General features: G+C 38.4%; 55 protein-coding genes, 3 pseudogenes and 1 other annotated feature. Of the genes and pseudogenes, 16 read left to right on the top strand and 42 right to left on the bottom strand.

Annotated elements, in window-relative coordinates:
- Positions 1-299 precede the first annotated feature (299 nt).
- From fic to HMPREF2961_RS02770, 7 genes are all read right to left on the bottom strand, one after another.
- Positions 300-905 carry a protein adenylyltransferase Fic gene (gene fic / locus HMPREF2961_RS02800; protein ID WP_070703923.1) on the bottom strand — a complete coding sequence of 202 codons (606 nt, stop codon included), beginning with the start codon at positions 903-905 and terminating at the stop codon, positions 300-302.
- Between the two features lie 598 nt (positions 906-1,503).
- Positions 1,504-2,418: a DUF4767 domain-containing protein gene (locus HMPREF2961_RS02795; protein ID WP_083314200.1), complete on the bottom strand. Its 915-nt coding sequence runs from the start codon at positions 2,416-2,418 to the stop codon at positions 1,504-1,506.
- 70 nt (positions 2,419-2,488) lie between these two features.
- Positions 2,489-2,785 carry a hypothetical protein gene (locus HMPREF2961_RS02790; protein WP_002312617.1) on the bottom strand — a complete coding sequence of 99 codons (297 nt, stop codon included), beginning with the start codon at positions 2,783-2,785 and terminating at the stop codon, positions 2,489-2,491.
- Entirely contained in the window at positions 2,778-3,071 is a 294-nt protein-coding gene (locus HMPREF2961_RS02785) for a Mor transcription activator family protein (RefSeq protein ID WP_002296258.1), read from the bottom strand. The genes HMPREF2961_RS02790 and HMPREF2961_RS02785 overlap by 8 nt, the downstream gene beginning before the upstream one ends.
- 145 nt (positions 3,072-3,216) lie before the next feature.
- Positions 3,217-3,768, bottom strand: coding sequence for a DUF1643 domain-containing protein (locus HMPREF2961_RS02780; RefSeq protein ID WP_070703921.1), 552 nt, complete (start codon positions 3,766-3,768; stop codon positions 3,217-3,219).
- Between the two features lie 173 nt (positions 3,769-3,941).
- Positions 3,942-4,241 (bottom strand): 4'-phosphopantetheinyl transferase, encoded by a 300-nt coding sequence (locus HMPREF2961_RS02775; protein WP_070703919.1) that lies wholly within the window; start codon positions 4,239-4,241, stop codon positions 3,942-3,944.
- Positions 4,242-4,267: 26 nt separating this feature from the next.
- The gene (locus HMPREF2961_RS02770; RefSeq protein ID WP_083314201.1) at positions 4,268-4,576 is read right to left on the bottom strand and encodes a DUF960 domain-containing protein; all 309 of its coding nucleotides are present in this window, start codon (positions 4,574-4,576) and stop codon (positions 4,268-4,270) included.
- A gap of 153 nt (positions 4,577-4,729) precedes the next feature.
- Between HMPREF2961_RS02770 and HMPREF2961_RS15625 the strand changes: the two genes are divergently transcribed.
- Entirely contained in the window at positions 4,730-6,064 is a 1,335-nt protein-coding gene (locus HMPREF2961_RS15625) for a hypothetical protein (protein WP_237539400.1), read from the top strand.
- Between the two features lie 270 nt (positions 6,065-6,334).
- On the opposite strand, the gene HMPREF2961_RS02760 is transcribed toward HMPREF2961_RS15625, so the two are convergent.
- Both HMPREF2961_RS02760 and rlmH read right to left on the bottom strand, forming a co-directional pair.
- Positions 6,335-7,183: an LEM-3-like GIY-YIG domain-containing protein gene (locus HMPREF2961_RS02760; protein ID WP_002331982.1), complete on the bottom strand. Its 849-nt coding sequence runs from the start codon at positions 7,181-7,183 to the stop codon at positions 6,335-6,337.
- Positions 7,184-7,232: 49 nt separating this feature from the next.
- Complete coding sequence (gene rlmH, locus HMPREF2961_RS02755; protein WP_002315620.1) at positions 7,233-7,712, bottom strand: 23S rRNA (pseudouridine(1915)-N(3))-methyltransferase RlmH; 480 nt, start codon at positions 7,710-7,712, stop codon at positions 7,233-7,235.
- A 427-nt stretch (positions 7,713-8,139) separates the two neighbouring features.
- Between rlmH and HMPREF2961_RS02750 the strand changes: the two genes are divergently transcribed.
- Positions 8,140-9,429, top strand: coding sequence for a S1C family serine protease (locus HMPREF2961_RS02750; protein ID WP_070703917.1), 1,290 nt, complete (start codon positions 8,140-8,142; stop codon positions 9,427-9,429).
- A gap of 105 nt (positions 9,430-9,534) precedes the next feature.
- On the opposite strand, the gene ytpR is transcribed toward HMPREF2961_RS02750, so the two are convergent.
- The 4 genes from ytpR to pepA all read right to left on the bottom strand — a co-directional run bounded on the left by ytpR (position 9,535) and on the right by pepA (position 12,373).
- Positions 9,535-10,140 (bottom strand): YtpR family tRNA-binding protein, encoded by a 606-nt coding sequence (ytpR, locus tag HMPREF2961_RS02745; RefSeq protein WP_002294153.1) that lies wholly within the window; start codon positions 10,138-10,140, stop codon positions 9,535-9,537.
- Positions 10,141-10,344: 204 nt separating this feature from the next.
- Positions 10,345-10,809, bottom strand: a complete 465-nt coding sequence (locus tag HMPREF2961_RS02740) for a universal stress protein (RefSeq protein ID WP_002292633.1) — start codon at positions 10,807-10,809, stop codon at positions 10,345-10,347.
- Between the two features lie 21 nt (positions 10,810-10,830).
- A complete protein-coding gene (locus tag HMPREF2961_RS02735) occupies positions 10,831-11,151 on the bottom strand; it encodes a thioredoxin family protein (protein ID WP_002292632.1) in 321 nt (106 codons plus the stop codon).
- A gap of 142 nt (positions 11,152-11,293) precedes the next feature.
- Positions 11,294-12,373 (bottom strand): glutamyl aminopeptidase, encoded by a 1,080-nt coding sequence (gene pepA, locus HMPREF2961_RS02730; RefSeq protein WP_002294156.1) that lies wholly within the window; start codon positions 12,371-12,373, stop codon positions 11,294-11,296.
- Between the two features lie 199 nt (positions 12,374-12,572).
- On the opposite strand from pepA, the gene HMPREF2961_RS02725 reads away from it, so the two are divergent.
- Positions 12,573-12,923: a PepSY domain-containing protein gene (locus HMPREF2961_RS02725; protein ID WP_002292629.1), complete on the top strand. Its 351-nt coding sequence runs from the start codon at positions 12,573-12,575 to the stop codon at positions 12,921-12,923.
- A gap of 222 nt (positions 12,924-13,145) precedes the next feature.
- Entirely contained in the window at positions 13,146-14,093 is a 948-nt protein-coding gene (locus HMPREF2961_RS02720) for a glycosyltransferase family 2 protein (protein ID WP_002315618.1), read from the top strand.
- 55 nt (positions 14,094-14,148) lie between these two features.
- Here HMPREF2961_RS02720 and pepV read toward each other — a convergent pair whose 3' ends face one another.
- Entirely contained in the window at positions 14,149-15,567 is a 1,419-nt protein-coding gene (gene pepV, locus HMPREF2961_RS02715; RefSeq protein ID WP_002294157.1) for a dipeptidase PepV, read from the bottom strand.
- Positions 15,568-15,715: 148 nt separating this feature from the next.
- Between pepV and HMPREF2961_RS02710 the strand changes: the two genes are divergently transcribed.
- The 4 genes from HMPREF2961_RS02710 to HMPREF2961_RS02695 all read left to right on the top strand — a co-directional run bounded on the left by HMPREF2961_RS02710 (position 15,716) and on the right by HMPREF2961_RS02695 (position 18,070).
- Positions 15,716-16,561: an NAD(P)H-hydrate dehydratase gene (locus HMPREF2961_RS02710; RefSeq protein WP_002315616.1), complete on the top strand. Its 846-nt coding sequence runs from the start codon at positions 15,716-15,718 to the stop codon at positions 16,559-16,561.
- 3 nt (positions 16,562-16,564) lie between these two features.
- Positions 16,565-17,005: an acyl-CoA thioesterase gene (locus HMPREF2961_RS02705; protein ID WP_002309714.1), complete on the top strand. Its 441-nt coding sequence runs from the start codon at positions 16,565-16,567 to the stop codon at positions 17,003-17,005.
- Positions 17,006-17,081: 76 nt separating this feature from the next.
- Positions 17,082-17,249, top strand: coding sequence for a hypothetical protein (locus HMPREF2961_RS15315; protein ID WP_002292624.1), 168 nt, complete (start codon positions 17,082-17,084; stop codon positions 17,247-17,249).
- 134 nt (positions 17,250-17,383) lie between these two features.
- The gene (locus tag HMPREF2961_RS02695) at positions 17,384-18,070 is read left to right on the top strand and encodes a GntR family transcriptional regulator (RefSeq protein ID WP_002312480.1); all 687 of its coding nucleotides are present in this window, start codon (positions 17,384-17,386) and stop codon (positions 18,068-18,070) included.
- Between the two features lie 269 nt (positions 18,071-18,339).
- On the opposite strand, the gene HMPREF2961_RS02690 is transcribed toward HMPREF2961_RS02695, so the two are convergent.
- The 3 genes and pseudogenes from HMPREF2961_RS02690 to HMPREF2961_RS02680 all read right to left on the bottom strand — a co-directional run bounded on the left by HMPREF2961_RS02690 (position 18,340) and on the right by HMPREF2961_RS02680 (position 22,518).
- A complete protein-coding gene (locus tag HMPREF2961_RS02690) occupies positions 18,340-19,029 on the bottom strand; it encodes a hypothetical protein (RefSeq protein ID WP_002336133.1) in 690 nt (229 codons plus the stop codon).
- Positions 19,004-21,133 (bottom strand): hydantoinase/oxoprolinase family protein, encoded by a 2,130-nt coding sequence (locus HMPREF2961_RS02685; RefSeq protein ID WP_002315613.1) that lies wholly within the window; start codon positions 21,131-21,133, stop codon positions 19,004-19,006. Before HMPREF2961_RS02685 ends, HMPREF2961_RS02690 begins: the two co-directional genes overlap by 26 nt.
- Positions 21,134-21,180: 47 nt before the next feature.
- Positions 21,181-22,518 (bottom strand): annotated as a pseudogene (locus tag HMPREF2961_RS02680) (citrate transporter).
- A 268-nt stretch (positions 22,519-22,786) separates the two neighbouring features.
- Between HMPREF2961_RS02680 and HMPREF2961_RS14410 the strand changes: the two are divergent.
- Positions 22,787-24,199 (top strand): annotated as a pseudogene (locus HMPREF2961_RS14410) (IS3 family transposase).
- 149 nt (positions 24,200-24,348) lie between these two features.
- On the opposite strand, the gene HMPREF2961_RS02665 reads toward HMPREF2961_RS14410, so the two are convergent.
- From HMPREF2961_RS02665 to infC, 4 genes are all read right to left on the bottom strand, one after another.
- Positions 24,349-26,169, bottom strand: a complete 1,821-nt coding sequence (locus HMPREF2961_RS02665; RefSeq protein ID WP_002315607.1) for a DUF3329 domain-containing protein — start codon at positions 26,167-26,169, stop codon at positions 24,349-24,351.
- A 238-nt stretch (positions 26,170-26,407) separates the two neighbouring features.
- Positions 26,408-26,767 carry a 50S ribosomal protein L20 gene (gene rplT / locus HMPREF2961_RS02660; protein WP_002293355.1) on the bottom strand — a complete coding sequence of 120 codons (360 nt, stop codon included), beginning with the start codon at positions 26,765-26,767 and terminating at the stop codon, positions 26,408-26,410.
- A gap of 52 nt (positions 26,768-26,819) precedes the next feature.
- A complete protein-coding gene (gene rpmI / locus HMPREF2961_RS02655) occupies positions 26,820-27,020 on the bottom strand; it encodes a 50S ribosomal protein L35 (protein ID WP_070703913.1) in 201 nt (66 codons plus the stop codon).
- A 71-nt stretch (positions 27,021-27,091) separates the two neighbouring features.
- Complete coding sequence (infC, locus tag HMPREF2961_RS02650) at positions 27,092-27,616, bottom strand: translation initiation factor IF-3 (protein WP_002293357.1); 525 nt, start codon at positions 27,614-27,616, stop codon at positions 27,092-27,094.
- A gap of 43 nt (positions 27,617-27,659) precedes the next feature.
- Positions 27,660-27,785: a sequence feature (ribosomal protein L20 leader region), on the bottom strand.
- Between the two features lie 150 nt (positions 27,786-27,935).
- On the opposite strand from infC, the gene HMPREF2961_RS02645 reads away from it, so the two are divergent.
- Complete coding sequence (locus tag HMPREF2961_RS02645; protein ID WP_002315606.1) at positions 27,936-28,568, top strand: pentapeptide repeat-containing protein; 633 nt, start codon at positions 27,936-27,938, stop codon at positions 28,566-28,568.
- Position 28,569: 1 nt separating this feature from the next.
- On the opposite strand, the gene HMPREF2961_RS02640 is transcribed toward HMPREF2961_RS02645, so the two are convergent.
- Together HMPREF2961_RS02640 and HMPREF2961_RS02635 are read right to left on the bottom strand one after the other, a co-directional pair.
- Positions 28,570-29,475 carry a magnesium transporter CorA family protein gene (locus tag HMPREF2961_RS02640; RefSeq protein ID WP_002313988.1) on the bottom strand — a complete coding sequence of 302 codons (906 nt, stop codon included), beginning with the start codon at positions 29,473-29,475 and terminating at the stop codon, positions 28,570-28,572.
- A gap of 83 nt (positions 29,476-29,558) precedes the next feature.
- Positions 29,559-30,218, bottom strand: a complete 660-nt coding sequence (locus HMPREF2961_RS02635) for a deoxynucleoside kinase (RefSeq protein WP_002293362.1) — start codon at positions 30,216-30,218, stop codon at positions 29,559-29,561.
- Between the two features lie 315 nt (positions 30,219-30,533).
- Between HMPREF2961_RS02635 and mvk the strand changes: the two genes are divergently transcribed.
- From mvk to fni, 4 genes are read left to right on the top strand one after another with little or no spacing between them, the layout of a single operon-like run.
- On the top strand, positions 30,534-31,478 hold the full coding sequence (gene mvk, locus HMPREF2961_RS02630) for a mevalonate kinase (protein WP_002315604.1): 945 nt from the start codon (positions 30,534-30,536) through the stop codon (positions 31,476-31,478).
- Positions 31,471-32,448: a diphosphomevalonate decarboxylase gene (mvaD, locus tag HMPREF2961_RS02625; protein WP_002293367.1), complete on the top strand. Its 978-nt coding sequence runs from the start codon at positions 31,471-31,473 to the stop codon at positions 32,446-32,448. The genes mvk and mvaD overlap by 8 nt, the downstream gene beginning before the upstream one ends.
- 12 nt (positions 32,449-32,460) lie before the next feature.
- Positions 32,461-33,546 (top strand): phosphomevalonate kinase, encoded by a 1,086-nt coding sequence (locus tag HMPREF2961_RS02620; protein ID WP_002315603.1) that lies wholly within the window; start codon positions 32,461-32,463, stop codon positions 33,544-33,546.
- Complete coding sequence (fni, locus tag HMPREF2961_RS02615) at positions 33,543-34,598, top strand: type 2 isopentenyl-diphosphate Delta-isomerase (protein WP_002315602.1); 1,056 nt, start codon at positions 33,543-33,545, stop codon at positions 34,596-34,598. The genes HMPREF2961_RS02620 and fni overlap by 4 nt, the downstream gene beginning before the upstream one ends.
- Before the next feature lie 117 nt (positions 34,599-34,715).
- On the opposite strand, the gene HMPREF2961_RS02610 is transcribed toward fni, so the two are convergent.
- The 10 genes from HMPREF2961_RS02610 to rhaB all read right to left on the bottom strand — a co-directional run bounded on the left by HMPREF2961_RS02610 (position 34,716) and on the right by rhaB (position 44,158).
- Positions 34,716-35,519: a gluconate 5-dehydrogenase gene (locus tag HMPREF2961_RS02610; protein ID WP_002320630.1), complete on the bottom strand. Its 804-nt coding sequence runs from the start codon at positions 35,517-35,519 to the stop codon at positions 34,716-34,718.
- A 19-nt stretch (positions 35,520-35,538) separates the two neighbouring features.
- Positions 35,539-36,381: a 5-dehydro-4-deoxy-D-glucuronate isomerase gene (gene kduI, locus HMPREF2961_RS02605; protein ID WP_002288239.1), complete on the bottom strand. Its 843-nt coding sequence runs from the start codon at positions 36,379-36,381 to the stop codon at positions 35,539-35,541.
- A gap of 15 nt (positions 36,382-36,396) precedes the next feature.
- Positions 36,397-37,404, bottom strand: a complete 1,008-nt coding sequence (locus tag HMPREF2961_RS02600; protein WP_002315601.1) for a sugar kinase — start codon at positions 37,402-37,404, stop codon at positions 36,397-36,399.
- 6 nt (positions 37,405-37,410) lie between these two features.
- Entirely contained in the window at positions 37,411-38,055 is a 645-nt protein-coding gene (locus HMPREF2961_RS02595; RefSeq protein ID WP_070703911.1) for a bifunctional 4-hydroxy-2-oxoglutarate aldolase/2-dehydro-3-deoxy-phosphogluconate aldolase, read from the bottom strand.
- A 99-nt stretch (positions 38,056-38,154) separates the two neighbouring features.
- Positions 38,155-38,913 (bottom strand): IclR family transcriptional regulator, encoded by a 759-nt coding sequence (locus HMPREF2961_RS02590; protein WP_002293373.1) that lies wholly within the window; start codon positions 38,911-38,913, stop codon positions 38,155-38,157.
- Between the two features lie 126 nt (positions 38,914-39,039).
- Positions 39,040-40,191 (bottom strand): lactaldehyde reductase, encoded by a 1,152-nt coding sequence (fucO, locus tag HMPREF2961_RS02585; RefSeq protein WP_070703909.1) that lies wholly within the window; start codon positions 40,189-40,191, stop codon positions 39,040-39,042.
- Between the two features lie 81 nt (positions 40,192-40,272).
- On the bottom strand, positions 40,273-40,584 hold the full coding sequence (gene rhaM / locus HMPREF2961_RS02580) for an L-rhamnose mutarotase (protein WP_002315598.1): 312 nt from the start codon (positions 40,582-40,584) through the stop codon (positions 40,273-40,275).
- Position 40,585: 1 nt separating this feature from the next.
- The gene (gene rhaD / locus HMPREF2961_RS02575) at positions 40,586-41,431 is read right to left on the bottom strand and encodes a rhamnulose-1-phosphate aldolase (RefSeq protein WP_002293380.1); all 846 of its coding nucleotides are present in this window, start codon (positions 41,429-41,431) and stop codon (positions 40,586-40,588) included.
- Positions 41,432-41,444: 13 nt separating this feature from the next.
- Entirely contained in the window at positions 41,445-42,701 is a 1,257-nt protein-coding gene (rhaA, locus tag HMPREF2961_RS02570; RefSeq protein WP_002315597.1) for an L-rhamnose isomerase, read from the bottom strand.
- A complete protein-coding gene (gene rhaB, locus HMPREF2961_RS02565; RefSeq protein ID WP_002336141.1) occupies positions 42,698-44,158 on the bottom strand; it encodes a rhamnulokinase in 1,461 nt (486 codons plus the stop codon). The genes rhaA and rhaB overlap by 4 nt, the downstream gene beginning before the upstream one ends.
- Positions 44,159-44,310: 152 nt before the next feature.
- Here rhaB and HMPREF2961_RS02560 point away from each other — a divergent pair, with 152 nt between their 5' ends.
- Positions 44,311-45,180, top strand: coding sequence for a helix-turn-helix domain-containing protein (locus HMPREF2961_RS02560; RefSeq protein ID WP_002315595.1), 870 nt, complete (start codon positions 44,311-44,313; stop codon positions 45,178-45,180).
- Positions 45,181-45,296: 116 nt separating this feature from the next.
- On the opposite strand, the gene HMPREF2961_RS02555 is transcribed toward HMPREF2961_RS02560, so the two are convergent.
- The 9 genes and pseudogenes from HMPREF2961_RS02555 to tgt form a co-directional block, all read right to left on the bottom strand.
- Positions 45,297-46,196, bottom strand: a complete 900-nt coding sequence (locus tag HMPREF2961_RS02555; RefSeq protein ID WP_070703907.1) for an AraC family transcriptional regulator — start codon at positions 46,194-46,196, stop codon at positions 45,297-45,299.
- Positions 46,197-46,359: 163 nt separating this feature from the next.
- On the bottom strand, positions 46,360-47,184 hold the full coding sequence (locus HMPREF2961_RS02550) for a sugar phosphate isomerase/epimerase family protein (protein ID WP_070703904.1): 825 nt from the start codon (positions 47,182-47,184) through the stop codon (positions 46,360-46,362).
- A 10-nt stretch (positions 47,185-47,194) separates the two neighbouring features.
- Positions 47,195-48,485 (bottom strand): annotated as a pseudogene (locus HMPREF2961_RS02545) (TRAP transporter large permease).
- Between the two features lie 15 nt (positions 48,486-48,500).
- Positions 48,501-48,980: a TRAP transporter small permease gene (locus tag HMPREF2961_RS02540; RefSeq protein ID WP_002315590.1), complete on the bottom strand. Its 480-nt coding sequence runs from the start codon at positions 48,978-48,980 to the stop codon at positions 48,501-48,503.
- 5 nt (positions 48,981-48,985) lie between these two features.
- Positions 48,986-50,014 carry a TRAP transporter substrate-binding protein gene (locus tag HMPREF2961_RS02535; RefSeq protein WP_002293394.1) on the bottom strand — a complete coding sequence of 343 codons (1,029 nt, stop codon included), beginning with the start codon at positions 50,012-50,014 and terminating at the stop codon, positions 48,986-48,988.
- 16 nt (positions 50,015-50,030) lie between these two features.
- A complete protein-coding gene (locus tag HMPREF2961_RS02530; RefSeq protein WP_070703903.1) occupies positions 50,031-51,137 on the bottom strand; it encodes a beta-galactosidase BglB in 1,107 nt (368 codons plus the stop codon).
- 229 nt (positions 51,138-51,366) lie between these two features.
- Positions 51,367-53,964: a bifunctional acetaldehyde-CoA/alcohol dehydrogenase gene (adhE, locus tag HMPREF2961_RS02525; protein ID WP_025477298.1), complete on the bottom strand. Its 2,598-nt coding sequence runs from the start codon at positions 53,962-53,964 to the stop codon at positions 51,367-51,369.
- Positions 53,965-54,268: 304 nt separating this feature from the next.
- A complete protein-coding gene (gene yajC, locus HMPREF2961_RS02520; protein ID WP_002293398.1) occupies positions 54,269-54,649 on the bottom strand; it encodes a preprotein translocase subunit YajC in 381 nt (126 codons plus the stop codon).
- 96 nt (positions 54,650-54,745) lie between these two features.
- Positions 54,746-55,891, bottom strand: a complete 1,146-nt coding sequence (tgt, locus tag HMPREF2961_RS02515; RefSeq protein WP_002294183.1) for a tRNA guanosine(34) transglycosylase Tgt — start codon at positions 55,889-55,891, stop codon at positions 54,746-54,748.
- Positions 55,892-56,105: 214 nt separating this feature from the next.
- Between tgt and HMPREF2961_RS02510 the strand changes: the two genes are divergently transcribed.
- A complete protein-coding gene (locus tag HMPREF2961_RS02510) occupies positions 56,106-56,804 on the top strand; it encodes a DUF975 family protein (protein WP_025477297.1) in 699 nt (232 codons plus the stop codon).
- Positions 56,805-56,845: the final 41 nt, after the last annotated feature.

Here is a 56,845-nt window from a genome sequence, read left to right as displayed (position 1 = left end):
TTTTTCTATTTACACAAAATATTTTACACTCTCAGTACCAAAGTACCTAAAGTGACAATTTTTTATTTCACTTTACTTTTCTCACTCATTTTTTTATCAACTATATTTTGGTCACTTTGGGTACTTTAGGTACTACATATTTTTATCATAAAACAAAAAAAGAATTCATATGTTATTTATCTACCTATTTGAAAAACAAAGACTCATAGAAAGTATGAAGGACTTTCTATGAGTCTCTATGTTAGCTCTTTTCTTATTGTAAGAATAATTGTGTAGAAATACATTAAACCTAAACAGATTTATAGATCATCAATCGTATACTCTGAATACCCCTCATAAAAATAACTTACATCAATTCCTTTCATAAATAGTTGACGATCATGGATTCGTTCTGTTAGTGCTTGAGAAAGTAAATGACTAATTTCTAAATCGTTGATTGGACTACGTTCCATAGCAGATAAATAGTCTTCCTTATCTACTAAATTCCAATCAATTACCTTTTGCAGTTCTTTCTTTAACATAAGATCCAACCAAATCCGCATACTTCTACCATTTCCTTCTCGAAAAGGATGGGCAATATTCATTTCAACATATTTCTCAATAATTTCTTTGTACGTACTTTGAGGCATTTTATCAATATACTGTAAAGAAGTTTCTAAGTACATTAATGGGGCAAAACGAAAATTCCCCTTCGCCAAATTCACTGTTCGAATTTCTCCTGCAAAATTATAAATATCTGAAAACAAATAAAAATGAATCGTTGCTAAGCCCTTAAATGTTCCAACCTCTATTTCATTTATTTTTCCACTATCATATAAATGTTTTGCTTTTTGTTTACTTATTCGTTCCTCTGCCTTCGCAAGAGCTATTTGATTGGTTATTCCTAATTTATTTTCCAATACCAAGAGAATCACCTCATTCATATATTAAGTCACTAAATCATTGACACTCAAATTCTTTCTACAGTACATAAACTCATAAACTCTATTTTCTAAAATATTCTCTTGAATACTTTCTTAACTATTTTATTATATCAAAAAGTCAAGTAAAACAGGGAATCATAGAAAGTATGACAAACTTTCTATGATTCCTGCATTAATTCTGTTTTATATACTTTAGTGAAACAAATAGACAAAAACAAGCCTTTCTTAGTACCAAAGTACCTAAAGTGACAATTTTTTATCTCATTTTACTTTTCTTACTCATTTTTTATCAACTATCTTTTGGTCACTTTGGGTACTTCTAGTACTGTATTGGTTTTCAATTAAATATCTCATTCAAAAGAATGCTTGTGCTCTTTCAATTATCGTTCCTATTATTTTTATGTATATTAGTTAAAAAGTCATTTAATACATTCTTTCTCCCTCTTTATAGATAAAACTGATTCTTAAAAAGCTTATGGTGCTTTTTAAGAATCAGTTATTACTTGATGATGTATAACTCTAATTATTGAACCGTTTTAGAATGATTAATCATCCTAAAAGATCCGTCCATTTGTAACTCTTATTTCAAATTAGGGTATTTTTCTAATAGATTCGTTGTACTTTGTGCAAGTTGTGCATTCGTAGCATTACCTACAAAAGAATCAACAATTTCTTGATCTGGGATTGAATTTAAAATATCTTCATTAAGCCCTTGACTAGCATATAACCCTCTAATTGTTTCTGCTCTTTCATATAGATCAACACTATAAGCAGAAGGAGAATCCGAAGATACTATTGATTCTTCTGTAGTTGTTGCTTGTTGAGTAGATTCTTCTACTACTGGAGTTTGAGGAGTTTGTCCATTCACAATATCAATGAAACCTTGTTTTAACTGTTGGTTCTGAGTTTCATTGAAGTACATGTAGTTTTTATCATTGCCTTGATTTTGTTGCGTTAAATAAACTTTAGGTTGTCCATTTTGAAAGCCAAAGAAATATACATGCTGCCCTAAATATTCTCCAGTTTCTACATCAGAATAAACTGCTACTAAATTGAAATCTGCATGACCAGTTCCATCTTCTGACCATTGTACGGTAACTGGTGCTTCATTGATTGCCATTTTCCAATTTCCATCAATAACTGCACTTGGTAAAGGCGTACCATACAGACTTACATTGTTCTGAAGATTGTAGCTTTTATATTCTTGACCTAATGTCTTTCCCCATTGTGTGACAAAAGTTTCTAATTGGGAAGCTTTATTCGTATCCCACAAAGTATTCTTAACCTCTTCAGAAGAAGATTCAGTGATTGAACTTGCACTTGCTTCCACAGATTGCTTCATTTCTGTTGTAGTTTGTTCAGTTGATTGCGTTTTACTTTTTTTAGTCTCAATTGTTGTATCAGTTTCTATAGTCGCTTTAGTCCTCGTATTCTCAGATGTACAACCAGTGAATAAAATTCCCATTCCAATTAGTAATAACAGCCATTTTTTCATTATATTTCCCCCTTTCAATTTCTCCCCCACGTACTTATTCTATCAGTCAATTAATCTCAATGGTGTTCATTTAGTTAATCCTTTCCCAAGAATGTCGATAGCCAGCATGACAACGATCTCTTCCTTGAGGGCTTTCAGATGGATTAAAACTAGTAGAAATTTCCCTTCCACATCCTCTACAGCGATAAGTTCTCATTATTTTTGGGCTATTAGTATTATTTTTCTTAGTTAGAGCTATGAGTCCAACTATGATTACCCCAACTGTCTTAATTACTTTTCCTTTATCTATATTCGGATGCGCAAGCATATATTTATATAACCAATATCCACCGTAAATTAAACCACCTAATACAATCAGCTTAGCCATGTACTCGTCTCCTTTCTTTTTGTTTAATTACTTTTTGAATCCATCTTGCAGAGAAACCATAAACTTCTGTCAATTGACGGATATCTACAGTTTTTTCCTGTTCTATCATGTTTTCGATTCTTTTTCTAACTAACTCACGATCGTACATTTTCATTGGAAAAGAAATCTGTTGCCCTCGAAAAGCAAGATAAAATTGATAGAGCAATTCTGAATCCAGTTCCATTTCCTCAAAAAAGTCATTCATACTTTTATAAGAGTTACTCAAACAAGTTTCATCAATCTCCATCTACACACCCCCTGTTATTTTTTACATAATGAAAATAGCATATTACTGAGTACATTGATAATTCATATAACATGTATCATCACATGTATTTTTAAAGTCAAAAAGCATGTAAAACTACTTATAAGTAACATGAGAAAATAAAACGTTATTTTTCTTGAAATAATAATTGACTATCTGCCAATTGCCATTCATTACGAACATGAATACTTAGTGGGTGGGATAACTTACCTTCTGCATTTATCAATACTTTGGTCATCTTCTTTTGTTTCGCACTCAATGGATCGTAAATAGTCTTTGCTTGTTCATAAGCCACTTGACTCGTCGCTGTAATCGAACCACAAGCAAAAATAATGGTGTTAATTTTCTTTTCTGTAAAAACAGTCGTTAATATTTCCAAAGATTGTTCATCATTTCCTCGAAGAAATACCCGAGGACTTTTCGCTTTTGTGTACGAAAAAAGATTCACAGCAATAAAACCAGTAAATCCTAATTGTCGGATATTCTTTTCGATTAATAACATACTCAAATCATTCGTAAATGGTTCTGTATCTGTTGGACGAATAGTAATGACTACCGCTAATTTCTCTTCCGCTTCTTTTCCTTTGATCGCCCATTGTCGTTTGAAAACATAGCGATGGGTTTGATGAGGATCTCGCCAAACTTCTGTTTGTGTGGTCACTAATTCTTTTTCAATCATCTCTTTTTCTCCTATGCTAATTTTTGTTCAAGCAATTCAATCACCATTGCCGTTATAAGTGTCAATACTAGTTGAAAATATTTCATATTCTTTCTCCTTTTTTCTTCAGAATTTGATGAATCGCGGTAAGGATATCTTCTAAACATTTCGCAATCATTCTCAAATAATCGATCTTATTCATTCGTTCCTCCAATCTGACTCCAAACCAATCGTCCTTCTACCAGTAACCCACGAACAAATTCTCGCTGGCTGGTAATATCTGTAATGAAATAAACTACATAGTCTTTTCCATCTTCTGGTGCGCAATAAATATAAAGATGTGTCATTACTAAACGTGGTAGATGAACATCTTTAGGAAGCGTACCTATTTCAATTTCCTCTTTTTCCATCGTAACGGATTCATAGCCCCACTCTTCAGGAGTAGTGACTAGCTGTGCACACTTTTCCAGTACTTCGATAGCCGTTTCTAACAAGTCATTTCTCTCCTTTCTTTTAGATATTAGTTTTCTTCTGGTAATAACATCGTTTGATACTCACTCGAATCAATGACCCATATTTTTTGAGACACTGATTTCAAACGAAGCTTAGGTGAAATCAGATACTCTTTTCTTTCTTCCGGTTCTTCTTGACGATGAGCCAACTTTTGATTTCCTTTTTCCGTAGAAAATTCAAAAATTTGAAGATAGTCTAAAGGAAGTTGCTTTTGACTGTTTTGATCGATTAGATTCCAACATAAAGCCTGTAATTCCACTGGCAAACTGTCCATTACTCCCTTTGTAACATAACGTTGTCCTTTATTTTGAAACATTTCTTTTCCCTCCTTTGCCATAAAAAATAGCCCAATCTTTTTTATAGAAGATTGGGCTTCATGGATATAATATATATTTGATATTCAATTTGATTCATTTTATACTATTAAAAACAGACGGTACTAAAAATAGTTTATCGGAGGAATTCTTATATGTCTTGGATTAATGATATTTTTTCCATAAAAGCTATAAAAGATATTAACTATAGAAAAAAGCAAGATAAACAACGTGCTACAAATGATTTACAACTAACAATGTTAAGAAACAATATTGAAAGACATGAACTTGAAATAGATGAATATAGAAAAAAACAATTAGAACACGAAATAACTTATCGTTCTAAGGAATGGACTTTCCAAGATTATAATAATTTTTCTAGTTCTTATTTAAATGAAGCAAGAAGACTACTTGAAGATGGCGAAATAAGAAAACTAATACTTTTGATAAATGAATTATTTACTAGAAAAAGCATAGTAAATGGCACTTGGTATGCAGCAACAGCTATTACTGGTAACCAGAGTTATCTACACCCTGATATATTTAATATAAAAAAAGTATGCTATCATCTCCCCGTCTTTCCCAATGAATTTTCACCCAGTTTATCTAATGAAACTAGAACAAATTTAGAAAAATTAGGTTGGAATAAATTAGACTTTGAATATGTAAACAAAATACTAATTGATATTTTATGTGAAGTAACAGCATTATGTTCCATTGGTGAAGCGGAAAAATGGGATATGAATATATATATTAATGATCGTAGACGTGTTGCTGATTATTATGAATGTGAATCAACTCCAAGAATTCGAAGTATAAAAGAAATTACGAAAAAACATGTGGAATTTTTTGTATATTATGAAGAGTTTTTTTATTCTACTACAAATAAGTCCGTTTTCGATAAAGCTAGTGAGTATCTTAAAAATAATTGTCCTGTACAAATAATTTATGATATATATAAATATAATAATTTAAATGGAGGAGAATTTGAATTAACTATTGACTATAAAGATATTATAAATAATATAGTTGAATACGCTTTACCAATAATTCAAGAAAAAAAGAATTCGTGGAGTGAATGGATAGAAAAAATTCATCTTATGCAAATGAAATATGAAGGTCCTTGGAAGGGTTACGATCATATGAAAATTCTTGAAACTTTAACAAAGACATATTTCAATTTTAACATCTTCGATCTTCAGGCTGTCTCTCTCCACAAGGATGAAAATTTAAACTCTAAAATTAAACATAGACTAGAACATGAGAATTTAAGAAAACTGTTTCCTGAAGAAGTCTTCTTTATAGAATTGGAAAAAGCCTTTCTTATAGAATTTACTGATACGCACAAAATAAAAGAGGAATTCATAATATCTTTTGAGGAGTTAATAGAAACTTTAAAAAAAGAAGAAGAGGAAAAAGAACAAAAAATTCAGTTGGTAAAAAACGTGATACAAGTAATTCAATTAATTAAAACCATTGGTGCAAGCTAGTGGTTTCAGACTGTAGACAAAATACTGAGGTTTTTAGTGCTTTGCCTTTTTTATCCGTTAAAATAAGAGCATAAATTTTAGGTATATCCAGATGTCTCAAAACAAGATATGAATAAACGCGCACAAATTCTTTGCCATTAAAAATAGCCCAATCTTCTTTAAAGAAGATTGGGCTTCATGGATATAATATATAGTTAAATTTACATTTATTTCAGCTAACTACTACTACCGGAAATACCGTTGAAAATGAATATTATAATTAACGTTATTCTAGTTGTTAATGTAAGCAATTGCACTCCCACTACCAAATTTGATATCTGGCAAAGATCGTTTATATAAATTAAGTTCTCGCAAAGTATCTTCTCTATTCGATAATGCTTGAAATGCATAGCGTGTTCGGCCATTTTCAAATTTCTTCGATTCCGAATATTGAGAAGAAACTTTATACGCAGCAACAACCGCGTTGTCTGCTCCTGTATTAACAGCTATAACATAGCGAATTCGATGTATTTTATCGCGACCAATTACCCAGTTACCTAGCGTACGAGATTTTAAATTATCATCATCACGAAAACTGTCGTCAATCGGATATTCTTTTGACTCATCTTTACAAAGATTAAAAGCATCTCTCACTTTTACTGCTAAAATCAACTCATCTGTCGCTATTTCATTGATTGGCATCGGTTGGAATCCATATTGCTCTTCTATCTCTTCCACTAACATTGCCTTAGAACCATGCCCTTTTACTAAATTTGTCAAAGAAAGTCCTTGAATCAGTTGAGCATAATTGATTAACGTATTCTCACTGGCATAAGCCTCGCTCTCAGTTAAACCATAACTAAGTATGTAACTTAGTATTTGTAGATTCATTCTGTTTATTTCTTGGATGGTTTTTATTTTCAATGTTTTAGCTGTTTCATTTTCTTCAAGTAAATCTGATTTTCTTAACATACTCATTGCCGCTTGACGATGGGCAAAAATACGATTTCCTTTTCCTTTCCCAATGTAAAAAGTCTGGTTGTTTCTAGGATCGACCAAGCAATAAACATAGTAAAGATGCTTTTCGTCTTTTTGCAACTCAGCTAAAGTAGACGTAGAAAATTTTTTAAGTTCACTCATTTGATACTCCCCTGTTTTACTATTTTTTCCCTGTCTTTAAAAAATATCATTATTTATGATACGGAGCCCCCGCATTGATCCGGAAGGCACGGTAGATTTGCTCGACGAGGATCAGACGCATCAATTGATGTGGATACGTCATTTTGCCAAAAGAGATCTGAGCATTGCTTCTTTTCATGACGGCTTCGCTGAGTCCTAAAGAGCCGCCGATAACAAAAACAAGGTGGCTTTTTCCTTGGATACCTAATTGGTCGATTTGTTTAGCAAAAGATTCGCTTGTGGGATTTTTCCCTTCAATTACTAAGGCATAGACATATTCTTGTTCTTTGATTTTCGCTAAGATTCGTTCTCCTTCTTTTTCTTTTACTTGTCTCATTTGCGCTTCACTTAAATTCTCCGGGGCTTTTTCGTCAGGAACTTCGATCAATTCGATTTTTGCATAGGCATTCAGCCGTTTGACATACTCATTGATACCTTGGATCAAGTATTTTTCTTTTAATTTTCCTACTGAAATAATTTTGATATTCATGTTTTCTCTCCTTTGATCTTCACGCTCACTTTGTTTATTATAATCAATTTTTTCGTCTATATGTTTATTTTGGCTATTTTTGTTAAAAAGATTTCCCCAACAGTTATGCACAACATCCACAGGTTTATCCACAGAAAACAGTGTTATTTTACCTTATTTCATCACATTTATTAGGCAAACATACGTTTTATAAGAATTTATCCACTTTATGCACAGGCTGTGGATATGTTTTATCCCTTATTTTTCCAATCCTATTCGCGTAGTTTTACACAGTATCTGTGGAAAAAGAAAATCAAATATTTTCATCTGAAAACAATGATTTTTCCTAAAGTTTTTCATAAAAAGTTCACAGTCTCAAAGTAGACTAAAGTCAACAAATAAGACTATACTAAAAGTAGATAAATGAATGTAATTGGAGGAGGAACACATGGATAGAAAAAATGTGACACCAAAGATGAAAAAAAATAAAAATAATAGCCTCTGGCGTAAGTTGGGTCTGGGGCTTGTTGGAGGGATCGTTGGAGGACTACTGACAGCTGGCATTTTTTATGCAGCGATGGGCACTGGCAACAATAGTTCTACTGCTACAAGCGGCAATCAAAATTCAGCCGGTGAAACAGTTGTCGAAAATGTCAAAGTCAATGTAGATTCTGATATCACCAAAGCGGTAGATAAAGTTCAAGACGCTGTCGTTTCTGTTATCAACTTACAAAGTCAAAATCAATCAAGCGGTTTTGGCGGATTATTCGGGCAGCAAGAAGAAAGTAGCAGCTCAGATGATAGTAATTTGGAAGCTTATAGTGAAGGAAGCGGCGTAATCTATAAAAAAGACGGGAATACTGCTTATGTAGTCACAAACAACCACGTAGTAGATGGACAGCAAGGTTTGGAAGTCATGATGAAAGACGGGACGAAAGTAAAAGCTGAATTAGTTGGAACAGATGCTTATTCAGATTTAGCGGTGTTGAAGATCACTTCAGATAAAGTCGAAACGGTTGCCTCTTTTGGTGACTCAAGCGCTCTGAAGGTTGGTGAACCTGCGATTGCGATTGGTTCCCCATTAGGATCTGAATATGCGAATTCTGTCACTTCAGGAATCATTTCTTCTTTGAATCGACAAGTAACAAGTACGAATGAATCGAACGAAACAGTCAATATCAATGCGATCCAAACAGATGCAGCGATCAACCCGGGAAATTCTGGTGGTCCTTTAGTGAATATCGAAGGACAAGTTATCGGTATCAACTCAAGTAAGATCGCAAGTACTTCTGAATCGACTTCTAATGTAAGCGTAGAAGGAATGGGATTTGCTATTCCAAGTAACGATGTAGTGAATATCATCAATCAACTGGAAAAAGACGGAAAAGTGACACGTCCAGCTCTAGGTATCACAATGGTCGACTTATCTGCCGTTTCTACACAGCAACAAGAACAAATATTGAAGATTCCTTCATCTGTAACTAACGGTGTCATCGTGACAAATGTCCAAACAGCTACACCGGCTGAAAAAGCTGGATTGAAACAATATGATGTCATTACTAAGATTGATGACAAAGAAGTTTCTTCTGGCGTAGAACTTCAATCTGCTTTGTATAAGAAAAAAGTGGGAGATTCTGTCAAAATCACTTACTATGAAGGCTCGAAAGAAAAAACAACTACTGTTGAATTGACGATCGATCAATCGGCATTAAAACAAAATCAAAATAGTGAAAATTAATAAAAAAAGAGGTTGTGACAAAGACTTGTCACAACCTCTTTTTTAAATGGTGTTCTTCTGCCAACTTCTTGCGACTCAGAGTGAAACGGCAGGCTCACAACCTCTTTATTTTGGAAATGCTTCTCCGACTACGGCATCCTCAGGCAATACTAAGATTCCTTTTTTTGCTGGAGCATTTGGCAAATGCAATTCACGAGCGGAACAGATCATTCCATAGCTGTCTACCCCTCGCAAAGTTCCTGGCCAGATCATCATTCCATCCGGCATCATGGCTCCTGGTTTTGCAACGACAACTTTTTGTCCAGCTTCGATATTTGGTGCACCGCAAACGATTTGCAATACTGTCCCATTGTCTACTTCTGTCTCAGTAATCGATAAATGGTCAGAGTCAGGATGCGGGACGCATGTTTTGACATAACCGACAACGATCTTCGGTTCATGATCAGCTTCAAGCTGTTCTTCGAATCCTGCTTCTTTGATTAATCGATTCAATTTCGCTAATTCTTCATCTGTTAAGCTTACTTGGCCGTTCCCTTCGATTGTTAGATGATCGGAGATATGGAAAAAGTTCCAAGCAACAACTTGACCTTGTTCATCTTTGATCCGAGCAACATTCCATTTACGTTCAACAGTGTTTTCTGTTCCTTTATCGTCGGCTATGATAACCATCAAAGTGTCTCCGACGTGTGCTTTGTTATAAGCAAAAATCATGTTCTTTCCTCCATTATCCTTTGCTGAGATTTATCTTAACAAAAAATTGCATTCACTGCATGAGATTTTTTTCATGCTTTATTTCCGAAGAAGCTTCTTCTGGAACACCATTTATTCGTAACAAGGGACTGTGACAAGACTTTTGTCACAGTCCCTTTACTGTTTTAGTGAATTGATTAAAAAGATTATACAAGTTCCACTTGCTTAATTACTTGGTTGTTCTTCTTCGTCAGAAACGATCAAGACATCACAAGGTGAATGACGTATAACGTAGCTGGCTACACTTCCTGTCATAAAGCGTTCGACTGCATTTAGTCCAGACTGCCCAACCATGATTAGATCGATTGCATATTTTTTTGGCAATTTGACTGCCATGGATTCACGAACAGAGCCGTAGGCAATAATTCCTTCTATATTTGTGTAATCAACAGATTTTCCATATTCTTTACATTCTTCGATCATTTGCTTGGCTGTTTCAGTTTGCTGATCGACTAGATTTTGATCAATAGGAGCATAGCCCATAAAGTTATAAAATTGCTGATCGATTACGTTTGCTACATATACTTTCCCATTATTACGGCGAGCCACTTCTACCGCTTTTTTGAAAGCAGCAAGTGCTTGTTCACTACCGTCGATACCTACTAAAATGTTCTTATATTCTTGATTCATCTTGACCCCTCCTAACAGATGTCAGCCTTTTATTACACTTTCTAGGAACGATTCGATTTCCTGTTTTGTTTTACGATCTTTATTCACTAGACGACCTAATTCTTTTCCGTCTTGGATCACGACAAAACTTGGGATACCAAAAATGTTCCATTCAGCGGCTACATCTATGTACTTGTCACGGTCTACTTCAATAAATTGCCAATCAGAAAAGTCATTTTCGATTTCAGGCATTTGCGGTTTGATAAAACGGCAGTCTCCGCACCAGCCGGCAGTAAAGAAAAATACACTCTTTCCAGTTTCTACGTAGCCTGCTAATTCTTCTAAACTATTTGGGATAATCATTCTTTTTCCTCTACTTTCTCTTTATGTATTTTTCAATTAAATTATACACCTTTCTTACGAACTAACAAACATTGATCCTCTTTTTATAAAAAAAATCTGACAAAAGGTTGCTTTTGCCAGATTTTATAGTTTTACTATCGCGTTATTTTCCGTATACGATCGTGTTCACTGTTGATTTATCCAAACCTTTCAGTGTTTGAATCAACATTTCTCGTGCAGCTTCAAAATCGCGAATACTGAACATCGTTTGATGCGTATGGATATAACGTCCCACTACGCCAATCACTGTACTTGGGATTCCTTCATTTTGTGTATGAGCAGCACCTGCATCTGTACCGCCTTTTGAAACAAAGTATTGATAAGGGATATTGTTTGTTTCAGCAATATCCAGCAAGTACTCACGCAAACGAGGAAGCATGATCAAACCTGGATCTTGGATACGCATCAATGTACCTTCTCCTAAATGTCCGAATGTGCCATTTTTCGTCACTGTGTCATCTGCTGCAGAGCAGTCTACTGCAAAGAACAGATCTGGCTTGAATTTATTGACAGAAGCTTTAGAACCACGTAAGCCTACTTCTTCTTGGACATTCGCGCCTGCAATCAATGTATGACCTAATGTTTCATTTTGTAACGCTTCTAAAGCTTCTAATACCATTGTACAGCCATAGCGGTTGTCCCACGATTTGCTGATGATATTCTTTCCGTTGGCTGTTTTGATCGTTTCAGCATAAGGCACAATTGTGTCTCCTGGAAGGACACCGTAACTCATTGCCTCTTCTCTTGATTCAAACCCAGCATCGAACAAAATATCTGTTACTTCTACTGATTTTTGTCCGCTTGTTCCTCGCAATAAATGTGGGGGAACGGAAGAAGAAATACATGGATAATTCTTACCAGTAGAGGTTTTAAGTGTAAAACGTTGAGCAGAAACAACGTAAGGGTTCCAGCCGCCTAGAGGGACGACTTTGAAAAGCCCGTTTTCTTGGATTTGTGTCAGCATGAATCCGACTTCATCCATATGTGCTGCGACCATTACACGAGGTGCATCCGCTTCTTCATGGTGGCGCAGTCCAAAAATGCCGCCCAAACCATCTAACTGTAACTCATCTACCAGCGGTTCCATATGACTTTCCATATAGGCTCGAACGTCTTGTTCAAAACCGCTTGTTCCTTGTAATTCTGTTAACTCTTTGATTCGTTGAAATGTTTTTTCTTCCATATGCTATTCGTCTAAATTTCAGACTAAACTCCTCTCAGACTTATATTGATCTGCGGATAAAATATGATTTTTTCTGCAGACCGATTGTATTTATTATAGCTTATTTTTTCTGGTAGCGGTTATTTATTTCAAAGAAAATATGAGAGTGTGGTAAAATAAGCACAAGGAGTAGCAAGTGAGAAGAAGGAGGTATATCCACATGTATGAAGAAAGCGAATTAAGCTATTTTAAAGGCGGGTTAGCCGTTGGGATCGGTCTAGGATTATTGAGCGGGGTAGCTTCAACGATTTGGTATCATCGCAAAAAAGTGTTATCAGCAGACCAAGTGCTTGAAAATATCAAAACATCTTTTTTAAAAGAAGGCGCAATCGAAGGTTCTTGGATCTCTTTTGAAAAAGAACCTATTAGAAAATTCGCCGTTCGGTCGAGTGCTTATCGAGGTGGGCTTTCTCGGATAGAAGATGGCGAAACTGTTTATTATGAATTTTTAGCAGATGCTCATACAGGAACCGTATTAGACATTTCAAGAAAAAAGGGCGCAATAGATTAATACGTCAAAAAAATGAAATAACGAATACGCACCCACTATCTAAAAGAGAGGTCTCCTATCCTTCTTTTATAGTGGGTGGTTTTTTAGACAGGTCTTTCTAAACACATATTCCAGTATTTTCTTTTTAAATAAATGATATTTAGCGGGAAAAACTAGCATTTACTTTGATTATGAGGTATTTTTAATTCAGCTTTTGTTTTCTATAGTTAAGGAGAGTGAAAAATGGAACAACAAGAAAAAATTGCTGTTCTGATTCCTTGTTACAATGAGGAAGCAACAATTTCAACAGTCATTGCAGACTTTAAACGAGAATTACCAGAAGCAGATATTTATGTCTATGATAATAATTCGACCGATCGAACATACGAATTGGCCGTTCAAGGTGGAGCAATCGTAAAGAAAGAACCACGTCAAGGAAAAGGGAATGTGATCCGTCAAATGTTCTTTGATATTGATGCCGATTATTATTTGATGGTAGATGGCGATGACACTTATCCCGCCGAAGCTGTACATGGTTTGCTTGAGAAATTACGTTCTGGCGAAGCAGATATGGTCATTGGCGATCGTCTATCAAATGGAACCTACTTTGATGAGAATAAGCGTCCTTTCCATGATTTTGGAAATAACCTTGTTAGAAATACAATTACTAGAATGTATAAAACAAAAATTCTTGATGTCATGACCGGCTATCGAGGATTCAATCGAATTTTTGTCAAAAGCTTCCCTATTATGAGTTCTGGTTTTCAAATCGAAACGGAATTGACGATCCATGCTCTAGATAAAAAATTCAAGTTCGTTGAGATCCCAATCGAATATCGGGACCGACCAGAAGGCAGCGTATCAAAATTGAATACATTCTCTGACGGATTCAAAGTGATCATGATGATCATCAAAATGTGCAAAGATTATAAACCTTTGCTTTTCTTTGGGATCTGGACCATCTTCTTCTTTTTATTTGGATTGGTCACGGGGATTCCTGTGATTCGTGAATATATGTTGACAAGCTTCATTACACGCATCCCTTCTGCGATTTTAAGTACTGGATTGATGACTTTAGCCCTTCTTTCATTAGTAACAGGACTGATTTTGGATACGGTCGTCACGAACGCAAAGAAAGAGTACGAGTTGAATCTATATCATGTGTATCATGAATACCATAGTAGAAAATAAAAAAAGGATCAAGGATGCAAAGATAATTTGCAATTCTTGATCCTTTTTTAATTAATTATTTCGCCAAACGATAGATGGCATCTGCATAGATTGCTGTTGCTCTGAACAAGTCATCAAGACTCATAAATTCGTTTGCTTGGTGCATTGTATCAGTATATCCTGGGAACATCGCTCCATAAGCAACGCCACGTTTCAACAAACGTCCGTAAGTTCCGCCACCGATGATTTGTTCGTAGCCTTTTTCTCCAGTGTGGTCTTCATAGACTTGCAATAATGTAGCCACCAATGGATCATCCATTGGTACGTAATGTGGTTCCATTACGCGAGCACCTCGAGTAACTGTTGCGCCTTCTTGGCCCACTGTTTGTTCGATGTCACTTTGCAATCCGTCTACTGTTACACCTTTTGGAAAACGGAAATTCATATTGATGAAGTTCGCTTCCTCTGTACCATTCTCTTCAAAAGCAAACAGTCCAGCATTCATTGTCAATTTGCCCATTTTTTCATCTTCATAAGCGACTCCTAGTTTTTCTCCATAGAAATCTTCATGGACATAAGCAGCTGCTACATGGATAAATTGTTTAGCAGATCCTAAGAATTCATAGTTGTCTAAGAACAATGCCAAGAAAGAACCTGCATTGATACCAGATTGTGGGCTTGCACCATGTGCACCTTTACCAACTAATTCGATTTTTACATACGTATTGTCTGCTTCAATCGTTCCGCTTACTGGATTGGCTTCGATGAATTGGTAAAATGCTTCTTCCATCGCGATAGCTGCATCTGCACTTGGTACTTGAAGTGCTGCAGTTGCTGTTCCTGGCACCATGTTTTCGCGAAGTCCGGAAACAAAAGATTTCAATACATAATCTCCTGCATTGTCGCCTTTGAATCGTAAAGCTAAAGAAACATTTCCTTTTTCACCATTGATGATTGGAAATTCAGCATCTGGCGAGAAACCAAAATCTGGTTCTTCTTCATGTTCGAAATAATAAGCCATATCGCCCCAGCCGCTTTCTTCATCACTACCGACTACGAAACGCACTTTTTTCGATAGTTTCAAGTCAAGTTCTTTAATGATTTTCATCGCATAGTAAGCTGCCATACTTGGGCCTTTGTCATCACTTGATCCGCGTGCAAAGATCTTTCCATCCTTGATCACTGGTTCATAAGGATCTGTGTCCCAGCCATCTCCTGCAGGAACGACATCCATGTGTCCAAATATCCCTAGTGTTTCGTCTCCTTCGCCAAGATCAATATGCCCTGCATAGTTATCGACATTTTTTACTTTAAATCCATCACGTTCACCATAAGCTAACATATGTTTCAATGCGTCGCGAGGTCCAGGTCCAAATGGTGCATCTGGTGTTACTTTTGAGTCGTCTCGCTCGCTGTTGACACGTAAAAGATTTTTCAAGTCTTCAAGCAAGTCTTCTTTACGTGCTTCTACTTCTTTTTGCCAATCAATTGTCATAAAGTTAATCCTCCACTTATTTAAGTCTTCGTGTTCATGATACCACAAATTACAGAAAAAAATAGTTCAAAAAATCTGACAATTCCTTTTCTTATCTGTTTTTCTCTAAAAAAAATATACGTTATAATGAGTAAAAGGAGGTTTTTTGATGCTGATAGACAAACAACTAGTGAAAAGAGTCATCACACCTCGTCCAAAAATTTCACATAAAGGAACATTTGGACGTGTCGTTTTGATTGGCGGCAATGAACAATACGGCGGAGCAATCATCATGAGTGCTTTAGCTGCCGTACACAGTGGAGCGGGTCTCACGACAGTAGTAACGGATGAAAAAAATCGGAGTGCCCTTCACAGTCATCTGCCAGAAGCAATGATCGTAGATTGGACGGATACTGACCAGTTTCTTTCCGTGATAAAGCAAGCAGATGTACTCTTGATTGGTCCCGGATTGGGCACTTCTTCCAAGAGTTTGGAACGTTTCAAACAAGTACTAGATAACCAATCAAAAGAACAATGGCTGGTGATCGATGGCTCTGCTTTAAGTTTACTGGCTGCTAACCATCTTTCGCTACCCTATCCCGAACAAACAGTACTTACACCTCATCAAATGGAGTGGCAACGGTTGAGTGCTCTACCGATACAGGAACAGCGAGATGAAGAAAACAAAAAGAAGCAACAGGAAATCGGTGCTGCGGTCGTTTTGAAAAGTCATGAGACAAAAATTTATGGTCACCAACACTTCTACACCAATCCTTTAGGTTCAGCTGCTATGGCAACAGGCGGCATGGGTGACACTTTAGCAGGAATGATCACAGGATTCTTCGCCCAATTCCCTCAAAATGACCAAACGATTGCGGCAGCTGTTTATCTTCATAGTTTCATCGGAGACCAGCTAGCAAAAGAACAATATGTCGTTTTGCCGACACAGATCAGCGAAGCACTTCCGAAGTGGATGAATTATTTTTGTAAAAAATCAATGGAAAACGAGGCATGAATCATGGAGAAATTTACAGGTTATGTACGAGAACCTTTTTATTATGAAACAGATCAAATGGGGATTATTCATCACAGCAATTATATCCGCTGGTTTGAAGAGGCTCGGGTAGCCTTATTGGTACATCTAGGGTTTCCCTATAAAAAAATCGAAGAATCTGGGATCATTATCCCCGTTCTGGAAGTAAATTGCAGCTATAAAGAAATGATCCATTACGGAGAAAAAGTGAGCATCCATCCAACTATCCAAAAATATACGGGGACACGTTTGGATTTTAGCTACGAAATTGTGGGAACTGAAGACAAAAAATTAAAAACTATTGGTAGCAGTAAACACTGTTTCTTACTTTCTGATTCGCAACGATTAGTGAAGCTGAGCAAAGTCAATTCGGAGCTAGATCAGTTATTCCAAGCGTACGCTTCTCTGGATAATGCTATTTCTTAATAAAAACCGTCTAAGCATTTTTCTTGTATTGTGTTGAGTAGTTCGTATAATGAAAAGAAAAAAGCAGGTGATCCCCATGTATGTCGTTAAAGTAATGCACGGTTACATCGATAAAACTGGCTGCCGCACTCGGGAAAAAAACTTAGACAATCTGCTCATTTTCAAAGACAAAAAAGAATCCGAAGCTTTTGCTAAAAGAATCGGCGGTCGTGTCAAACCGATCCAAGAGGTACGACCAGATTGATTCAGTATTTTCTTTTCGAGGCTCTAATAGGCATGCCTATCAGGGCTTTTTTTCAAGAATACGTCTTTGCATCCACACGTTTTGTAAGCGATTTATGTTATAATAGATTATACTTACACAGAAAGGAAGTTTTAATGGGTATCAATAATTTACAGCAGCAAGCTTATGAATCTATCCGTAAACAGATCATTTATTCCGAGTTAGCACCTGGAAGTAAAATCTCCGATAAAGTGTTAGAAGAACAACTAGCTATCGGGCGCACACCGATTCGGGAAGCACTGATCCAGCTTCGTAATCAGGAGCTTGTAAAAACCATTCCACAGTCCGGCACCTATGTTTCAAAAATCGATATCCGATCTGCTTCATTAGCCCGTTATACGCGGGAAAAGCTGGAAAAACCGATCCTGCAAGAATGTAGTGCGAAAATGACAGCGCAAGATCAAGCTAAACTAGAAAAAATATTAGAACAAACCGATCAGGCAGTGATCGCTCAAAATAAAAAAGCTTTTTTTGATTTGGATACTGATTTCCACCGAACTTGTTATGAAATTGCAGGAAAACGAGAGATTTGGGACTGGCTGGAAAGTTATAGTACGCACTTGAACCGTTTCAGATGGTTGCGTTTGACGATTTCAGAATTAGATTGGGGTCGAGTATTGGATGAACATCAGACAATGCTTCAATCAATGATTGATCATAACTTTGATGAAGTCGGGTTTCTTTGTACGATGCATTTACATATGATTATCGAAGAGCAAGAATACGTGATTCATAATTACCCCGATTATTTTGAAGATATTCAGGAAAGACCCATTAAATAAAGGGACTGTGACAAAAATCGTGTCACAGTCCCTTTCAGTGTTCTCCTGCCAACTCCTCGTATTAGCTCAAAAAACGGCAAAATATGAGGAGCTATTTTTGTTTGGCTGTTCTTATGACTTGATGCAGGGCAGCTTTTTCACAACCTCTTATACACAGTGTTCCAGAAGTAGCTTCTTTGAAATAAGCCGAAATGTCATAAAAATTTAAGAAGCCATTTTCGTAAATTCCTTCTTATTTCTTGAAGCTGACCACTTCTGTCACAACCTCTTTATTTGTGAGCAAAATCATACTCCGCACATCTTTTTTCTATTTCTTTTATTTCTTCTAAAATCCCTTGGCTATGCGTTTCATTATATGGCCAAAGCAAGACTGCCTCTAATACATAAGGCGAAAAACAGCTTTGATTCATCTCTTTTGAAAAACTCATCGCTGCTATCTCGCTCAATGCACGAATGTTTGATTGGTGTGTATAAAAAGGCAGCCGCCATAGCACAATTTTTTCATTTTGCGTATAAATTCCCTTAACAGAAGCTTCGATGTGGTGAAATAGTTCATGTCCAATAATCAAAGCTTGCGCTGTTTCTTTAGAGATCGAAGTAAGTCCTGAACATTTTAATTTTTCTAACGGCTCCGTCATCAATCGGATCCCTTCATCTTCTGCATAAGTTGCAAAAGTGATTCGTTCGTTTATTTGCTCTGATTCACAGGAAACGATTGGAATAGCCATTTGTTCACAAATTTCTCCTACATCGGCAAAAGGGTACTTTTTTTTGATGCTACATGCCGTTTCGATACCACAATCGATTGATTGTTGTATGAGGATTTTCTGCTTGGACAAAGGGATCTTTTTCCAAAACAAATCTCGCTGAAACTGATAGAATCCCCAAATTTCTTCGGGGATCTGTTGTAATTTGTTTAGTAACTCTTCTAACTTATGTTTGTTTGATGTTTCCGGCAACGACGATCACTTCTTCCTCTGGTTCCATAGTAGATACTTCCAGATCCATCAAAAGCTGTAGTTGTTCCAGATCCGTCGCTGTAAAATCAGAGACTCTTGCTCCTAAACAGAGATAAAATTCTGGTCGGGCGATCAACTCAGTTTGATAAACTGCCATATCTTCCCAAAGTTGTTCGACTGCTGCCATATAATTGGCTGCAGTTGTTTTCAGACAAGAAGCATGTCCACGTTGGACCTTGATAAATCCTTTTTGGTCGATGATCCGAAGACTTCCAGCATTTTTTGAACGATTCTGTTCGCCGCATACATAAAAGAAAGGTGTATTTTCCAATAAGCAAACTTCATTTTTATTTAATCGCATATCCTCTGCAGCAAGCTCTAATGCTTCTTCTGTTGTGATCTCCTTGGTTAGATCGGTTGCTTTCACTTCCGTAGAACCAGTAGCGATAGCCGTTACTTTTGAAGTCTGTGGATCGATTTCTACGTGGACTTCGATCGATTCTGGTGTAGCACCTGATTCAATCGCCTTATTCATCGCTTCATTTTTCAATGATCGGATATCTTCTTTACTTGGTGAAGGAATGATACGTTCTACAACATCTCGGACCATTGCAAGTGCTACACCAATAGAAGAGATCACTTCAGCATTTTCAGGGATAGAATATTTCACACCCATTTTATTGCTGAAGTAAGTAATCAAAGAGGCAGCGCCGCCCCCTACACCTACAAGAGAAATCTGATCTTTCTCCAAGTGATACTTGTCTGCCAATTCTAAAATCACTGGTTCAATCTTAGCATAGGATTTTTCCATGATCTGCTCTGCGATGTCTTCAATCGTCGTATGACAATAGTCTGCTAATGCCTGTATGGCTTTTCGTGCAGATGGGACATTTCCGTAAGAAAAATGTTCTTCTTGCACTAAGCCTAGGACATTGGCTGCACATGTATTTGTAATAGTCACTTCTTCTCCGTCTTCCATCACTACCTTGACGTAATCAGCAGGGTCTCCTTCTTTAGGAGAGAAAAATTCAACCTTAGGACCTTTGATTTTTTCTGTCTCCGTAAATACTGCATAATCTAGACCGGCAATATGTGCAGAACGTGGACCGACATCGATGATTCCTGACTGATTAGCCCGTACCATCGAACCGCCTGCCACACCTAGAACCCGAACATCTAATGAAGAGATATATGTTGGGTGGCCACCTACAATTGAATAATCGATTGCTGGACGTCCATTTTTAATGACCCCGATATTGGTTGTTGTTCCGCCTACTTCAAAATAAACCCCATTAGACGCTCTCAAGTACATCAAAGAGCCCATGACTGATGCTGCTGGACCGGAAAGCATGGTTAAAACAGGTCGTTTTTTCATTTCATTGATTTCCATTACTCCGCCGTCTCCGCGCATGATCATCAAAGAGACATTGACCCCTGCTTCTCGTACAGAGTCTTCTGTCGATGTTGCCGTATCTAGCATTTTTGGTAAAATAGACGCATTGATCGCTGCTGTCCGAGTTCTTCTTGTCAATCCATATAATTTTGTGATGTCAGAAGCCATCGTTGTAGGGATCGATTTTACCGATGCTGCTTCATAAACGACCCGTTCTGGTTCCCCATTATCTACTCCAAATGCCATAGAAGAAACCAAGACTTCCGCTCTTTCCCTTTCTAGAGAAGAAATCGTTTCTGAAACACGGTCTACATTTAAGTGTTTGACAGGTAAGAATGCATTGACGATCTCTATTTTTTTCTTATTCCCTAAATCGATATCGTTCAATCTAGTTTGGCGTTTTGCTAAAAAACCTTCTAATCCACCTTTTGCCATACCGATTACACCGACTTTTGCTACGTCCCCTTCAATCAGCGCATTCGTCGCTTGCGTAGTAGAATGTGCAACAAAAACAACGTCTTCTGGACTAATATTATTTTCCCGCAAACAATTTTGAAAAGATTGAACGACTCCTGCAGCCACCCCACGAACATCGTCGTGGGTCGTTTTCACTGAAGACTTTCCGATGATTTCATGTGTCGCATTATCGATTGCCACTGCTTTCGTATGCGTACCACCGACATCAATTCCCATTCGCACAAAACGTTTCATTTTCTTTTCCTCCATTCATCTAATCATTTCTATCGACGTTTTGTTTACTAGGCGTTCCCGTACAAGAAGAATGTAATCAAACATAAGATCGCACCGATGATCCAACCAGTTGGGATGGATTTCTTCATGTATTCTCGAGACGTTACTTTTGTATACCCTAATCCCCAAGCGACCCAAGATTGTGTAATATCTAAATGCTGAGGGGCAATCGTTGTGATTGCAAACAATGGGAACAAAAAGGCTGGCGACATTGTTGGGTTCACAGCTAATACAACAGCTAAAATAGCTGATCCTGAACCGACTAGATTCATTGGACCGCGGAAAAATCCTAATGGTGTCAATATAGCAAATACGATTGCTAAGACTAATGGTGATTGCGGTATCAAATCTCCGAAAATAGCTGAAAAATAAGGAGAAGCGTACGCAGCTGAGTTATTGAACATCGCTAAGGTCATCAAGAAACCGACCATTGGTGCGACATCGACTGCGCCATCTGTAAATAATTTCGCAAATTGACGACAGATTTCTTTATAACCTCCGCGCAATTTTCCAGTAAACAGCAATGCCCAAATACCTGCTAGAATAAAACCTAAGATGATTGGAAGATCTAACAAAAAGACCCCTAAAACTGGTAATAATACGGCTAACCATGAGATCATTGGTGCGTCGCCGCCTTCAGCCGGTACATTTGCTGCCATTGCATAGCGTTTCTTTTTATTCATTGATATATTAGCCACCGTTAGTACAACAACTAAACTTACAACCATCCCAATCATACCGATTTGGAAATAGTCATTATAAGTGTAGCTTTCAGCTGCTGGGTTGAAACCAGCGTAAATCGTTTGATACTGTTTGAAGTTGACGATATTAGCAAAGATCCCAGCCATGATCGAGCCCATAAATGAGAACAGCGCAACTGGTACTGAGATTCCTAAAGACATCAAGATCGGTAAAACAATGACTGCGATAGAAATCACTGGTCCAATTCCTGTCATCTACATGAATATAACAGCGGTTACAACACACAGCAAACTCATCGTGATTCTTGGTTTGTCCCCTCCAAGTTCGACTACTTTACGAATCAGTGTGGCTGCTATCCCGCTATCTACTAGAACACGCCCGAAAAAGGCACCAAAGAAGACATTTACCAAGATCGATTTGGCGTACTCAGCAGGTCCAGTCGTATAGATATGCGTCAATACATCAATTACTCCTTGTCCTTCCATCGCCGGGTTCGGCGAAAACGTGTTTCCGACTAGCGCTAATCCCATCCATACAGTCGCCATGATGGCAAAACCGACCATCAAGTTGTAGCCCTTTACACAGTACCAGACCATGAAAAAGAATGAGATAACTAACAAAATACCAATAATAATATCACTCATGTTATTCCTCCGTCCATTTTATTTTTCTGATAAACAAACTAATATATCAGTCAAGTTCATTCTAACTTATGCAGTTAGCGCTTTCATTAGAGGATGACCATAAATGTTCGGATTTCAATTAAAAAACCTTAATTATGCTATTTTAGCCTTATACGCTATTATCCCGTTTTATATGGTGAAGAATTGGAAACAAAAAAGGGAGCTGTGACAATGTACCGACCTCCAAAGTTAGACCAAAAAATCTAACTTTTGGAGGTCGGTATTTTTTATGGCTAAGTATACTTTTGAACTTAAATTAAAGATTGTTCATGATTATTTGGATGGTAAAGGCGGAAGTGATTATCTGGCAAAGAAGTATTCCGTTAAGGCTCCGTCACAAGTGAAGCGCTGGATTAATGCCTATCAAGTATTTGGTGAAGCGGGTCTAGTAAGAAAGCGACAAAAGAAAAAATATTCTGTTCAATTTAAGCTGGATGCGATAGAGTTATATCTAACAAGTGAGCTGTCCTATCGTGAAGTTGCCAACACACTTAACATGAACAACCCTAATTTGATCGCTAGTTGGATGCGTCAATTCCGTGAGGGTGGGATCGATGGACTCTCAAAAACGAAAGGATGTCCACCTATCTTGTCTAAGAAAAATGAACCCAAAAATAAGAAAAAATCTACAACTAAAGCAACGTCTGAAGAACGTGAACGCATCGAGGAGTTGGAGAAACGAGTCCGTTCCCTTCAAATTGAAAATGCCTTTTTAAAAGAATTGAGGAAGCTGCGAAAACAGGAAGCCCAACAACGACGAATGAAGCAATCGCACGAATCATCGCAAGCCTCCGAGGACCATTTAAATTAGTTGAGCTTCTAGAAACTTTAAAGTTTCCTAAGGCAACCTTTATGTACTGGCAAAAACGATTAGACCGTCAAAATCCAGATCAAGAGATTGAAGCGGAAATGCTTAAAATTCGGGAGAAGCACAAGGATTATGGCTGTTTACGGATGACCAATGAACTAAGAAACCGCGGTTTCTCTATCAATAAAAAGAAAGTTCAGCGCTTGATCAAGAAGCTAGGAATAAAAGTAACGGCATACACGCGTAAATCACGTCGCTACAATTCTTATCGAGGACAAGTCGGAGCAACAGCCAAAAATCGAATCCATCGTCGTTTCTACACTAGTATCTGCCATCAAAAAATAACGACGGATACAACTGAATTTAAATACCATGAAGTGGATGCCAAAGGCATTATCCGTCAAAAGAAATTGTATCTAGATCCTTTTATGGATATGTTCAATAGTGAGATTTTATCCTATCGTATCTCTGAAAAGCCCAATGCATTAGCAATAATGGAAGGTTTGGAGGAAGCAATCCAGATTACTAATGATTGTCCCTATCGTCGTACATTTCACTCGGATCAAGGTTGGGCGTATCAAATGAACGCTTAAGGAGTACAAAATTTTTCAAAGCATGTCTCGGAAAGGGAACTGCTTAGATAATTCACTTATGGAGAATTTTTTTGGCTTATTAAAACAAGAGATTTTTTATGGGAAAACTTATAACTGTTTCGAGGAATTAAAATCAGCCATCGATAGCTATATCTATTACTACAATAATGAACGGATAAAACAGAAATTAAACTGGCAAAGTCCCGTCCAATTTCGTAAAACAGCCGTAACGGTTGCGTAAAAATATCATTTTAGAGCATGAAAAAAGGAGTGGATTTCTCCACTCCAAAAAAGTCTAACTTTTGGGGGTCACTACAGTGTCACAGTCCCTTTTTCCGAATACACGGTGTTCAAAAGGAAACAAACTTATGAAAAGATGTCTCAATAACCTTATCTTAATAAAGTCACTTCTTCATTAACTACGCCAATGTTGACAGAATCCAAGATCTTTCCATTCTTAGATAAAACAACTATATTGATTCCAGGTTTATTTCGTGAAACTGCTATTCCGTCAATGTTAATATATCCAAACTGCTGATCTTCATAAGGGGTATAGCTAGTTCGAACAGTAATTTCTTCTCTAGCCACATCTTTACTGAAAATATTGTAATTTTGTTTTTGTGATAAAATTACTTCTTTCTTATCTCGAAACATTCCTGAAAAGTTCCAGTGTTGTTTAAAAATCTCTAGATCTAAACTAGGGAAAAGTTTTACCATATCATTTATCAATGCTTCATTTATCTGTGTGACATCACCAAATCCAGCAACAATGAGTGTATTTTCAGAGCCCGCTATTTTTTTTAGATAATCCTGAGCATTCCATATATTCATCAGTTCAGGATCGCCGTTTTTATAGATATTTTTCCAGTCCTCTTCAGATACAGATCGAACACTTTGGAGACCAAAATATTTTGCATTAGATATATTTACAGCCGAATCAACTTCACCAACAATATGATTAAGCTCATTCGAAAAAGCTGGATGTCTTGTCTCACCATATGACGTAAACTCACTTACGACAGGATTCAAGTTACCTTGCGACTTTTGATTTTTCAGATAGTCGTATTGTTCTTCAATATTACGATACGATCGTGCAATATCAATTGATCCTAAGACAAATGTAAATAGAAATTGGACCAACAGAACAGAGCTGATCACACTATAAACAATCTTTGGTGCAGGCTTTTCAATTTCGTCTGGCCATTCTATCATCATTGCGATAAGGAGATATAATACTCCGCCAAAAAAAGAACGCCCCCATCCAAGACCAGTAGGTGATACTGCTAATACATAAATAGTTGCCAAACCTGCAATTATATAAATATAAGATAAACGCACCCACTCTCTTCTTTGATCAAAAATTATTCCAACCGACAGCAATATTGCACATAAAATAAATAATTGTAGCCCATTTTCTTGTAATGTTTGGGTGATATCAACAATCCCTGAAAACAATTTATGAGGTAAAGACCATGTACTACGTTCAAAGTAAGTTGCTCTAATCGCATTTCCTGGAGCCGAAGCCATCATGAACAAGCCAAAAATTGCGCCAATCAAGCCAGAGAACATCCATAACTGTAATGGTTTTTTCTTACAGTAAGTTATATAGATATAACCTAAAATAATTAAAACAGCACCTCCAGATGTGTTCTCATTACACCAACCTGCTACGATACCTAAGATTACCATAATTATCGCATTCCCTAATGATTTAAATGGAAGTAGTTTATTCTCGTAACAGTAGCGATGATAAATAAATAGAACGCTAGTTATAATTATTCCGCCCCATAAATAGTTCGCAGCACCTGTTTCCCACAATATCGTCTGTCCAAATGTAGGAATGAATAGCCATATAACGACATTTATCATCAAATATTTAAAAGCATGAAACTCTGTTTTATCTTTGGTCGTTATCTTGTAAATCAAGACGGTTAGTAATACATAGATTAACGGATTGACCAAATTGAAAACCGTTTTAGGCATCAATAAAAACACACGAGCGATGATATGCACTACAGATCTTCCAGTCCATGTCATATACTGATGATATTCGTCGCTCAGTATTGTAAAAAAGCTAGTAGTTTTATCCATATACTGAATATCATCAGCAATCAAAGGTGTTAAAAAATTTAATACAACCATTATTGAATAAGTACATAACAACATGGCTATTCTTTTATTCTTTTCTATATTTTCTTTTAACCAATTCACTTTTTTCCCTCTTTCGTTATATTTTGTTTAAGAAAAGTTAGCTAAATAATATCCTTTTCTCTTAAAAATTATAACATCTATTCTATTTTAATGCGCGATGAATCCAATAATCTGCAAGATGAAATAATGATTACTAAATTTCTCTTACTGTTTTGTTTAATTATGTATATTACAACACTAAAAAAGAGGAAAGAACATAACTTTTCGTTATCTTCTTTCCTCTTTATAATTGTTTAGCTTATTTAGCCAAAGCGTCTTTTGCTTGGTCAGCCAATGCAGTAAATGCTGCTGCATCGTTAACAGCCAAGTCAGCTAACATTTTACGGTTGATGTCGATTTCAGCAACTTTCAAACCGTGCATTAATTTTGAGTAGCTCAAGCCATTCATACGAGCTGCTGCGTTGATACGAGCAATCCACAATTTACGGAAGTCGCGTTTCTTTTGACGACGATCGCGATATGCGTAGTTGTATGAATTCATTACTTGTTCTTTTGCTGTTTTAAATAAAGTGTGTTTTGAACCGTAGTAACCTTTTGCTAATTTTAGCACTCTTTTACGACGTTTACGAGTTACTGTTCCACCTTTAACACGTGCCATGTATAATTCCTCCTAATAAAAATAAATCTTCAGATTCTGTTATTTGTACTTCTTATTTCATTTTTGCTAGTTGTTGGCGAATACGCTTGAGGTCGCCACTAGAAACCATGCTTGCTTTACGCAATTGACGGCGTTGTTTTTTTGTTTTGCCGTGGAAACGGTGACTTGTAAACGCGCGGAAGCGTTTCAATCCGCCTTTACCAGTACGTTTGAAACGTTTTGCTGATCCGCGGTGTGTTTTTTGTTTTGGCATGACTATATTTCCTCCTCAAAATCTTTCGTTATTCGACTATCGGCTGTCCAACAGCCAGTTAGTCATTCAAATTACTTACTGTCGTTTTTCGGTGCCAGCGTCAAGAACATGCTGCGTCCGTCCATTTTCGCTTTTTGTTCCACTGTTGCAATATCAGCAGTTTCTTCAGCTAAGCGATTCAAGACTTTTTGACCAATTTCTTTATGGGTAATGGCACGGCCTTTGAAACGGATAGAAGCTTTCACTTTATCGCCCTTTTCCAAGAACTTACGTGCATTACGAAGTTTTGTATTGAAGTCATTCAAGTCGATCGTAGGACTTAAGCGAACTTCTTTTACATTGATCACCTTTTGTTTTTTACGCGCTTCGCGGTCTTTCTTTTGTTGTTCGAAACGGTATTTACCGTAGTCCATGATTCGCGCAACTGGTGGTTTCGCACCAGGGGCAACTAACACAAGATCCAAGTTTGCTTGTTCTGCAATATTCAATGCTTCTGCTTTTGTCTTAACTCCTAATTGCTCACCATCTGAACCGATCAATCGTAACTCTCGTGCACGAATGCCGTCGTTAACCATCATATCCTTTGCTATGGTCATTCACCTCCAAATATTATGAGAGAAAGAAAAGCTTACCGAATAAACGGCAATAAAAAAACGAGTTCTCTTACAGAACCCGCGCGTACTTCACCTAATAGAACCAGTGAAAACTATCTAGCCCAGTGACATTATCAACTAAGGCGAGAAGCGGGTGCTTCTGCTTTTATTTCTCAACCATCATAGTATAGCAAAAACCAATCCTTCTGTCAATGTTTTTCATACAGTTTTTCTTCCTTTTCTGAAAATGATTGGTCTAGCAGACTTTCTAGCAGTGATTCCCGCTTCTTTGCTATACTAAAGAAAAACGAGGTGAATCCAAATGAAAAAAATCGAACCTATCCCACCTTCTCTTCCTCCTCTGACAAAAGAAGATTTTTATTTAGAAGATGAAGAAATCCTCTCTGGTCTTCTGATCAATGGAGGTGATCAAAGCTATCTTGATGCCAAAAATATGGTATTAAGAGAGAGTCATGTCCAAAAGCTGACCATGCAAAAAACAGCTTTACGTCATTTTGAATGCAGTAATGTCATTTTTGAAAAGTGTGATTTGTCCAATCTGGAGTGGATTGGTGGCAGTTTCCACCAAGTCGTGTTTCATCAATGTAAATTAACAGGTACGAATTTTGCCGAAAGTTATCTTAGAGACTGCACTTTCACTGACTGCATTGCTTCGATGGCTTCCTTTAGCAGCACAAACTTGAAAGCCGTATCCTTCGATCATTGCCAGTTAGAAGACAGCGAATTTTATGAGGTCACTTGGAAAAATCTTTTTTTGTCTGACAATCAGTTAACTGGTTCGAATTGGTTCCGAACTTCTCTGAAGGGATTAGACTTTACGACTAATTTCTTCACTGCCATTGCTTTATCTCAAGATTATTTGGCAGGACTGATCGTCAACCAGGAGCAAGCACTTGTGATTGCTCAAGCCCTTGGTTTGCAGATCAAAGACTAGATCAACGAATCCGCCGCCATAGTGCAATGAGCATCCAAACAGATAAAACCAGACTGATGATCAAGGCGATTCCCCATCCGAAAACGGAATGGGTAAATGGTAGCTTAAGATTCATCCCGAAAAATCCTGTCACAATAGTCGGTACAGTCAAGATCAGCGACCAGACAGTCAAAAACTTCATCGTGTCATTTAAATTGTTATTCAGTAAATTATTATAAGTGCCAGAAAGCTGATCTAAAATCTGCGAAGCTAAGTTCGTCATTTCAACTGCTTGTCGTGCTTCGATCAGTGCATCGTCCAACTCTTCCTTTTCCTTTTCTGACAACTTGCGATAAATGGCTAATGCCTTGATTTGTTCCAAAAGTACTACATTTTGTTTTGTTCCTGTAACTAAGTAAACCAAACCAATCTCTAAATCTGAAAGTTGCAGTAGATTCTTGTTTGTTGTTTTTTCCCTTAACTTTAGGTTGAGCCGTTGACGTTCGCTATTTACTTCCTCGATTAAAGGAAAAAAGGAATCGGAAATTAAAAATAATGTACGAAACAATAAACTGTATACACTCATGTCTGGCATTCGCTCCAAAAGTGATCGAATCAGTCGAATCACATACTCGGTATTCGGCGTGGTAAATGTAAACAAACCATCTTCTTTTAAAATAAAAGCGATAGGACTAGTTTCGTAATGATTATCAACTTTTTGTTGGTGCGGGACATTTGATACAAGTAGTAACGCTTCATCAAAAGAGTCATACTCTACGCGTGCCCGCTCATTTTTATCTAGAGAATAAGTCAGCATCTCATCGCTGATGCCATATTCTTCTTTTAAATTTTTAACAGCTAGCACATCATCTTGCTGTATATTGATCCAAAAATTACGTTCTTGATTAAAATAGTGTTTTTCCCGCATACTCCATCCTCCTGATATTTGTTTCTAGTATAAAGAAAAAAGCTACTCAAATAAAGGAGCATCCTTTTTTGAGTAGCTTTAAATCAAATAGCTAATTCAGTTTGGCGGATTTCTGCTAATTTTTCTTCGATCATTTTCAAGACTTCTTCTTTTGCTTGAGGATCTTCCACAAAATTATAGCGATCTCCATCGATTTGGATTTTTGGACTTTCTTTGTATTCTTCATACCATTGATCATACCGTCTGTTCAATTCTTTGTAATAATCGTACAGACTTGGGTCAAAGGACAATTGTTCATACGAACGACCACGTTTCTCGATCCGTTCCAGCATCGTATCAAAAGATACACGAATATGAACTAATAAATCCGGGTGTTTTTTATGGGCAGCATAGGGCAGTTCTTCCATCATGTTTTCCAGCAGTTCATCATACACACGAACTTCCGTTTCCGTCGCTCTTCCTAGATCTGCATTTAGATGGAAAAGCAGCGAATCTTCATAAATCGAACGGTCCAATACATTATTGTCATCTTTCATTGCTTGTTTGATGCTTGCAAAACGTTTATTCAAAAAATAAATTTGCAGCAAAAAAGCATACTGTTCAGGGTTTGCATAAAATAAGGGCAAGACTTCATTATCATCAATTGATTCATAAAATGCCTGACTATCAAAGTGTTCAGCCATCATTTCTGTCAAACTTGATTTTCCGGCACCAATTGTACCTGCTAAAACGATCACGCTCATTTACCTCCAGCTCACTTCATCACTAAATATTGTGTTTAACTCCAACCTTTTTAAATATACCCCCAATATCTAGTAGTGTCAATTGTATTTTTTTCTAGTCAAAAAAGAAAAAAGGTCAAAAAATTCTTAAGAAAAAAGGGTTTTTCCTTTAGAAAACGTATTCTTAGTTTTACTTCTGGGATGATTTTAGTAAAATAAAGAAGGAATGTTTTTTGAGACCCTTAGCGGACAAAAAATTTCGTGAAGCAGCGCAACTCGTTTTGGGCGCTTTATTTTTTGCTTAAAAATCACTTTTACGTGAGAAGGAGTTAGATTATGGCAAACTATGGCCAAGGAGAATCAAGCGGAAAGATTATCTTGATGGGCGAGCACGCGGTTGTTTATGGAGAACCGGCGATTGCCTTTCCTTTTTATGCAACAAAAGTCACCGCATTCCTTGAAGAGCTGGATGCAATGGACGATCAATTGGTTTCTTCCTACTATTCAGGAAATTTAGCCGAAGCTCCTCATACATTAAAAAATATCAAAAAATTATTCATCCATTTAAAAAAAGAGCATGATATCCATAAAAACTTGCAACTAACCATCGAAAGCACGATTCCTGCTGAACGTGGAATGGGATCAAGTGCTGCGGTCGCCACAGCAGTTACTCGTGCTTTTTATGATTACTTAGCACTCCCTTTGTCTCGTGAAATACTATTAGAGAAAGTACAACTTTCGGAAAAAATCGCACATGGCAATCCTAGTGGGATCGATGCAGCCGCTACTAGCAGCTTGCAGCCAATTTATTTTACAAAAGGGCATCCTTTTGATTATTTTTCTTTGAATATCGATGCTTTTTTGATTGTCGCTGATACAGGAATCAAAGGACAAACAAGAGAAGCCGTCAAAGATGTCGCTCACCTGTTTGAAAGACAACCACATGAAACTGGACAAATGATCCAAAAATTAGGATACTTGACAAAGCAAGCGAAACAAGCAATCATTGAAAATTCACCAGAAATGTTAGCTCAAACAATGGATGAATCACAATCACTTCTGGAAAAACTGACGATCAGCAACGATTTCCTTGATTTACTAATCCAAACAGCTAAAGGTACCGGTGCATTAGGTGCTAAATTAACTGGCGGCGGACGCGGTGGCTGCATGATTGCATTAGCACAAACAAAAACAAAAGCCCAAGAAATCAGTCAAGCACTTGAAGATGCGGGTGCGGCTGAAACTTGGATACAAGGATTAGGAGTACATACCTATGTTTAAAGGCAAAGCACGCGCATATACCAACATTGCCCTAATCAAATATTGGGGTAAGAAAAATGAAGCACTCATCCTTCCGATGAACAACAGTCTTTCGTTGACATTGGATGCATTTTATACCGAAACAGAAGTCATCTTTTCTGATAGCTATATAGCAGATGAATTTTATCTAGATGACACCTTGCAAGACGAAAAAGCAACAAAAAAAGTTAGTCAGTTTCTTGACCTTTTCCGTAAAGAAGCCGGCATCTCACTAAAAGCTTCAGTAATCAGTCAGAATTTCGTTCCTACCGCAGCCGGATTAGCATCCTCTGCTAGCGGGCTAGCTGCTTTAGCAGGCGCTTGTAATACTGCCCTTAAGCTTGGATTAGACGATCTTTCTCTTTCAAGATTTGCTCGACGCGGGTCTGGTTCAGCTTGCCGAAGTATTTTTGGTGGTTTCGTCGAATGGGAAAAAGGTCATGATGACTTAAGCTCTTATGCCAAGCCAGTCCCTTCTGATTCTTTCGAAGACGATCTAGCAATGGTTTTCATTTTGATCAACGACCAGAAAAAAGAAGTGTCTAGCAGAAATGGGATGCGGCGGACAGTCGAAACATCCAGTTTTTATCAAGGCTGGTTAGATTCCGTTGAAGGGGATCTATATCAATTGAAACAAGCAATCAAAACAAAAGATTTCCAACTTCTCGGAGAAACGATGGAAAGAAACGGACTAAAAATGCACGGAACGACTTTAGCTGCCCAACCACCTTTCACTTACTGGTCTCCTGACAGCTTAAAAGCGATGGATGCGGTGCGGCAATTGAGAAAGCAAGGCATTCCATGCTACTTTACGATGGATGCTGGCCCTAATGTCAAAGTTTTAGTGGAAAACAGCCATTTATCTGAGGTACAAGAAACATTTACCAAATTATTTAGCAAAGAACAAGTAATTACTGCCCACGCTGGTCCAGGAATTGCGATTATTGAATAAAGGGAGATTTTTATGATTGAAGTATCTGCACCAGGCAAACTCTATATTGCCGGAGAATATGCAGTTGTTGAAACAGGTCATCCGGCAGTTATCGCTGCAGTCGATCAATTCGTGACAGTCACTGTAGAGTCCGCACGAAAAGTCGGAAGTATCCAATCTGCACAATATAGCGGGATGCCTGTACGTTGGACAAGACGTAACGGGGAATTAGTTTTAGATATTCGGGAAAATCCTTTTCATTATATCCTTGCTGCTATTCGATTGACTGAAAAGTATGCACAAGAAAAAAATATTCTTTTATCCTTTTATGATCTGAAAGTAACAAGCGAGCTAGACAGTTCAAATGGTCGGAAATACGGATTAGGTTCTAGCGGCGCCGTTACTGTTGCAACGGTCAAAGCCTTGAATGTTTTTTACGCATTGAATTTATCTCAGCTAGAGATTTTCAAGATCGCAGCACTCGCTAATTTAGCAGTTCAAGATAATGGTTCTTGCGGCGACATCGCTGCTAGCTGTTATGGTGGCTGGATCGCCTTCTCGACCTTCGACCATCCTTGGCTCCAAGAACAAGAAACTCAGCATTCTATCAGTGAGTTACTTGCCATGGATTGGCCTGGTCTATCAATTGAGCCATTGATTGCTCCTGAAGATCTACGTTTATTGATTGGTTGGACGGGTAGCCCTGCCTCTACTTCTGATTTGGTCGATCAAGTTCACCGTTCGAGAGAAGATAAAATGGTGGCTTATCAGCTTTTCTTAAAAAACAGTACAGAATGCGTCAATGAAATGATCAAAGGATTTAAAGAAAATAATGTTACGTTGATCCAACAGATGATTCGAAAAAACCGACAATTACTGCATGATTTGTCTGCTATCACCGGGGTTGTTATCGAAACGCCTGCTTTGAACAAATTATGTAATTTAGCTGAACAGTATGATGGGGCTGCAAAGTCTTCCGGTGCAGGTGGTGGGGATTGCGGCATCGTGATCGTTGATCAGAAATCTGGCATCCTTCCTTTAATGAGTGCATGGGAAAAAGCAGAGATCACCCCCCTACCGTTACATGTCTATAGCGATCAAAGAAAGGAAAACAGATGAATCGAAAAGATGAACATGTTTCACTAGCTAAAGCCTTTCATGATAAGCAAAAAAATGAATTTGATTTCGTACGGGTCATTCATAATCCTTTGCCGCAAACAGCAGTTGCTGATGTCGATCTAAGTACACAGGCAGCTGGGTTTACACTAAGCAGCCCGTTTTATATCAATGCGATGACTGGCGGAAGCGAAAAAACAAAAAAAATCAACCAAGATCTTGCAATCGTCGCAAGAGAAGCAGATTTGATGATTGCCACTGGTTCAGTCAGCGCTGCCTTGAAGGACCCTTCTTTAGCCGATACTTATACAATTGTGCGACAAGAATATCCTCACGGGAAAATCATTGCCAACATCGGTGCAGGAACTTCTGTCGAAAGAGCCCAAGAAGCTATCCGATTGTTTCACGCAGATGCCTTACAGATTCATTTGAATGCACCTCAAGAATTGGTCATGCCTGAGGGAGACCGTGATTTTACTAACTGGAAAGCACTTATCCAAGAGATTCAAACAGCCATTGATGTCCCCCTCATCGTAAAAGAAGTCGGGTTTGGCATGACAAGAGAAACGATCAAAGATTTAGCTTCTTTAGGGGTTCATACAGTTGATATCAGCGGTCGAAGCGGGACAAGTTTCACCCAGATTGAAAATGCCCGTCGCTCCAAGCGAGAACTGAATTATCTAGCTGATTGGGGGCAATCGACAGTCGCCTCATTGCTTGAAGCAAATGAAGCAGACACTTCTATGGAAATCCTAGCCTCCGGAGGTATCCGCAATGCCTATGACATATTTAAGGCCCTTTGTCTAGGCGCAAAAGCAGTGGGCACTTCAGGAACTGTATTGACTCATCTGATGAATCATGGCGTAGAAGAAACCATTATGCTAATGAAACAATGGCAAGAGGAACTTCGTCTGCTTTATACCATGATCGGCGCAACGAATATCGCGACCCTCCACCAACAATCTCTCATCTTTTCCGGTCCAGTGAAGGATTGGTGCGAAGCAAGAGGAATCGACTTAGTGAAGTATGGAAGACGCACAGAAAAAGGAGTATGACTGATTTACGTCATACTCCTTTTTTTCAAATAAATGATGTTTGATCAGCTGTCCTTCGGTATTCGTTCAAGCTGCTGATTTCATAACCTCTCCACTAAACAGTGTACTAAACCTCGTTTAAGGTTGTTTTCCGATATAGGCAAGTATGCCGCCGTCTACATACAAGACATGGCCGTTAACGAAATCCGATGCGCTAGAAGCCAAGAAGACAGATGGCCCAGCCAAATCGATTGGCTCGCCCCAACGTGCTGCTGGCGTACGTCCAACGATAAATTGGTCGAATGGATGACGTTCACCGTTTTCTTGTGTTTCGCGTAATGGAGCAGTTTGCGGTGTAGCAATATAACCTGGTCCAATTCCATTACATTGGATATTGTATTGACCGTATTCAGAAGCGATGTTTTTCGTCAGCATTTTTAATCCGCCTTTTGCCGCAGCATAAGCACTGACCGTTTCGCGTCCTAATTCACTCATCATAGAACAGATATTGATGATTTTACCGCCGCCTTTTTCGATCATATCTGGAATAACTGCTTTTGAAACGATAAATGGAGCATTTAAATCCACGTCGATCACTTGACGGAAGTCAGCCGCATCCATTTCAATCATCGGTGTCCGTTTGATGATCCCTGCATTATTGACTAGAATATCAACTGAACCTACATCTTCTTTGATTTGCTGAACCATTGCTTGAACCGCTTCTTCATCAGTTACATCGCAGACATAACCTTTTGCATCGATGCCCGCTTCTTTATAATGCGCTATACCTTCATCAACTGATTCTTGATTCAAGTTATTAAACACGATTTTTGCTCCTGCTGTAGCTAAAGAGCGTGCAATCTCAAATCCAATACCATAGACGGCACCGGTGACTAATGCTACTTTTCCATCTAAACGAAACATATCCATATTAAATTCCATCATTTTCTCTCCCTTATGCTTATTTTAATTGATCCATTTGCACCATATCCATGTCTGTATAGGTGATGTTTTCTCCGCACATTGCCCAGATGAATGAGTAATTGCTTGTACCTACACCTGAATGGATCGACCAGCTTGGTGAAATAATAGCTTGTTCATTGTCTACGACTAAATGTTTTGTTTCATCTGGTTTGCCCATCATGTGGAACACACGTGTATCTTCATTGGCATAATCAAAGTAGACATAAGCTTCCATACGACGTTCATGTGTATGACAAGGCATCGTATTCCAAGCACTTCCTGGTTCTAAAATCGTATAACCCATTTGTAATTGACAGCTTTCGCATACATTTGGATGGATGTATTGATAGATTTTACGTTCATTCAATGTCAGACCTTCACCAGTTTCCATTGGTTTTACTTGGTCGATACTGATTTTTACATTTGGATATTTATGATGTGCTGGAACAGAACTAATATAGAATTTAGCTGGGTTTTCAGCATCTTGAGAAGAAAATACGACATGTCGTGTTTCTTTTCCGATATAATAGCCGTCTTGTTTTTTCATTTCTTCTTTTTGCCCATCGATCTCGATGAATCCTGGTCCACCGATATTGATCACACCTAGTTCACGACGTTCTAAGAAGTAATCAACACCTAGTTCTTTGTCTAATGTGATTTCTAATTCTTTTTCAGTAGGTGTCACGCCACCAAAGATCATTCGATCGTTGTGTGTATAAGTCAAACTGATTTTTCCTGGTTCAAATACCTTTTCTACTAAAAACTCTTTTCTCAATTGTTCCGTTGAATAATGACGGATATCTTCTGGACTGTGTGTATAACGTGTTTCCATTTCTTGCATTTTCTTCTACTCCTTCTATCGAATGATTTTTCCAGAGCCGCATGCTAAAAATTGTGCGACTTCTTCTTGACTGAATTGGTTGCAGTCCCCGTGGATCGTATGCTTCAAGGCAGAAGCTGCCGTAGCAAAATCAATGATTTCTTGCGGGGGCATATTGGATAAAATCCCATGGAGCACGCCACCTGCAAAAGCATCTCCGCCACCTACTCGATCCACGATCGGGGTGATTCTATGGACTTGGGATTCCACATATTCACGGTTCATCCACAATGTCCCCTTCAATTCATTTTCACTTGCTGAATGAACGGTACGTTTGGTCGAATAAAACACCTGGATATTCGGGAACTTTTCCTGCATTTTTTGATAATAATAAATTAGAGGTTGTTCTTCTGCTTCTGGCGCTTTCTCGATACCTAACAAATAAAGAGCATCCATTTTTCCAGCTGAACAGATATCTACTAAAGGTAAAAGCTGATGGATTACTTCGCTGGCTTCTTGCTGTGTCCATAATTTCCCGCGATAGTTGATATCGAAGCTGATCAGGCAGCCGGCTTTTTTTGCAGCTTCTATCACTTGTTTCGTCATTTTTTGCCATTTTTTAGACAAAGCTGGGGTGATTCCTGAAACATGAAATATATCTATTCCTTGGAATAACTCCTCTAACGACCATTCCAAATGATCCATTTCAGCAAAGCTTGATCCGGCACGATCATAGATCACTGAGGCGGCGCGTTCGCCACTACCAGTTTCCATATAATAAGTACCTAGTCTTGGTCCACCAGATAATACCTGTTTCGTATCTACTCCATAACATTGCAAGTGCTTTTTGACTGCTTTTCCCAATGCGTTATCAGGTACTTTGGTAGCAAAAACCGCGTCATGTCCGTAATTAGCTAAAGAAATTGCTACGTTTGCTTCCCCTCCGCCATAATGGGCTGCGAATCGTTCACTTGAATCGATGCGGGTTCCCTGTTCTGTGGACAATCGCAACATGATTTCTCCGAGTGTCACTACTTTTCCCATAAGCAGTTACCTCATGATTTCTTTCATTTTTGCTGCATACTGTTGCGCGACTTCCGTTACTTTGTCAAAATCTCCTGTAGCTGCAGGTGCTAAAAGGTTCCCACCTACTCCGACTGTTACGACACCAGCATCGAACCACTCTTTTATATTGTCCAGACTCACACCACCAGTTGTCATGATATTGACTTGAGGCATCGGTGCCTTGAAGGCAGAAATGATACTTGGTCCATAAGCGCTTCCAGGAAATAGTTTGACGATATCTACCCCGCTTTTCAGCGCTGTTTTGATCTCGGTAATCGTCATACATCCTGGTAAGTAAGGAATTTGATACAGATTGCACATCTCTGCCGTTTCTTGATCAAAGGAAGGGCTAACAATATACTCTGCGCCAGCTAAGATAGCCAAGCGAGCTGTGACAGCGTCTAATACTGTACCTGCGCCAATCACTATTTCTGGTTGATCTTTGTAAAATGACAAAAGTTCTTTGATTACTTGATCCGCTTGAGGGACTGTAAAAGTCAACTCAATACCAGTTAGACCACCTTTGATGATTGCGTGGCAAGCATTCAAAGCTTCTTCTTTACTTTTTCCGCGTACCACCGCAATCACTCCGGCGTTTTTCAATCGAGATAAAATATCAATTTTTTTCATCTTCTCCACCTATTTCCTATTTAGAAATTTTATTTTATAACTTGGAAATCTATACCCATATTATACGGCAGAAAAGAAAAAATGCGAACGCTTTTTTCATTATTTTTGAATTCTTTGCTCGATTTCGCTTTTTGTTTGCTTGAGGGCACTGATTATTTGTTCTTTTGTCTCATCTGTTAAACGATATTTCGGCATACTTACACTAAATGCACCAATGATTTGTTCATTTTTCACGATTGAGGCTCCTATACAAAAAATATCACGTTCGATTTCTTCATCGTCAAATGCAACGTGGGTTTCTTTTACCGTTTGGATTTCCTTTTTCAAACGCAAGGCATTGGTAATCGTGTACTCCGTGTAAGGGATCAACGGATGTTTTTCAAGATAATCAGTGTACTGCTCTTCACTGAATTCTGCTAATACGGCTTTACCCATCGCAGAATTGTATAATGGTCGGGTGATTCCGATTTTTGAAGACATACGGATCGTTTGATGTTTTGGATCTAGTTTGTTCACATACAAGATTTCATTGTTGTCCAATACCCCTAAGTGGATAGTCTCATCGATTTTTTGCTGCAACTGTTCTAAAAATGGTAAAGTCAGTTCTACCAAATCGATTTGTTCAATGTTTTTATTCGCGTAGCGAATAAGCTTTGCACCTAAACGATAATTTTTCTCTGAATTTTTATTTACGTAGCCGATCATCAGTAAAGTATCTAGTATTTTCAAGACTGTAGAAGAAGTCATTCCCACACCCTTTGCGATTGTCTGCAAAGAGATGTCTGGATTTTCCGCTAAATAGTCTAGTATTTTAGAAGCTTTGATCAATACAGTTCCATAAGGTTTTTTATTTTCCATATAATATTCTCCTATTTCTTTATAAGAAAAATTATAGCGGAAATACCATCCATTTAAAAGAGATAACCGAATACAAACTGCTATTTCTCTTTATAGGCAACTCAAAGTTAAAGATCCGCTTCGTTTTTACATCAAGCTTTGATATAAGGCAATGATTTCTTCTACTGTCGTTTCTCTTGGATTTCCTGGTGTGCATACATCTCGCAAAGCATCTTCTGCAATTGCTGGGATATCCGCTTCTTTTACACCTAACTCAGAAATGGTCGCTGGGATTCCAACCGCTTTGCTTAACCGATCAATCTCACCGCAAGCTGCATCTCTTACATCTTCTAAAGACATTTCAGCTGCTCCTTTGATTCCTAGTACAAGAGCGATTTCACGGTATTTTTCTCCAGTATATTCTTTGTTATATTTCATGATCGTTGGCAAGAGCGCTGCACACGCTACACCATGTGGGATGTTGTACCATGCACTTAACGGATGAGCCATCCCATGTACCAGTCCTAAACCTACATTTGAGAAGCCCATTCCTGCAATATATTGTCCTAATGCCATTTTTTCTCGTCCATTTTGATCACCCTCTACAGAAGCTTCCAAAGAATGACCAATGATTTCAATTGCTTTCAAATGCAGCATATCAGTCATTTCCCAAGCGCCTTTTGTGATCAACCCTTCGATAGCATGTGTCATAGCATCCATCCCTGTTGACGCAGCCAATTTTTTTGGCATTCCCATCATCATGTCACTGTCGATGAACGCAACGATTGGGATATCATGTGGATCGACACAGACGAATTTCCGGTGATTTGCTTCATCTGTGATAACGTAGTTGATCGTTACCTCAGCTGCTGTCCCAGAAGTCGTTGGTACAGCTAAGATAGGTAAACATGGATTTTTTGTATCAGCAACACCTTCTAAGCTGATGACATCTGAAAACTCTGGATTCGTCAAAATAATCCCAATGGCTTTTGCCGTATCGATTGGCGAACCTCCACCGATTGCGATTAAACAGTCTGCCTCTGCCTCTTTAACAAAAGCCACTCCGTCTTTTACGTTTTGGATTGTTGGGTTAGGTACGATCCCGTCGTATAAAACATAATCGATTGCTGCATTATCCAAAAGCTCTGTTACTTTTGTCGCTATGCCATGTTCGATCAGTCCTTTATCAGTAATGACAGCTGCTTTGCTGAATCCTCGCTGCTGAAATTCGGGAACGATTGACTCAATCGCTCCTTTTCCAAAATACGATGTTTCATTTAAAATCATTCGATTACTCATTTTCTATTCCTCCTAATTTGTATTATTTTTCACAATAAAAATGAAAGAACTTCAAGCAACCGGTTGCCCAGTTGCTTGTTGCTACAGTTCAAAGACTGGCGTCAATTCACGGCTGACTGGAGAGGCATCTGGATTTGTTTCCATGATATCTTCCATGTATTTCCACCATTTTTGATTGATCGGTGTATTTGCCATTTTCCCCCATATCTCTTCATCCTCGACCACTAAGTAACCAAATAATAAACTTGTACTCGGATCAAGATAGATTGAATAGTCGATGACCCCATGTTCACGAAGCGCTGTGCGCATCTCTGGCCAAAGTTCATCATGTCTTTTTTTGTATTCTTCTTGTTTTTCTGGGTAAACTTTCATGCAAAAGGCTTTTTTCACCATGTCAGACACCTGCTTTCGTATGAACTTCCTCCAAATAACCTGCTTTCGGAGTAACACCAAACGCATCTGCTAAGCGCCACAAATTCTCATCTGTGATTGTTTGCAAGATTGGTCCTTGCGCTTTGACGTACGTATAGACTTCTGCTGCCTTTTCTGCTGTCTCGATCAAACCAAAGACTTCATCCATGTCTTTTCCTGATCCGTAGATTCCATGTTGCGGCCATAAAACCAATCGAGTTTCTTTCATTTTTTCAGCTGTTGCTTCCCCAATCTCATTTGTTCCTGGAACCATCCACGGAATGATGGAAATCCCTTCTGGAAAAACAACTAAGCATTCCGTGCACATTTGCCACAGCGTACGACTAAAGGAACGTTCGTCTAATTCATGCGTAAAGCTCATCGCTAATAAATGGCTAGCATGGCAATGCATAACGATCCGATTATCTGGGTCTACTTCTAAACGGGCGATATGACTCATAAAATGACTTGGCAACTCGCTTGTAGGAAGGCAGTCATTTTCTAACCCCCACAAAAGCTCTAATGTTTTGCCATCCTCGGCAACTCGAACGATTCCAAGGTTTTCGGCAGGTTCGCTCGCTACATTTTTAAAATATCTTCCTGAACCAGTTACAATAAAATAGCATCCTGCTAAACGGCTGGCATCAAAAATCATCGAGATGCGGCGGGTCACTTTTTCAGGATCCAAGAACGGTGTGATCTCTTCCTCTTTGAGTAAATAAGAAATATTCCCGCCATTTCGTTCATCCCATCCCAAGCGATAAAGATTCGATGTCGTTTCAATCATTTCTTTCACATAAGGCGCTTGTAAAATATCTATTTTTTTCAATATAGCCACACTCCTATTTTCTTAATCCCAACACGTCTTTTTGATATTCTTGGACTTCTTCTAGCCAATCCAAACCAACTGGAACTTGATTTTTGTAACAGAAATAATTCCATACATCGGCATACGGGAAATCTTTCAATTCTTCCGTGTAAGCCATTCTTGAAGTAAAGTCAAAAGCCAGCTCCATTTCTTTCAATCGCTTAACTGGTTCCAGCATAGCTTTCATTAATGCTTTTTGTGTATTTCTCGTACCAATGACCCAAGCAGCGATACGATTGATCGTTGCATCAAAGAAATCCAGACCGATATTCGTTTTTTCCAGTAATTCGTTACGGACTAATTCTTTAGCAATTTCCTGCAATTCATCATCCATCAAAACGACATGATCTGAATCCCAACGAACTGGACGAGAAACGTGCAACATGATTCCTTTGCTGAATAAAGCTAAGGAAGACAATTTATTGGAAATCACTTCTGTTGGATGAAAATGTCCAGCATCTAGACAAACAAGTTTGTCACGAGTCAACCCGTAACCCATATAAAATTCATGGGAACCGACTGTATAAGCTTCAGCGCCTAAACCAAATAGTTTGCTTTCTACTGCATCTTGTACATACCCTTCATCTAGCTCTTCTGTAAAAATTTCATCAAGCGATTCCATCAAACGTTTCCGTGGGGTAAAACGGTCGATTGGATTGTCTTTCATCCCATCAGGTACCCAAAAGTTATTGATACATGTTTGTCCAGTTTCTTTTCCAAAGTATTCTGCGATTTTGCGGCTTCTTTTCCCGTGTTCGATCCAGTATTCACGAACTTCTTTATCTGGGTGAGCTAATGTAAAGCCGTCTTTCATCATTGGATGCGAAAAGAAAGTCGGATTGAAATCAAGACCGATCTCTTCTTTTTTTGCCCACTCTACCCATTTCTCAAAATGCTTCGGCTCAATCTCATTGAGATCGACCGCTTCTTCTGTGTCCAAATAGATAGCATGAAGATTCAACTTATGTTTGCCCGGTATCAAAGAATATGCCTTCTCCAAATCTTGTCTAAGCTCTTCGGGTGTCCGTGCAGCTCCTGGGAAATTTCCTGTTGCCATGATTCCACCAGTCAATTCGCCATCCGGTGTCAAGAAACCTTTGACATCGTCTCCTTGCCAGCAATGCATAGAAATTTTGATGTCTTGCATCTTTTCTAGTACAGCATCTGTATCTACACCGATAGTTGCATATCTTTCTTTTGCTTGTTCGTAATTTCTTTCAATCGTGTTCATACGATTACTCCTTTGATTTTATTCACGTACCATTCCATCGTGTTTTGCTTATTTTCATCTGGGTAAAAAGTTTCACATGGAAACGACTGTTTGATTACATTTCTTGCTTGTTCTATATTCGAAAACTGACCTGTACTGAGCATTTGCATGGCTACATTCCCGATTGCTGTGGCTTCACTAGGACCTGCTTCTACAATGATTCCGGCATAATCTGCTGTCAATTGATTCAGTAAGCGATTATTCGATCCGCCCCCTACGATGTGCAGTTTTTCCAATTTCGTTCCAGTCAAGTGTTCTACTTTGATCAGCTCTTGTGCGTAACAAAGAGCAAGATTATCATACACACAACGAGCGAGAGCTCCCGGTGAAACAGGGACTGGCTGCTCTGTTTCAAAACAGTATTGCTGAATCTCTTCTATCATATTTTTAGGATTCAAAAATCGAGGGTCATTGATTTCCATCACTTGTTGCAGCGGCTTTTCTTTTGCAGCAAGTTCTGCCAATTCCGCGTAACTGTATTCGTACTCCTGCATTCGAGCAACTTCCTGGATCAACCACATCCCCATGATATTTTTCAAGAAACGCACCGTATTATGAGCGCCCCATTCATTCGTGTAATTCTCAGAAAAAGCGGCGCGAGAAACATTGGCGATCTTTGTTTCCATCCCTAAAAGCGACCATGTCCCACTGCTGATATAGCCCCACTGTTCTCCTTGCCCTGGTGTGCCTAATACAGCTGACGCCGTATCATGACTTGCTACTGTGATAAAGGTCACATCTGGCAAATCATATTTTGAGAATTTTTCTTTTTGCAAATCTCCCAGTATCGTTCCCGGCTCTGTCAATGGAGGAAATAATCCCTTCGAAACACCAACTTTTTCAAGAAGTTCTGTTTCCCACTCTTTTGTCCCTGCATTCAGCAGCTGCATAGTAGACGCATTGGTTTTTTCCGTCACCATATTGCCAGTAAAGACGTAGCCTAAATAATCAGGAATCAATAACAATTTATGTGCTTTTGCCAAATGGTCTTTTTCTTCGACAAACAATTGGAATAAGGTATTGAAAGGCTGGATCTGAATCCCTGTTTGCTCATACAACTTATCTAGAGAATAGCTTTCAGAAAACTGTTTTACTGCTTCATCGGTACGATCGTCCCGATAAGCGATCGGATCATTCAGCCGTTCCCCTTGTTTGTCAATCAAACAGTAATCGACTGCCCATGTATCGATCCCTGCAAAACAGCGATCGATCCCTGTTTTCTTTAATTTTTCAAATCCAATCAAAATCTCTTCGATAAGATAATCGATCTTCCAGCGGTCATGACCGTCTTTTTTCCGAAAGCCGTTCTTGAATCGGTGTACTTCTTCCAAGACTAAAGAACCTTCATCATTTCTCGTACTTTTCATTAGTCGTCCGCTTGACGCACCGATATCGATGGCAACAAATGTCGGATTCATTTCTCCACCTCTTTTACTTTATTGTTGATTAACGCTTCCTTAATAAAGCGTTATCATTTATTAACAATGCTATCATATTACATAAACTTATATTTTGCTTCACACTATTTTGGTATATAATTGCATTATCTTGACAAATTGGGAGTGTTTACATGGATTACTGGGAAAAAGCCAATCACTCATGGTCGGAAGACTCAAAAAGAGTGATCTTGACACCTACGCAAAGAAGTAGGAATTTATTTTTTTATATCCAAGAAATCGGCTACTTTAAAGCGCCGGTCCCTTACTATACTGAACGAGCACATTTACCTTCTTATTTGATAAAATTTACTTTGTCTGGCGAGGGTTTGCTTACATATAAAGCTAATCAGCACCAGCTAAAAGCTGGAGACCTCTTTTTTATTGACTGCCAAGAATATCAGCGTTATCAAACGATTAGCGAAGAACCATGGGAAATGGATTGGATCCATTTGAATGGTCAGAGCGTCCAATCATTTTATCAAGAATTCACAAAAGACGGCCATAACACCTTCCATTCGACAGGTGATCCATCAGAAAACAAGATCCATCATCTGATCACAGAATTGATCCACATGCAGCAAGGTGCGAATGCCCGTACCGATTTCCAGTCCTCTGTAGCTATCCACGAGCTGTTGAATGAACTGATTTTGCAGAAGTATCAGCTGGATTTCGAAGAAGAAGATATTCCCCCTTACGTTTATAAGCTTAAGCAATACTTGGACGAACACTTCAAAGAAACGATCACACTTGATCAATTAGAACAGCAATTTTTACTGAATAAATATCAGCTGAGCAAAGATTTTTCCAAATTCATCGGTTCTCCGCCAATCGATTATTTAATCAGCAAAAAACTCTCTTACGCTAAAGACCTTCTTCGGTATACAGAATTTACTATTCGAATGATTTCCGAAGAAATCGGAATCGAGAATTTTGCTTACTTTAGTCGCTTGTTCAAAGCAAAAACTGGATTATCACCGAGAGATTTTCGTAAATTTAGCTGATTCATATAATATGTACGCACTTTTTTTAAAAGATATAGTAGAATAATAAAATAACCGCAGTTTCTGCTTCTATATAAACAACAGCAGCTACTTCGGTTATTTTGGGGTGGTTATTCTCATTGTTCATCTTCAAAATGTTCATAATGAACAAGCTGGTTTTGTGTATCGCGCTTCAAAAATTCTTTAGGCGTTATACCAAACTCTCTCTTGAATGCTTTCAGAAAATGCGGATAAGATGAAAAACCACTTTTACTATATACAGCACTAGAACTACGGTACTCTCGCAACAAGTGCTTGGCATAGATCAGCTTTTTCTTCATTACATACTGATGAAACGTAAATCCAGTGTACTTTTTGAATTCTCGGGTGATATGGTATTTGCTGACAAAAAATTGCTTCTCCATTTCCTCTAAAGAAAGCGGATGAGATAAATTTTTTGAGATATATTGTAACATTTGTTCCACACGCTCATTTGGAACTACAGCATTCTGTTCTTGCGCACTCTCTTCTTTTTGTACTACTTGATTGAGAAAAATCAAGTATTCTACCAGAGCTTGTTCATATTTTATGTCTTCACCGTAAATTTTTTTATCAGGAGGGTGGTCGATAAATGATAATTTTTGCTTCAATACTTCCTGTTCGACTTGCAATACACGACTCCTTTTCTCTCCCATTGGTTGAAAACAAGCCGATAGATTAGACCATGGCGTGGAACGACTTCCCAGAAAAGAAGGGGTAACAAAGATATAGACACGCTCGAATACATCTGAAGACTGGCGGACGATACGATGCAAATCGTTGGAATGGATGAGCAGCACACTTCCTGCTTTGATCGTAAATTGCCGTCCGTTCAAATAAAAAGTCGCTTCGCCCTTTAATGTAGCATGGATTTCATAGAAATCATGGTGATGGTAGATTGTTTTATTTTGGCTAACGACATCTTTGACATGATAGATTTCATACTGATCAGAAACCATCGTATTGACTTGCTCACCGCTTATTTTCTTTTGAAGCATGTGCTGCACCTCCTTTGTTCAGTTGTGCACAATTATATTATATCACGTTTTTTGCAATCAAAAAGAGCTGCTTTTATATACTCTTATAAAAAAGAAGAGACGTGACATCTTCTAGCCCCGCCCCCTCCATTCTAAATATTAGTTAATCAATGTCTTCTTTACATTATTCAAGAAGACTTCTTCCATAACGAATCCCATCATCTTTTGTTTCTTCAAGAACCACATACAGATACGGACGGTTCTTCTTGATGATTTCTTTGATTTTTGTGTACTCGATCACACCGTCTCCCAAATTTACCGGCACGATTTTTTCCTGTTCGACACGAAAATCTTTCAAATGAACCGCACATATCTTTTTACCAAAACGCTCAAAAGCTTCTTCTACCAATTGGACTTGTCCTTGATAATCAGTACTTGTAATCAAATTTGTCGGATCTAAAATGATTCCTAGATAGTCCGAATCCACTGCTTGGATCAGCTGCTCTACTCTTTCTAAAGAATACACCGGATGATTCAAACCTGGTTCTATCCCCACCATCATTTGGTATTTTTCTCCAGCTTTTACCAAGCGACGGATAACGGACACTGCTTCAGCAAATGCTTCATCTGTGAAATTTTCTTCCGTATATTGGATTTCCGGCAAAACACATCCCGTTTCCGAAGCAACCATTGACGCACCAAAGGAAGGAGCATAGCGAAGATACTGCTCGAACTTTGTCAGCAACTCTTCTCGTATCGTTAAATCTGGATGAATCATATTGATATAGCAACTTAAAATTCCTACGGACACTTCTTGCTTTTCTAAGACACGTTTGACACAATTTCCCATCCCAGAATTGATTTCGTTTGCGCCAGAAGACATTTCAGGAAACGAAAGACCTAAGGCGAGCTGCAGTGTATGGATCCCTTGTTCTTTTGTTTTTTCTGCAAGGTCTTCTATCGTTTGGACTTGGGAAAGATCATGTCCTCTAATTGTAATGTTCAACATAATTATTCTCCTAACTCAGCATATTGGGTAGCCACATGACGATTTGCGGGAAATAGGTAATCAAAAACAAGACGACTAGGATAATCCCATAAAACGGAAGAAGTGGTTTCAGCATGGCTTCTGCTTTTACGCCTCCTACACTTGCACCGACATATAACCCTGTACCTACAGGAGGTGTAATTGAGCCTACACACAGATTCATGATTGAAAACAATCCATAATGTACAGGATCAACCCCTACACTTGTGACGATCGGTAAAAATATTGGTGTAAAAATCAAAATAGCAGGCGCTACATCCATAAACATACCCACAAGTAATAACACAAGATTGAATAATAACAGAATCACTAGCTTATTATCCGTTACGCCCATAATCAACGAACTAATTGCCTGAGGAATACCGGTAAACGCCATGGCGAAAGACATCATGGAAGAAGTAGCTAATAAGAACATGATCGTCCCTGACATTGCTACTGATTGAAACAACATATTAGGTATATCTTTTAGTTTTACCGTTTTATAGTAAAACATAGCAATCAACAGGGAGTAAATGACAGCTATCGCTGAAGCTTCTACTGCTGTAAATATCCCCGTCAAGATACCCCCGATAATGATGACAATCAATAGAAGGCTAGGAATCGCCTCTTTTATTATTTTTCCAGCATGAGCCATCTGTCCTTTTTCGACAACAGGGTATTTATTCTTTTTAGCAACGATGAATGCTACTAGCATGATTCCTAGTGCCCACAAAGCCCCTACGAGATACCCTCCCATAAATAAAGCCGAAATCGAAGCACCACCAGCAACAAGTGAATACATGATAAAAGCAGTACTTGGAGGAATGACCGTACCTGTCGGAGCTGACGCGATATTGACCGCTGTCGCAAACTTCGGGTCATATCCTTCTTCCACTTGCTGAGGGATCAAGACTCCGCCAATCGCGGTAGAAGCGGCAATGGCCGAGCTAGAGATGGAACCAAATAAAGCATTCCCTAACACATTCGTATGAGCCAAAGCCCCCGCGTCCGACAAACAACATCGCAAAATCCACTAGTTTCTTGGCTATCCCTCCATTATTCATGATAATACCCGAAAGAACGAAAAACGGAATAGCGATGAGCGAAAAACTGTTGATACTTCCCACCATTTTTTGAGCTGAACTAAAAGCAGAAACATCAAACGGTATAACTAACAATAAAGTCATCATTGATGAGAACGCAATACTTATAGCAATCGGCATCCCTAATACAAGCAACACGACAAATACAAAAAATAACACTAATCCGGCTTCTATTGCCATTTTATTCCTCCATTTTTATATTTTTTCTTGAATTGCTGGCTTGTTGCTTAATGTATCGATTAGATTGATCAGACTATAGATAATGATGAGTATACCTGAGACAGGTATTGACAAATACACGTACCCCATCGGAATGCTTAAAGAAGGCGAGATCTGCCCCATTGTCAACGTGACAGCATTCCATCCGCCATACATCATGATCATCGCAGCAAATACCAGAAACAAACTTTGAACAACGACTTCTAAAATTTTACTTTTTTTACCAGATAATTTTTCACTTAAAACCGTTACGGCTAGATGTGCTTTTTGTCCCACAACATACGCGGAAGACAACATGGCAAACCAGACAAGACCGAATCGGACAAGCTCTTCTGTCACCGTATTCGGATTTCCTAAAACCGTTCTGGAAAATACTTGCCATAAAACGACAGCGACCATCCCAACAAGCAAAACAGCTCCTAGGATCTCTAACACCTTATTTAAAATCACTTTCATCACAGCTACGCTCCTTGCTCTTGGATCTTTTGATAAAGGTCTTTGTAGGCAGGATCGTTTTTGAATGTATCATGAAGCGGTGCGACTGCCTCTCGAAACGGTGTATTATCTACATCATTGAATTGAACTCCATGTTCTTCTTGTGCTAAAGCTTTCTCTTCTTCAATTGCTCTGGCAAAAGCTTCGATTTCAAAAACCGTCGATTCTTTTGCTGCTTCTTCAATCGCTTTTTCCTGTTCAGCAGTTAGCTGTTCCTTGATAGCATCATTCATGATGATGATATCGGGCACACGTGTATGCTCATCATAAGAATAGTATTTAGCTACCCCGCCATGTCCAGCTGTATACAAGACAAACTCATTGTTTTCTGATCCGTTGATCAAATTGGATTGAAGAGAAGTGTATACCTCATCACTTCCCATGGGGACTGGCGAACCGCCTAAAAGCTCGACCATTTTAATAGCTGTTTCGCTTTGCATCACACGGATTTTCTTTCCCTTCAAATCTTCCGGTGTATGGATTGGACCGTCTACCATATAAAAACTGCGTTGACCAGAATCATAATAGGTCAATCCGGTAAACCCTAAATCTTTGGTTGATTGGTAGATTGGTTCCATTATTTCTTCGTTATCCATCACCTTAAAGAAATGTTCTTCATCATTGAATAGATAAGGGACTGAAAAAATCGAATAATCTTTAGAAAAACTTTCCAATGCTGAGGCACTTACTTTTGTGAAATCTACTGCTCCTGACTGTGTCAACTCGATTAGTTCCCGTTCTCCACCCAGTTGTCCATCTGGAAAATACTGGATCTGTACGGAACCGTCTGTTTTTTCTTTTACTAAACGCCCAAATTCATTCATTGCATCAATTACCGGCTGGCTGTTGCTTGCATAAGCAAAGCGCAAGGTAACTGTCTCATTTACGTCTGCATCTGCGACAGTTGCCACACTAGAATTATTTCCGCAGCCGCTTAGACCTAGCAGACCTAGGCTAAGCGAACTTGCTGCAAACAGCAGTGATGTTTTTTTCATATGGGTTTCCTTTCTTTTAACAATAAGAGACGAGCAATTCTGTCAAACAAAGCACTGTTAACGACTGTCCATAAGGCATTGCTGTGATTCCGATATTCCGATAAAAATCTAAACTATCCCCCATTCCTGTCCCGATTGAAACGTTTTGGACTTCTCCTTTTTCATCGATTTGTTCAAGCAATCCTTGGATAGCACGATAAGCGACTTCTTTATATTCTTGCGGCAAATAACGTTTATGGACCGCTTTCAAAATACCGTAAGCAAATCCTGCAGTTGCAGAAGATTCCACATAAGAAGAAGGATCATCTAACAACGTATGCCATAAACCGCTTTCAGATTGATAAGTTTTTAATGCGCGCACTTGTGCTTCAAGTGTTTCAATCAACAATTTGCGCAATGCATCTTCTTTCGATAGTTCTAAGATCTCGATGATTTCTGGAATAGCAATCGTCAACCAGCAGTTTCCACGAGCCCAAAATGCTTCGGCGTAGTTATGATTTCCTTCAAACGTCCAGCCGTGATACCACAACCCTGTCCGTTTATCCATCAAGTATTTGATGTGGATCATAAACTGGTAACGTGCTTCTTCTAAATATTCTGGGCGATTCAACAGTTTCCCGATTTTTGCCAAAGGAAGCACTGTCATCATCAATGTATCATCCCACAGCTGATTCTTATTTTCCGGTCCATATGTGGTATGTTGCAACCCCTCTTCATTTGTCCGAGGCATGTCATTCATGACCCATTCTGCCCATTGTTCTAAATAAGGCAAATAGCGTGAATCTTTCGTGTCTTCATACAAGTAAGCCATCGTCAACAACGGGGCCATCGTATTGACGTTTTTTGGGGGAGCGCCTTCTTCCATCCGATCTTCAAACCATTCATTGACTACTTGATAAGCGCGAGGATTTTTTGTCATCTGGTAATTTTTATAAATACCGTATAATCCGACACCTTGTGGCCAATTCCATACTGTCCAGCTTTTGTCATCTACTTTCAATCCATCAAAGTCCAATAAAAATTCACCGTTATCGTCTTTGATCGTTGTCAGGTTTTCAACGAGCAGGTCAATTTTTTCTTTCACTAATTCTTTAGGTACAAAAATCTCTTCTTTAATAATCATCTTTATGCCACCTTTTTAAACGCTTTCATTTTTATATCCTTAATATAGCAGTAATACCGTTCACTATAAATATCGCTTTTTGAACAAAAACTGTCTAAAATTGACCTAAACGTTAAATAACAAAAGTAACTTTCAAATACTTAGAAAACAAAAAAAGAACTTGGAGAAACAACGTTTTCCAAGTTCTTTTTCATCTATTTTTTTATCTCTTTTCTATGCTTTCTTTTGCTTATCCATTGTAAGCATCAATGATGATTTGTTTCAATTCAGAGATCAATGGTTCTTTCGGATTAGCTGTCGTACATTGGTCTTCGTAAGCTAATTCAGCCATACGGTCTACGGTAGTATCTAGTGTTTCTTGTGTGACTCCTTGAGCTTTTAGACTCATGTTGATGCCGACAGATTTTCCTAATTCATAAACAGCAGTTGCTAAAGCTTCGACTAATTCCTCTGTTGTTTCGCCTTTCAGACCTAAGAATTTTGCAATATCTGCGTAATCTGTATCTGCACGGAAATAGTCATATTTAGGGAACATCGCATGTTTTTGTGGATCTTTTGCATTGTAGCGGATAATATGCGGTAAAAGAATCGCATTTGTCCGCCCATGAGGGATCCCGTATTCCCCACCGATTTTATGTGCGACTGAGTGACAAATACCTAGGAATGCGTTAGCAAACGCCATACCAGCCATTGTAGAAGCGTTGTGCATTTTTTCACGTGATTCCATATCAGGTGTTTTCACTGATTTTTCTAAATAGTCAAAGACTAACTTGATCGCTTGCAGACTCAACCCACGTGTATAATCTGAAGCCATGACTGAAACATAAGATTCAATTGCATGCGTCAACACATCCATTCCTGTATCTGCTGTGACAGATGCTGGAACTGACATAACGAATTGAGGATCGACGATTGCGACATCCGGTGTCAATGCATAATCTGCCAACGGATATTTCACATGTGTTTCACTGTCAGTAATGACCGCAAATGGTGTTACTTCAGAACCAGTTCCTGATGTTGTCGGGATACATACGAATTGTGTCTTTTCTGGTTTATCGATCTTGTATGTCCGTTTACGGATATCCAAGAATTTTTGTTTTGCACCGAAGAAAGATGTGTCTGGGTGTTCATAGAACATCCACATTCCCTTAGCCGCGTCCATTGCAGAACCGCCTCCAAGAGCGATCACTGTATCTGGCTTGAAGTCTGCCATCAATTTCGTTCCTGCGTATACGGTATTTGTTGATGGGTTCGGTTCAACCTCTGAGAAGACTTCGATCTTCACATCATTTTTGCGTCGTGCCAATACTTCACGAACTGTATCGCAGTAACCGAATTGGACCATACCTGGGTCACAAACGATCATGACACGTTCAACATTTTCCATTTTCTCTAAGTACAATAGAGAATTCTTTTCAAAGAAGATTTTTGGCGGTAATTTGAACCATTGCATGTTATTTCTCCGTTTCGCTACAGTTTTGACATTGATTAAGTTTACAGCAGAGACGTTACGAGAAACAGAGTTCTTACCATAAGAACCGCATCCCAAAGTCAATGACGGAATCATTTCGTTATAGATATCACCGATGCCGCCTTCTGCAGATGGTGTATTCACTAAAATACGACAAGCTTTCATTCGAAGACCGAATTTGACATGCAACTCTTCGTTTTCTGAATGGATAACTGCTGTATGTCCTAATCCTCCAAGATTCAACATACCTTCACACAAATCAAACGCATGGTCCATGTTGTTAGCTTTGATCATGGCAAGAACTGGAGAAAGTTTTTCTCTTGAAAGCGGATAATCTGGTCCTACGCCTTCCAATTCAGCAATCAGCATTTTCGTTCCTTTTGGTACACTGATTCCTGCCAAATTAGCGATTTCCATCGCAGAATGTCCAACGATTGATGGATTGACCGCATATTTCCCTTCGTTCATCACTGCATCTTCCAATTTTTGCAATTCATCTGGTTTTACGATATAAACTTGGTGTGCTTGGAATTCTGCTTTTACTGCTGCGTAGATTTCTTTGTCCACGATCACAGCTTGTTCAGAAGCACAGATCATCCCATTATCAAATGTTTTCGAAACGATCAAATCGTTCACTGCACGTTTGATTTTTGCTGTTTTTTCAATATAAGCTGGTACGTTACCTGGACCTACACCTAAAGCTGGTTTTCCTGTAGAGTAAGCAGACTTGACCATTCCAGCTCCACCTGTCGCTAAGACGATCGCGATACCTGGATGGTTCATTAGCATAGAAGTCGCTTCGATCGATGGATGTTCGATCCATTGGATACAATTTTCAGGAGCTCCGGCAGCGATAGCAGCATCACGTACCACTCGTGCTGCTTCTGCAGAAGATTTTTGGGCACTTGGATGGAAAGCAAAAACGATTGGATTTCTTGTTTTCAACGCGATCATTGATTTGAAAATCGTTGTGGAAGTCGGATTCGTTGTTGGAGTTACTCCGCAAACCACACCGACTGGTTCAGCAATTTCAATCAATCCCTTTTGGACATCTTCATTGATTACACCAACTGTTTTATCATGTTTGATATTATGCCAAATATATTCGGACGCATACATATTTTTGATTGCTTTATCTTCGTAAACACCGCGACCTGTTTCTTCCACAGCCATTTTTGCTAATGGCATATGTTGATCTAAAGCTGCCATTGCCATTTCATGCACGATATGGTCCACTTTTTCTTGATCAAAGCTTTCCATTTCTTTCAATGCTACATTTGCTTTTTCTGCCAAACCATCAATCATTGCTTGTACGTCAATTGTCTTCGTTTTTTCTTTTTCCATTACTTTAGCCATCATTATCCTCCTAATGGGTCATGGTTATTTGTTAAATCATTCACATGTATATCATACAATATTTGTTTTTCTATGTAAACACTTTTTTGTGATTTTTTTCACAGTTATTTTTAAATATAAAATCCCTTTATTTATAAGTGTTTACATGGAAAAATATATAAAGTTATCTATTATTATTTATATGACACATCCGATTATTCAACGTTGAGCAATGTATCCTATGCTCTTATCTCTTTCTTTTTTGAATAAAAAATGAGGTAGGACACCTTTCTGCCCTACCTCGTCTTTAAATAAGCTTTGATACTTATTTTTCTTTTTTCTCTTCTGTCTCTTCCAGCGTTTCTGTTGTTTCAGTTTTTACTTCAACTGTCTCAGCTGGTTCTTCTGTTGTTTCAACAGTAGTCGTTGCATCATTTGTTACGACAGTTCCTGGTTTGACCGTTTTGATTGCTGCACGATCGTACTCAAGGAAGATCCCTTCGCAGTCTATAACGACTGTCCGTTTATCATTGTCGATTTCTGAAACAACTCCGTGTAATCCGCCGATTGTTACGACTGAATCACCTGGTTTCATGCTATCTAACAAGTTTTGACGTTCTTGCTGTTGTTTCTTTTGCGAACGTGACATAAAAAACCACATTGCTAATAGCGCGATAAACATCACAAGCATTGGTAATGATCCCATTTTTTTCACCTCACTAATTCTGTATCTACAAAAAACACTTTAGCAGAAAAATGCTGCTAACACTAGTTTTTTACTTAATTTTTAAAAGATTTTCCTTTAGAAACTTTTTGCGTTTTCTTTATTGAACCCGTATTCTTCAAAAAAGGCTTCTCTAAATTCAAGCAAATTATCATCCATGATTGCTTGACGCACTTGTTTCATTAGATTCAACAAGAAGTATAAATTATGGTAAGAAGTCAAACGAATGCCAAATGTTTCATCACATTTGATCAAATGGCGGATATATGCACGTGTATAGTTTTTACATGTGTAACAATCACATTTCTCATCAATTGGACGGAAATCATGGGCATATTTCGCATTTTTCACTACTAGACGGCCTTGAGAAGTCATACATGTGCCATTTCGAGCGATTCGAGTAGGCAAGACACAGTCAAACATGTCTACTCCACGGATAACACCATCGATCAATGAATCAGCAGCACCGACCCCCATCAAGTAACGTGGTTTGTTTTCGGGGATCAACGGTGTAGTGAATTCTAATACACGGTTCATTTCTGATTTAGGTTCCCCGACAGATAACCCGCCGATTGAGTAACCAGGGAAATCCATGCCGACTAGATCTTTCGCGCTTTGACGACGAAGATCTTCAAATCCTGCGCCTTGAATGATTCCAAATAATCCTTGACGGTCTGGGTTAGCATGAGCTTTCAATCCTCGTTCTGCCCATCGAGACGTACGTTCTACTGATTTTTTCACGTAGTCGTAACTTTCATCGAATGGTGGACATTCGTCAAAACTCATCATAATATCAGAGCCCAATTTATTTTGGATGTTGATTGCTTTTTCTGGTGATAAAAACATACGCGAACCATTCAAGTGGTTTTTGAAATGCACGCCTTCTTCTTCGATATTCCGCATATCACTTAATGAAAAAACTTGAAAGCCGCCTGAATCTGTTAAAATCGGTTGATCCCAGTTCATAAATTTATGCAGTCCGCCAGCTTCTTCTACTAAGTCTTCACCAGGGCGTAGCCATAAATGATATGTATTACTTAAAATAACGCCAGCACCCATTTCTTTCAACTCTTCTGGGGACATTGTTTTTACTGTAGCTAATGTTCCTACTGGCATGAACATTGGTGTGGGAAAAGTTCCGTGCGGCGTGATCAATTCCCCTAAACGCGCGCCAGTATGTTTTTCTTTCTTGATTAAACGATAGCGAATGGCAGGTTGCGTCATTCATTTCCCTACTTTCTATATAAAATATCTTGACAACTCCCACCATCATAATCGTTTCAAGTGCTTTTTGCAAGTTCCCTCGGCTTCCTTCTACTTTATTTAATATTTTTTTTTTATTTTTTTTCATGAATAACAAAAAAGAAATAAACATTATGACAGAAATATTTTTTGATACATGGTATATTGGTTTTATGAAAGAAAGGAGGGTAAAATCATGCAATCTTCTGCAGAATTAAAACGCCAAGCAAAAGAGAGTTTAAAAGGTCGGTGGGGTCAAGCTGTTTTATTAAATCTAATCCCTACATTGATTGGTATTGTTGCTATTCTTCTTATTATGATTCCTATTATCTTGTTTGCTATTGCCACATATGATGGCTCAGCGAACGTCTCAGATGCGATGGCATCAGGAAGCGGTAGTTCAGGAGGCGGTGGTGGAATTATTTCTAGCATTATCAGCGCTTTGTTCATGAGTGGTATTTCTTGGACTTATCTTGATGTTTTACGTGGTCAAAAAGATCAGATTGAACCATTCAAAGATGCATTTCGTGGATTCAAAGGTTTGTTTATCGGCGGAGTGATCGGTTTAGCTGTGTTGATTTCAATCTTTACAACATTATGGGGTTTGCTATTAGTTATTCCTGGAATCATTAAAAGCTATTCTTATTCTCAAAGCTATTTTATCTATTATGATATCGTCCAAGAAACAGGTCAAACGCCTAAAGTACTGGATACGATCACCGCAAGTCGAAAATTGATGGATGGTTACAAAGGAAAACTTTTCTGGTTAGATCTTTCATTTATCGGCTGGCATATCTTAGCATTAGCAACTGCTGGTATCGGTTATCTATGGCTCAGCCCATACATTTCTACAACAAAAGCAGCATTTTATGAACAATTGCCGAAAGATATTTAAAAGAGAGTGTGACTTGTGACCGAGGGGTTGGCAGGAGAACA

The organism is Enterococcus sp. HMSC076E04 (assembly GCF_001814285.1).
GTDB lineage: Bacteria > Bacillota > Bacilli > Lactobacillales > Enterococcaceae > Enterococcus_B > Enterococcus_B lactis.
This window is presented reverse-complemented; position numbering and strand designations above follow the sequence as displayed.

Bases quoted from the DNA above. Each gene is read 5' to 3' on its own strand.
- HMPREF2961_RS02795 (WP_083314200.1), bottom strand. From the start codon at position 2,418: ATGAAAAAATGGCTGTTATTACTAATTGGAATGGGAATTTTATTCACT.
- HMPREF2961_RS02790 (WP_002312617.1), bottom strand. From the start codon at position 2,785: ATGGCTAAGCTGATTGTATTAGGTGGTTTAATTTACGGTGGATATTGG.
- HMPREF2961_RS02785 (WP_002296258.1), bottom strand. From the start codon at position 3,071: ATGGAGATTGATGAAACTTGTTTGAGTAACTCTTATAAAAGTATGAAT.
- HMPREF2961_RS02780 (WP_070703921.1), bottom strand. From the start codon at position 3,768: ATGATTGAAAAAGAATTAGTGACCACACAAACAGAAGTTTGGCGAGAT.
- HMPREF2961_RS02770 (WP_083314201.1), bottom strand. From the start codon at position 4,576: ATGTTTCAAAATAAAGGACAACGTTATGTTACAAAGGGAGTAATGGAC.
- HMPREF2961_RS15625 (WP_237539400.1), top strand. From the start codon at position 4,730: ATGTCTTGGATTAATGATATTTTTTCCATAAAAGCTATAAAAGATATT.
- HMPREF2961_RS02760 (WP_002331982.1), bottom strand. From the start codon at position 7,183: ATGAGTGAACTTAAAAAATTTTCTACGTCTACTTTAGCTGAGTTGCAA.
- rlmH (WP_002315620.1), bottom strand. From the start codon at position 7,712: ATGAATATCAAAATTATTTCAGTAGGAAAATTAAAAGAAAAATACTTG.
- HMPREF2961_RS02750 (WP_070703917.1), top strand. From the start codon at position 8,140: ATGGATAGAAAAAATGTGACACCAAAGATGAAAAAAAATAAAAATAAT.
- ytpR (WP_002294153.1), bottom strand. From the start codon at position 10,140: ATGATTTTTGCTTATAACAAAGCACACGTCGGAGACACTTTGATGGTT.
- HMPREF2961_RS02740 (WP_002292633.1), bottom strand. From the start codon at position 10,809: ATGAATCAAGAATATAAGAACATTTTAGTAGGTATCGACGGTAGTGAA.
- HMPREF2961_RS02735 (WP_002292632.1), bottom strand. From the start codon at position 11,151: ATGATTATCCCAAATAGTTTAGAAGAATTAGCAGGCTACGTAGAAACT.
- pepA (WP_002294156.1), bottom strand. From the start codon at position 12,373: ATGGAAGAAAAAACATTTCAACGAATCAAAGAGTTAACAGAATTACAA.
- HMPREF2961_RS02725 (WP_002292629.1), top strand. From the start codon at position 12,573: ATGTATGAAGAAAGCGAATTAAGCTATTTTAAAGGCGGGTTAGCCGTT.
- HMPREF2961_RS02720 (WP_002315618.1), top strand. From the start codon at position 13,146: ATGGAACAACAAGAAAAAATTGCTGTTCTGATTCCTTGTTACAATGAG.
- pepV (WP_002294157.1), bottom strand. From the start codon at position 15,567: ATGACAATTGATTGGCAAAAAGAAGTAGAAGCACGTAAAGAAGACTTG.
- HMPREF2961_RS02710 (WP_002315616.1), top strand. From the start codon at position 15,716: ATGCTGATAGACAAACAACTAGTGAAAAGAGTCATCACACCTCGTCCA.
- HMPREF2961_RS02705 (WP_002309714.1), top strand. From the start codon at position 16,565: ATGGAGAAATTTACAGGTTATGTACGAGAACCTTTTTATTATGAAACA.
- HMPREF2961_RS15315 (WP_002292624.1), top strand. From the start codon at position 17,082: ATGTATGTCGTTAAAGTAATGCACGGTTACATCGATAAAACTGGCTGC.
- HMPREF2961_RS02695 (WP_002312480.1), top strand. From the start codon at position 17,384: ATGGGTATCAATAATTTACAGCAGCAAGCTTATGAATCTATCCGTAAA.
- HMPREF2961_RS02685 (WP_002315613.1), bottom strand. From the start codon at position 21,133: ATGAAACGTTTTGTGCGAATGGGAATTGATGTCGGTGGTACGCATACG.
- rplT (WP_002293355.1), bottom strand. From the start codon at position 26,767: ATGGCACGTGTTAAAGGTGGAACAGTAACTCGTAAACGTCGTAAAAGA.
- rpmI (WP_070703913.1), bottom strand. From the start codon at position 27,020: ATGCCAAAACAAAAAACACACCGCGGATCAGCAAAACGTTTCAAACGT.
- infC (WP_002293357.1), bottom strand. From the start codon at position 27,616: ATGACCATAGCAAAGGATATGATGGTTAACGACGGCATTCGTGCACGA.
- HMPREF2961_RS02645 (WP_002315606.1), top strand. From the start codon at position 27,936: ATGAAAAAAATCGAACCTATCCCACCTTCTCTTCCTCCTCTGACAAAA.
- HMPREF2961_RS02640 (WP_002313988.1), bottom strand. From the start codon at position 29,475: ATGCGGGAAAAACACTATTTTAATCAAGAACGTAATTTTTGGATCAAT.
- HMPREF2961_RS02635 (WP_002293362.1), bottom strand. From the start codon at position 30,218: ATGAGCGTGATCGTTTTAGCAGGTACAATTGGTGCCGGAAAATCAAGT.
- mvk (WP_002315604.1), top strand. From the start codon at position 30,534: ATGGCAAACTATGGCCAAGGAGAATCAAGCGGAAAGATTATCTTGATG.
- mvaD (WP_002293367.1), top strand. From the start codon at position 31,471: ATGTTTAAAGGCAAAGCACGCGCATATACCAACATTGCCCTAATCAAA.
- HMPREF2961_RS02620 (WP_002315603.1), top strand. From the start codon at position 32,461: ATGATTGAAGTATCTGCACCAGGCAAACTCTATATTGCCGGAGAATAT.
- fni (WP_002315602.1), top strand. From the start codon at position 33,543: ATGAATCGAAAAGATGAACATGTTTCACTAGCTAAAGCCTTTCATGAT.
- HMPREF2961_RS02610 (WP_002320630.1), bottom strand. From the start codon at position 35,519: ATGGAATTTAATATGGATATGTTTCGTTTAGATGGAAAAGTAGCATTA.
- kduI (WP_002288239.1), bottom strand. From the start codon at position 36,381: ATGCAAGAAATGGAAACACGTTATACACACAGTCCAGAAGATATCCGT.
- HMPREF2961_RS02600 (WP_002315601.1), bottom strand. From the start codon at position 37,404: ATGGGAAAAGTAGTGACACTCGGAGAAATCATGTTGCGATTGTCCACA.
- HMPREF2961_RS02595 (WP_070703911.1), bottom strand. From the start codon at position 38,055: ATGAAAAAAATTGATATTTTATCTCGATTGAAAAACGCCGGAGTGATT.
- HMPREF2961_RS02590 (WP_002293373.1), bottom strand. From the start codon at position 38,913: ATGGAAAATAAAAAACCTTATGGAACTGTATTGATCAAAGCTTCTAAA.
- fucO (WP_070703909.1), bottom strand. From the start codon at position 40,191: ATGAGTAATCGAATGATTTTAAATGAAACATCGTATTTTGGAAAAGGA.
- rhaM (WP_002315598.1), bottom strand. From the start codon at position 40,584: ATGGTGAAAAAAGCCTTTTGCATGAAAGTTTACCCAGAAAAACAAGAA.
- rhaA (WP_002315597.1), bottom strand. From the start codon at position 42,701: ATGAACACGATTGAAAGAAATTACGAACAAGCAAAAGAAAGATATGCA.
- rhaB (WP_002336141.1), bottom strand. From the start codon at position 44,158: ATGAATCCGACATTTGTTGCCATCGATATCGGTGCGTCAAGCGGACGA.
- HMPREF2961_RS02560 (WP_002315595.1), top strand. From the start codon at position 44,311: ATGGATTACTGGGAAAAAGCCAATCACTCATGGTCGGAAGACTCAAAA.
- HMPREF2961_RS02555 (WP_070703907.1), bottom strand. From the start codon at position 46,196: ATGCTTCAAAAGAAAATAAGCGGTGAGCAAGTCAATACGATGGTTTCT.
- HMPREF2961_RS02550 (WP_070703904.1), bottom strand. From the start codon at position 47,184: ATGTTGAACATTACAATTAGAGGACATGATCTTTCCCAAGTCCAAACG.
- HMPREF2961_RS02540 (WP_002315590.1), bottom strand. From the start codon at position 48,980: ATGAAAGTGATTTTAAATAAGGTGTTAGAGATCCTAGGAGCTGTTTTG.
- HMPREF2961_RS02535 (WP_002293394.1), bottom strand. From the start codon at position 50,014: ATGAAAAAAACATCACTGCTGTTTGCAGCAAGTTCGCTTAGCCTAGGT.
- HMPREF2961_RS02530 (WP_070703903.1), bottom strand. From the start codon at position 51,137: ATGATTATTAAAGAAGAGATTTTTGTACCTAAAGAATTAGTGAAAGAA.
- adhE (WP_025477298.1), bottom strand. From the start codon at position 53,964: ATGGCTAAAGTAATGGAAAAAGAAAAAACGAAGACAATTGACGTACAA.
- yajC (WP_002293398.1), bottom strand. From the start codon at position 54,649: ATGGGATCATTACCAATGCTTGTGATGTTTATCGCGCTATTAGCAATG.
- tgt (WP_002294183.1), bottom strand. From the start codon at position 55,891: ATGACGCAACCTGCCATTCGCTATCGTTTAATCAAGAAAGAAAAACAT.
- HMPREF2961_RS02510 (WP_025477297.1), top strand. From the start codon at position 56,106: ATGCAATCTTCTGCAGAATTAAAACGCCAAGCAAAAGAGAGTTTAAAA.